Annotated in this window: 51 protein-coding genes and 1 pseudogene (1 of these 52 only partly in view); 20 read left to right on the top strand and 32 right to left on the bottom strand. The window is 67.8% G+C overall.

Translation table 11 applies throughout. The features are described from left to right. Nucleotides 1-408 precede the first annotated feature (408 nt). Both ACFQ9R_RS05470 and ACFQ9R_RS05465 read right to left on the bottom strand, forming a co-directional pair. Complete coding sequence (locus ACFQ9R_RS05470) at nt 409-963, bottom strand: NADAR family protein (protein WP_378989116.1); 555 nt, start codon at nt 961-963, stop codon at nt 409-411. 162 nt (nt 964-1,125) lie between these two features. Next, a complete protein-coding gene (locus ACFQ9R_RS05465) occupies nt 1,126-2,412 on the bottom strand; it encodes a PucR family transcriptional regulator (RefSeq protein ID WP_378989115.1) in 1,287 nt (428 codons plus the stop codon). 159 nt (nt 2,413-2,571) lie between these two features. On the opposite strand from ACFQ9R_RS05465, the gene ACFQ9R_RS05460 reads away from it, so the two are divergent. Further along, nucleotides 2,572-3,195 (top strand): TetR/AcrR family transcriptional regulator, encoded by a 624-nt coding sequence (locus ACFQ9R_RS05460; RefSeq protein ID WP_378989114.1) that lies wholly within the window; start codon nt 2,572-2,574, stop codon nt 3,193-3,195. A gap of 61 nt (nt 3,196-3,256) precedes the next feature. Here the strand turns inward: ACFQ9R_RS05460 and ACFQ9R_RS05455 are convergent, their stop codons facing one another. The 9 genes from ACFQ9R_RS05455 to ACFQ9R_RS05415 all read right to left on the bottom strand — a co-directional run bounded on the left by ACFQ9R_RS05455 (nt 3,257) and on the right by ACFQ9R_RS05415 (nt 10,852). Then, on the bottom strand, nt 3,257-3,685 hold the full coding sequence (locus ACFQ9R_RS05455; RefSeq protein WP_378989113.1) for a DUF4189 domain-containing protein: 429 nt from the start codon (nt 3,683-3,685) through the stop codon (nt 3,257-3,259). A gap of 214 nt (nt 3,686-3,899) precedes the next feature. After that, entirely contained in the window at nt 3,900-4,331 is a 432-nt protein-coding gene (locus ACFQ9R_RS05450; RefSeq protein WP_378989112.1) for a DUF4189 domain-containing protein, read from the bottom strand. Nucleotides 4,332-4,501: 170 nt separating this feature from the next. Beyond that, a complete protein-coding gene (locus ACFQ9R_RS05445) occupies nt 4,502-4,909 on the bottom strand; it encodes a metal-sulfur cluster assembly factor (RefSeq protein WP_378989111.1) in 408 nt (135 codons plus the stop codon). After that, entirely contained in the window at nt 4,906-5,388 is a 483-nt protein-coding gene (gene sufU, locus ACFQ9R_RS05440; protein ID WP_056810385.1) for a Fe-S cluster assembly sulfur transfer protein SufU, read from the bottom strand. The genes ACFQ9R_RS05445 and sufU overlap by 4 nt, the downstream gene beginning before the upstream one ends. Before the next feature lie 3 nt (nt 5,389-5,391). After that, on the bottom strand, nt 5,392-6,645 hold the full coding sequence (locus ACFQ9R_RS05435; RefSeq protein ID WP_378627113.1) for a cysteine desulfurase: 1,254 nt from the start codon (nt 6,643-6,645) through the stop codon (nt 5,392-5,394). 1 nt (nt 6,646) lies between these two features. Next, on the bottom strand, nt 6,647-7,414 hold the full coding sequence (gene sufC, locus ACFQ9R_RS05430) for a Fe-S cluster assembly ATPase SufC (protein ID WP_067452582.1): 768 nt from the start codon (nt 7,412-7,414) through the stop codon (nt 6,647-6,649). Between the two features lie 32 nt (nt 7,415-7,446). After that, entirely contained in the window at nt 7,447-8,625 is a 1,179-nt protein-coding gene (sufD, locus tag ACFQ9R_RS05425) for a Fe-S cluster assembly protein SufD (RefSeq protein WP_378989110.1), read from the bottom strand. After that, entirely contained in the window at nt 8,625-10,061 is a 1,437-nt protein-coding gene (gene sufB, locus ACFQ9R_RS05420; protein ID WP_378989109.1) for a Fe-S cluster assembly protein SufB, read from the bottom strand. Before sufB ends, sufD begins: the two co-directional genes overlap by 1 nt. Continuing rightward, the gene (locus ACFQ9R_RS05415; protein WP_378989108.1) at nt 10,058-10,852 is read right to left on the bottom strand and encodes a helix-turn-helix transcriptional regulator; all 795 of its coding nucleotides are present in this window, start codon (nt 10,850-10,852) and stop codon (nt 10,058-10,060) included. The genes sufB and ACFQ9R_RS05415 overlap by 4 nt, the downstream gene beginning before the upstream one ends. 346 nt (nt 10,853-11,198) lie before the next feature. Between ACFQ9R_RS05415 and ACFQ9R_RS05410 the strand changes: the two genes are divergently transcribed. The 5 genes from ACFQ9R_RS05410 (at nt 11,199) to ACFQ9R_RS05390 (ending at nt 16,751) form a co-directional block, all read left to right on the top strand. Continuing rightward, a complete protein-coding gene (locus ACFQ9R_RS05410) occupies nt 11,199-12,128 on the top strand; it encodes a rhomboid family intramembrane serine protease (RefSeq protein ID WP_378989107.1) in 930 nt (309 codons plus the stop codon). A 79-nt stretch (nt 12,129-12,207) separates the two neighbouring features. Then, complete coding sequence (gene mptB / locus ACFQ9R_RS05405) at nt 12,208-13,926, top strand: polyprenol phosphomannose-dependent alpha 1,6 mannosyltransferase MptB (RefSeq protein WP_378989106.1); 1,719 nt, start codon at nt 12,208-12,210, stop codon at nt 13,924-13,926. A 73-nt stretch (nt 13,927-13,999) separates the two neighbouring features. After that, the gene (locus tag ACFQ9R_RS05400) at nt 14,000-14,932 is read left to right on the top strand and encodes an ABC transporter ATP-binding protein (protein ID WP_378989105.1); all 933 of its coding nucleotides are present in this window, start codon (nt 14,000-14,002) and stop codon (nt 14,930-14,932) included. Further along, nucleotides 14,929-15,711 (top strand): ABC transporter permease, encoded by a 783-nt coding sequence (locus tag ACFQ9R_RS05395; RefSeq protein ID WP_378989104.1) that lies wholly within the window; start codon nt 14,929-14,931, stop codon nt 15,709-15,711. The genes ACFQ9R_RS05400 and ACFQ9R_RS05395 overlap by 4 nt, the downstream gene beginning before the upstream one ends. A gap of 68 nt (nt 15,712-15,779) precedes the next feature. After that, a complete protein-coding gene (locus tag ACFQ9R_RS05390) occupies nt 15,780-16,751 on the top strand; it encodes a heme A synthase (RefSeq protein ID WP_378989103.1) in 972 nt (323 codons plus the stop codon). Nucleotides 16,752-16,845: 94 nt separating this feature from the next. On the opposite strand, the gene ACFQ9R_RS05385 is transcribed toward ACFQ9R_RS05390, so the two are convergent. Next, nucleotides 16,846-17,211, bottom strand: coding sequence for a hypothetical protein (locus ACFQ9R_RS05385; RefSeq protein WP_378989102.1), 366 nt, complete (start codon nt 17,209-17,211; stop codon nt 16,846-16,848). 76 nt (nt 17,212-17,287) lie between these two features. Here ACFQ9R_RS05385 and ACFQ9R_RS05380 point away from each other — a divergent pair, with 76 nt between their 5' ends. After that, the gene (locus ACFQ9R_RS05380; RefSeq protein ID WP_378989101.1) at nt 17,288-18,253 is read left to right on the top strand and encodes a quinone oxidoreductase family protein; all 966 of its coding nucleotides are present in this window, start codon (nt 17,288-17,290) and stop codon (nt 18,251-18,253) included. Between the two features lie 14 nt (nt 18,254-18,267). On the opposite strand, the pseudogene ACFQ9R_RS05375 reads toward ACFQ9R_RS05380, so the two are convergent. Then, nucleotides 18,268-18,654, bottom strand: a pseudogene (locus tag ACFQ9R_RS05375) (short-chain dehydrogenase); the annotation flags it as partial. A 101-nt stretch (nt 18,655-18,755) separates the two neighbouring features. Between ACFQ9R_RS05375 and ACFQ9R_RS05370 the strand changes: the two are divergent. Together ACFQ9R_RS05370 and ACFQ9R_RS05365 are read left to right on the top strand one after the other, a co-directional pair. Further along, complete coding sequence (locus ACFQ9R_RS05370) at nt 18,756-19,160, top strand: TetR/AcrR family transcriptional regulator (RefSeq protein WP_378989100.1); 405 nt, start codon at nt 18,756-18,758, stop codon at nt 19,158-19,160. Between the two features lie 9 nt (nt 19,161-19,169). Further along, nucleotides 19,170-19,919, top strand: coding sequence for a hypothetical protein (locus tag ACFQ9R_RS05365; protein ID WP_378989099.1), 750 nt, complete (start codon nt 19,170-19,172; stop codon nt 19,917-19,919). Between the two features lie 114 nt (nt 19,920-20,033). On the opposite strand, the gene ACFQ9R_RS05360 is transcribed toward ACFQ9R_RS05365, so the two are convergent. After that, complete coding sequence (locus ACFQ9R_RS05360; RefSeq protein ID WP_378656032.1) at nt 20,034-20,636, bottom strand: TetR/AcrR family transcriptional regulator; 603 nt, start codon at nt 20,634-20,636, stop codon at nt 20,034-20,036. Nucleotides 20,637-20,731: 95 nt separating this feature from the next. Here ACFQ9R_RS05360 and ACFQ9R_RS05355 point away from each other — a divergent pair, with 95 nt between their 5' ends. Beyond that, a complete protein-coding gene (locus tag ACFQ9R_RS05355) occupies nt 20,732-22,246 on the top strand; it encodes an FAD-dependent monooxygenase (protein WP_378989098.1) in 1,515 nt (504 codons plus the stop codon). Between the two features lie 104 nt (nt 22,247-22,350). Here ACFQ9R_RS05355 and ACFQ9R_RS05350 read toward each other — a convergent pair whose 3' ends face one another. Next, nucleotides 22,351-23,286 (bottom strand): heme o synthase, encoded by a 936-nt coding sequence (locus ACFQ9R_RS05350; RefSeq protein ID WP_378989137.1) that lies wholly within the window; start codon nt 23,284-23,286, stop codon nt 22,351-22,353. A 502-nt stretch (nt 23,287-23,788) separates the two neighbouring features. Here ACFQ9R_RS05350 and tkt point away from each other — a divergent pair. Genes tkt through pgl form a run of 5 tightly spaced genes read left to right on the top strand, consistent with a single transcriptional unit; the run spans nt 23,789 to nt 30,327 of the window. Beyond that, the gene (gene tkt, locus ACFQ9R_RS05345; RefSeq protein WP_378989097.1) at nt 23,789-25,930 is read left to right on the top strand and encodes a transketolase; all 2,142 of its coding nucleotides are present in this window, start codon (nt 23,789-23,791) and stop codon (nt 25,928-25,930) included. A gap of 4 nt (nt 25,931-25,934) precedes the next feature. Then, nucleotides 25,935-27,068, top strand: coding sequence for a transaldolase (gene tal, locus ACFQ9R_RS05340; RefSeq protein ID WP_378627090.1), 1,134 nt, complete (start codon nt 25,935-25,937; stop codon nt 27,066-27,068). A gap of 4 nt (nt 27,069-27,072) precedes the next feature. Further along, nucleotides 27,073-28,644, top strand: coding sequence for a glucose-6-phosphate dehydrogenase (gene zwf / locus ACFQ9R_RS05335; RefSeq protein WP_378989096.1), 1,572 nt, complete (start codon nt 27,073-27,075; stop codon nt 28,642-28,644). Further along, nucleotides 28,641-29,549 carry a glucose-6-phosphate dehydrogenase assembly protein OpcA gene (gene opcA / locus ACFQ9R_RS05330; RefSeq protein WP_378989136.1) on the top strand — a complete coding sequence of 303 codons (909 nt, stop codon included), beginning with the start codon at nt 28,641-28,643 and terminating at the stop codon, nt 29,547-29,549. The genes zwf and opcA overlap by 4 nt, the downstream gene beginning before the upstream one ends. Beyond that, entirely contained in the window at nt 29,542-30,327 is a 786-nt protein-coding gene (pgl, locus tag ACFQ9R_RS05325; RefSeq protein ID WP_378989095.1) for a 6-phosphogluconolactonase, read from the top strand. Before opcA ends, pgl begins: the two co-directional genes overlap by 8 nt. Before the next feature lie 67 nt (nt 30,328-30,394). Here pgl and ACFQ9R_RS05320 read toward each other — a convergent pair whose 3' ends face one another. The 4 genes from ACFQ9R_RS05320 to ACFQ9R_RS05305 all read right to left on the bottom strand — a co-directional run bounded on the left by ACFQ9R_RS05320 (nt 30,395) and on the right by ACFQ9R_RS05305 (nt 35,723). Next, nucleotides 30,395-32,104 carry an ABC transporter ATP-binding protein gene (locus ACFQ9R_RS05320; protein WP_378989094.1) on the bottom strand — a complete coding sequence of 570 codons (1,710 nt, stop codon included), beginning with the start codon at nt 32,102-32,104 and terminating at the stop codon, nt 30,395-30,397. After that, entirely contained in the window at nt 32,101-33,873 is a 1,773-nt protein-coding gene (locus ACFQ9R_RS05315) for an ABC transporter ATP-binding protein (RefSeq protein ID WP_378989093.1), read from the bottom strand. Before ACFQ9R_RS05315 ends, ACFQ9R_RS05320 begins: the two co-directional genes overlap by 4 nt. Then, nucleotides 33,870-34,835 (bottom strand): alpha/beta hydrolase fold domain-containing protein, encoded by a 966-nt coding sequence (locus ACFQ9R_RS05310; RefSeq protein WP_378989092.1) that lies wholly within the window; start codon nt 34,833-34,835, stop codon nt 33,870-33,872. The genes ACFQ9R_RS05315 and ACFQ9R_RS05310 overlap by 4 nt, the downstream gene beginning before the upstream one ends. A 171-nt stretch (nt 34,836-35,006) precedes the next feature. After that, nucleotides 35,007-35,723 carry a hypothetical protein gene (locus tag ACFQ9R_RS05305; RefSeq protein ID WP_378989091.1) on the bottom strand — a complete coding sequence of 239 codons (717 nt, stop codon included), beginning with the start codon at nt 35,721-35,723 and terminating at the stop codon, nt 35,007-35,009. A gap of 248 nt (nt 35,724-35,971) precedes the next feature. On the opposite strand from ACFQ9R_RS05305, the gene ACFQ9R_RS05300 reads away from it, so the two are divergent. Next, nucleotides 35,972-38,086, top strand: coding sequence for a thiamine pyrophosphate-dependent enzyme (locus ACFQ9R_RS05300; RefSeq protein ID WP_378989135.1), 2,115 nt, complete (start codon nt 35,972-35,974; stop codon nt 38,084-38,086). 4 nt (nt 38,087-38,090) lie between these two features. On the opposite strand, the gene secG is transcribed toward ACFQ9R_RS05300, so the two are convergent. Further along, nucleotides 38,091-38,324 carry a preprotein translocase subunit SecG gene (gene secG / locus ACFQ9R_RS05295; protein WP_101468684.1) on the bottom strand — a complete coding sequence of 78 codons (234 nt, stop codon included), beginning with the start codon at nt 38,322-38,324 and terminating at the stop codon, nt 38,091-38,093. 34 nt (nt 38,325-38,358) lie between these two features. Further along, nucleotides 38,359-39,954 (bottom strand): MFS transporter, encoded by a 1,596-nt coding sequence (locus tag ACFQ9R_RS05290; RefSeq protein ID WP_378989090.1) that lies wholly within the window; start codon nt 39,952-39,954, stop codon nt 38,359-38,361. A 237-nt stretch (nt 39,955-40,191) separates the two neighbouring features. Between ACFQ9R_RS05290 and ACFQ9R_RS05285 the strand changes: the two genes are divergently transcribed. Both ACFQ9R_RS05285 and ACFQ9R_RS05280 read left to right on the top strand, forming a co-directional pair. Next, nucleotides 40,192-40,722: an MmpS family transport accessory protein gene (locus ACFQ9R_RS05285; RefSeq protein ID WP_378627072.1), complete on the top strand. Its 531-nt coding sequence runs from the start codon at nt 40,192-40,194 to the stop codon at nt 40,720-40,722. A 71-nt stretch (nt 40,723-40,793) separates the two neighbouring features. Then, nucleotides 40,794-41,579 (top strand): META domain-containing protein, encoded by a 786-nt coding sequence (locus tag ACFQ9R_RS05280; protein WP_378989089.1) that lies wholly within the window; start codon nt 40,794-40,796, stop codon nt 41,577-41,579. Between the two features lie 71 nt (nt 41,580-41,650). On the opposite strand, the gene tpiA is transcribed toward ACFQ9R_RS05280, so the two are convergent. The 7 genes from tpiA to uvrC form a co-directional block, all read right to left on the bottom strand. Then, entirely contained in the window at nt 41,651-42,439 is a 789-nt protein-coding gene (gene tpiA / locus ACFQ9R_RS05275; RefSeq protein WP_378989088.1) for a triose-phosphate isomerase, read from the bottom strand. A gap of 3 nt (nt 42,440-42,442) precedes the next feature. After that, entirely contained in the window at nt 42,443-43,657 is a 1,215-nt protein-coding gene (locus ACFQ9R_RS05270; protein ID WP_378989087.1) for a phosphoglycerate kinase, read from the bottom strand. Between the two features lie 5 nt (nt 43,658-43,662). Next, on the bottom strand, nt 43,663-44,679 hold the full coding sequence (gene gap, locus ACFQ9R_RS05265; protein ID WP_056810475.1) for a type I glyceraldehyde-3-phosphate dehydrogenase: 1,017 nt from the start codon (nt 44,677-44,679) through the stop codon (nt 43,663-43,665). A gap of 216 nt (nt 44,680-44,895) precedes the next feature. Next, a complete protein-coding gene (whiA, locus tag ACFQ9R_RS05260) occupies nt 44,896-45,879 on the bottom strand; it encodes a DNA-binding protein WhiA (RefSeq protein ID WP_101467118.1) in 984 nt (327 codons plus the stop codon). Continuing rightward, nucleotides 45,870-46,934, bottom strand: a complete 1,065-nt coding sequence (gene yvcK / locus ACFQ9R_RS05255) for a uridine diphosphate-N-acetylglucosamine-binding protein YvcK (RefSeq protein WP_378989086.1) — start codon at nt 46,932-46,934, stop codon at nt 45,870-45,872. The genes whiA and yvcK overlap by 10 nt, the downstream gene beginning before the upstream one ends. Then, entirely contained in the window at nt 46,931-47,887 is a 957-nt protein-coding gene (gene rapZ / locus ACFQ9R_RS05250; protein ID WP_358062678.1) for an RNase adapter RapZ, read from the bottom strand. Before rapZ ends, yvcK begins: the two co-directional genes overlap by 4 nt. Nucleotides 47,888-48,008: 121 nt before the next feature. Further along, nucleotides 48,009-49,994: an excinuclease ABC subunit UvrC gene (gene uvrC, locus ACFQ9R_RS05245; protein WP_378627060.1), complete on the bottom strand. Its 1,986-nt coding sequence runs from the start codon at nt 49,992-49,994 to the stop codon at nt 48,009-48,011. A 153-nt stretch (nt 49,995-50,147) separates the two neighbouring features. On the opposite strand from uvrC, the gene ACFQ9R_RS05240 reads away from it, so the two are divergent. Then, on the top strand, nt 50,148-50,561 hold the full coding sequence (locus ACFQ9R_RS05240; protein ID WP_378989085.1) for a hypothetical protein: 414 nt from the start codon (nt 50,148-50,150) through the stop codon (nt 50,559-50,561). An 84-nt stretch (nt 50,562-50,645) separates the two neighbouring features. Here ACFQ9R_RS05240 and ACFQ9R_RS05235 read toward each other — a convergent pair whose 3' ends face one another. Further along, complete coding sequence (locus ACFQ9R_RS05235; RefSeq protein ID WP_378989084.1) at nt 50,646-51,338, bottom strand: HAD family hydrolase; 693 nt, start codon at nt 51,336-51,338, stop codon at nt 50,646-50,648. Nucleotides 51,339-51,504: 166 nt separating this feature from the next. On the opposite strand from ACFQ9R_RS05235, the gene ggt reads away from it, so the two are divergent. After that, a complete protein-coding gene (gene ggt / locus ACFQ9R_RS05230; protein WP_378989083.1) occupies nt 51,505-53,457 on the top strand; it encodes a gamma-glutamyltransferase in 1,953 nt (650 codons plus the stop codon). 90 nt (nt 53,458-53,547) lie between these two features. Here ggt and ACFQ9R_RS05225 read toward each other — a convergent pair whose 3' ends face one another. The 3 genes in view from ACFQ9R_RS05225 to ACFQ9R_RS05215 are tightly spaced (at most 25 nt apart) and all read right to left on the bottom strand, a layout consistent with a single transcriptional unit that may run on beyond the window. Beyond that, a complete protein-coding gene (locus ACFQ9R_RS05225) occupies nt 53,548-54,039 on the bottom strand; it encodes a PH domain-containing protein (protein WP_378989082.1) in 492 nt (163 codons plus the stop codon). Further along, complete coding sequence (gene ribH / locus ACFQ9R_RS05220; RefSeq protein ID WP_378627052.1) at nt 54,036-54,512, bottom strand: 6,7-dimethyl-8-ribityllumazine synthase; 477 nt, start codon at nt 54,510-54,512, stop codon at nt 54,036-54,038. Before ribH ends, ACFQ9R_RS05225 begins: the two co-directional genes overlap by 4 nt. A gap of 25 nt (nt 54,513-54,537) precedes the next feature. After that, nucleotides 54,538-55,554, bottom strand: the 3' portion of a protein-coding gene (locus ACFQ9R_RS05215; RefSeq protein WP_378627050.1) for a bifunctional 3,4-dihydroxy-2-butanone-4-phosphate synthase/GTP cyclohydrolase II. The gene runs 228 nt beyond the window's last position; the window shows 1,017 of its 1,245 coding nt (coding positions 229-1,245); the start codon falls outside the window, past its right edge; the stop codon is at nt 54,538-54,540.

The following is a 55,554-nucleotide window of genomic DNA, read 5'->3' as shown; positions in this document are numbered from 1 at the left end:
CCCCAACCTTTATATAAAATTTTTTCCGGGGGGCCTGCGTATTTTTTTAATAAGACCCCCCCACACAACTCCCCCCCGGGGCCGGGGCCCCGGCGTACCCCCGGGTTACCCCCGCCACCGCGGACAGCGCGGCCACACCAAGGGCATATTTGCCCACAACAGACATCAGAGATTCTCCCCGTCGAAATACCGACTCCGTGCCTCGAAGCCGAACCAATCATGAACGGCGGCCGACTTCCCCGGAAATAGCTTTCCGGTATCGCCGCGACACCGTTCAGCGAACCTGCCATAGCGCCGAGACATTTCCGGCCACAACAGTTCTCGCTTGCCGAAACGCCCGATTCCTCCCGAACCGTTCGTCTGCCACAGACTAACAACGCCCACCGACAAGTAGCGATGGACCGCTATCTACCGGCGAACCAACTCGTCCCGCGCCCGCATCAACGCGAACCCGAGCAGATTGAGTCCCTTCCACCGCACGGGATCCAGCGCACCCGAATCATCGGCGGCCATCCCGATCCCCCAGATCCGGTCCATCGGGCTGGCTTCGACGAGCACCCGCGCACCGGTACCGACCAGATATTCCCGCAGCGCGTCATCCTGCCCGAACTTGGCCACGCTCCCCGCGACCACGATGTCGAATCGCGTTCGCTCCCAGATGTCTTCGTCGAAGTCACGGATCTGCCTGCCGAGTTTCTTCGCCTGGCTCGGATGGCCGACCTCGAGGATCTTCGCCGCGGTAGCCGCGTCCTCGAACAGCATCGCCTTGCGCCACATCATGTAGTGCTCGGCACTGGCGAATTCCACACCGTCGACAACGAATGTCGCCGGCCACCACTGGCTCAGGCTGCTCGAGCCGATCGTCCCGTCGCGACGTGGGCTGTGCCCCCAGAACGCCAGGTACTTCGGCGACGCGCCCTGCTCGATCGCTCGACACAACTGCTCTACCGACTCGGCGGTCATCACCCCTCCTAGTTTTGGTCTATATAACCATAGAACGAAACCAGGTTCACTGCACTTCTCGATGCGCCGTCCGGTGTTCGCTTGGCTGAGTGCGGGATCGGCGTTCGAAAGCCCCGGCATCGCGACAACTCAGGGTCGCGGCGCCGGGGACGGAGGTGGGGTTCAGGCCGAGCGGATGCCGTCCAGGTCGGAGTAGGGATGGGGAGCGGGGCGCCGGGGAATTCTGGCTTCGGTGACGGTGGAGTGGGGGGCGGGGCCGGTGTGGAAGCTGCGGGCGATCATCGAGGAACGCAGTTGCCACAGGCCCGAGGACTGGGCCGGGTCGAGGCCGGTGAGTTGAGCTACCCGGCGCAGGCGGTAGTCGACGGTGTTGGTGTGGATGTGCAGCAGCCGGGCGGTGCGCTGGCGGTTCATGTTGTTGGCGATGTGCACGCGCAGGGTTTCGTAGAGCTCAGGGTGGTTGTCGAGGGGGGCGAGGAGTTCACCGAGCCGGGCGCGACCGGGGCCGGGGCGGGTGAGCTGGTACTCCAAGGCCAGGTCGCCGAAGCGGTAGAGGCCGGGGGCGCTGTCGAGACGCTCCACCATGTCCAGGAGTTCGTGGGCGCGCTGGGCCGCATCGGGGATCTCCTCCGTCGCCGCGGGCACCAGAGCCGCGGTGATGTCGACATGCGCAGCCCGCGACAGCGCTTCGACCAGTGCGTCGAGCTGCTCGCCGACCAGCAGATCGGCGGGGATCAGCAGCGTGCCGCCGTCGACCGACAGCAGCGACAGCACCTGCTCACCGCACCGATGCGCCAACGCCGTTTGCACCCTGCGCAGCTTGCGCCGGGCCACCACCGCACCGTTCACGCGCGGGTCGCGCTCGTCGGGGTGCGCCCCGATCGAGAGAGCGAGCACCGAATACGCGTCGGAGACGGTGATGCCGACCTCGCGGGCCATGGTGACGGTCGACTGACCGGCCAGCAGTGCCGAGGTGAGGGTGTGCACCGCCGTGTGATGTTCGCCGACGGCCTCGCGGTGCTCACGGATGTAGGAGCGAGTCACCGTGGTACACAACAGGTCCGAGATCTCGACCACCCGGCGGAAGCCGTGGATCAGACTCGCGCGATCGACATCGGCCACCCCGTCGTAGACCGCGTCGAAGGAGAGCCGGAAGCCCTCGTGGAAAGCGTGCAGGATCGTGTCGATCGGCACGCCTTCGCGCGCCCAGCCCGCCGCCGCCACCGCGAGCCGGTTCAGCTTCACCTCCTCGTCGCGGCCGTCCAGCATGCCGCCGACGATTTCCAGGCACATCCGGGTGACCGAGGTGACGTCGCCGGCGATCACATCGCCGGGTAGCGTCCGGCAAGTCGCGACATTGTCGACGAAGTGACCGACCAACCGGCTGGTCATCGTCCGGACATCGCGCAGGGGCTGCCACAGGGCCGTCTCGTCCAGTGGGATCGTCATCGTCGACTCCTCCTTCTTCTACACCCCGGCGCCGCCGGTAGTGGTTGTGCTTCCGTCATGTCGGCCGATGTGCTGGCCTACACTGCGGTTTCTCTGTGATCATGACTGTAGGGTGAGCAACCGCTCACCTTCTACTCTTCTTTCTGCCGAGGTCGATAAATGCCCCCGCAAGCCGATAAGCAGCGCAAACGCCCCAAGCAGGACCGGGCGAAGGAGACGAGAGCGCGCATTCTCACGGTGGCCGCTCATCTTTTCGGCACCCGCGGTATCGGCAATACCTCGACCAACCGGATCGCGACCGAAGCGGGCATGAGCATCGGCACGCTGTACCGCTATTTCAACGACCGCGACGAGATCGTCAAAGAGCTCAACGACAGCCTGTTTCTGCAGGTGGAAGAGCGCTACAGCCAGCTGCTCACCGCCAGTTCCGGCCAGTCCCCCCGCGATGCCGTGATAGGTCTGATCCGCTCCGCCGTCGACATTCTCGTCGCGAACGGGCCGCTCGTCCGTGCCCTGGTCGCCGATCTGCAGTTCTACGGCAGCGGTATCCCCGAATTCGAACCCCGGCTGCGGATGCTCATCAAGCTCTACATCATCCAGTTCATGGGCCCGATCAAGCACGTCGACATCGACGTGATGGCCTTCGTCGTACTCAACGCGGGCTTCGCCACCGCGTTGCGTTCGGTCGAACTCGACGACGCCGAGCTCGACGCCATCATCGCCGGGACCGCCGACATGATCAGCGCCTGGATCGACTCGGTAGCCGTGGTCGAAAATGCTTAGTACACAACAGCAGAGGGCCCGGATCCTGGGTGAGGATCCGGGCCCGTTCGCTCCGTGATGGTCAGCGCGCGTTCGCCGTGCAGATGACGTCGACGATTTCGGAGCCGCTCAGGCCCGCCGAGCCCGTGTTGGCCAGCAGCGCGGTCGGGGTCAGCTCGGAGAGGTTCTCGTACGCCTTGCGCTCGGCCTCTGCCCGCGTCGCACCGGTCGACCACGCGATGCCGTTGTCGCTCTCGACCAGCACGGCGCAGCCGTTGGCCCACGTCGTCACCACGTTGCAGTCCGCCAGGTGGCAGTCGGCGATCGCGGCGGCCTGGGCGGCCTCGGGGCTTTCCTCGTTGACGCTGGTGCCGTAGATCGCCTGGCCGTCGCTCAACGCGATCGACGCCCACTGGTCGCCTGCCGCACTCGCCGTACCGGCGCCCAGCACCGACCCGGCCGCAAGAACCGACGCCGCAACGGCGAAGACGGCCTTACCCATGAAACTCATTCGAAAGATCTCCTCTGGAACCTGTTCCGGAAGTCCGGAACCTTCAAGATCATCATTGATGACCCGGTGACAGCCAACCACACGGTGAAACATCACATCACCGCCGTCAGCACATGAATCCAGACCAGCATGCTCCGCTGTGATCAGCGTCTGGGCCGAAGACGACTCGAGCCCGGACCGCTACGCGGTCCGGGCTCGACAATCACCGTGACGATCAGCTCGCGTTGGCGGTACAGACCGTTTCGATCACATGACCGCCGGCCAGCTGCGACGAACCAACGTTGACGAGCAGGCTCTGCGGAGTGCCCTCGGTCAGCGCGAGGTAGGCCTCCCGCTCCGCGTCGGCGCGGGTCGGGCCCTTGCCCCAGGCGATGAAGTCATCGTTCTCCACCAGGGCCGCGCAGCCGTTGACCCACACGGCCTCCACCAGGCAACCATCCGCGGCGCACTGTTCCAGCGCGGCAGCCTCGGCCTCAGCGCGCGTGGGATAGCCGACCGAACGACCGTAGTTCGCCCAGTCGCCGTCCGCGGCCATCGCGCCCCACTGGTCGGGGCCGACGGCATTCGCCGAACCGGCGCCCAGCACCGCGCCGGCCGCAAGGCCGAGCGCCGCCACGGCGAGGCCGGCCTTACTCATGAAACTCATTCGAAAGATCTCCTCTTGACACTGTTCCGGCAAGTCCAGAACCGTCAAGATCATCACTGATCGCCCGGTGACAACCAACCAGAACGGGAATCATCACACCGAGACCGGTCGACACATAACCGCAAAAAGGGCCCGGATCCAGCCAGGATCCGGGCCCGAAAAGCGCGGTGCTACACCGTGAAGCCGAGGGCGCGCAGCTGTTCGCGGCCGTCGTCGGTGATCTTGTCCGGGCCCCACGGGGGCATCCAGACCCAGTTGATCTTCAGATCCTCGACCATACCGCTGCGCACCAGGGCGTTGCGGGACTGGTCCTCGATGACGTCGGTCAGCGGACAGGCCGCCGAGGTGAGCGTCATGTCGAGGGTGCAGACGTTCTCCCCGTCGACCGACAGGCCGTAGACCAGGCCGAGGTCGACGACATTGATGCCGAGTTCGGGGTCGACGACGTCACGCATCGCCTCCTCGAGGTCCTCGAGGTGCTGAATCTGTTCGGCCGTCAACTCGACTTCGGCGGGTTTGTCGACCTCGACTGCCTGCGCGACGTCCGGGGTCTGTGCGGTATCGGTGCTCTCACTCATGTGGCAGACTCCCCATTTCCCATCGGTGCCTTGGTTTCCTCGGCCGAACTGATCTGCACGACAGCGTCTTTGAACGCCATCCACCCGAGCAGCGCGCACTTGACCCGCGCCGGGTACTTGCTCACACCGGCGAGGGCGATGCCGTCGCCGATCATGTCCTCGTCGCCTTCGACGGTGCCGCGGCTGGAGATCATCTCGCTGAACGAGTCGACCACCTTCAGCGCCTGCTGCACCGGCAGCCCGATCACCTGATCGGTGAGGATCGAGGTGGCGGCCTGGCTGATCGAGCAGCCCTGGCCGTCGTAGGAGACGTCGGCGACCTCACCGGCGTCGTCGATCTGCACGCGCATCGTCACTTCGTCACCGCACGTCGGGTTCACGTGGTGCACCTGCGCACCGAACGGTTCCCGCAGCCCGCGGTGGTGCGGGTGCTTGTAGTGGTCCAGGATCACTTCCTGGTACATCTGTTCCATACGCATGATCTAGGCAACTCCGAAGAAGGTCTTGGCCTTCCGCACGGCCGCAACCAGCGCGTCGACCTCATCGAGGGTGTTGTAGACCGCGAACGAGGCACGCGCGGTGGCGGCGACACCGAACTTGCGGTGCAGCGGCCAGGCGCAGTGGTGCCCGACCCGGATGGCCACACCCTGGTCGTCGAGGATCTGGCCCACATCGTGGGCGTGGATCCCGTCGACCACGAACGACACCGCGCCACCACGGTCCACGTTCTCGATCGGCCCGACGATGCGCACGCCCTCGATCCCGGACAGACCGTCGAGCGCGGCACCGGTGAGGGCGTGCTCGTGCGCGGCGACCGCGTCCATGCCGAGGTCCTCGAGATAGCGCACCGCGGCGGCCAATCCGACGACCTGCGAGGTCATCGGCGTGCCCGCCTCGAAGCGCTGCGGCGGCGGCGCGTAGGTGGTCTTCTCCATGGTGACGGTCTCGATCATCGACCCACCGGTGATGAACGGCGGCGTCTCCTCCAGCAGCGCCCGGCGGCCGTACAGTCCGCCGACACCCATGGGGCCGAGCATCTTGTGGCCGGAGAACGCGGCGAAATCGACCCCGAGCTCGTGGAAGTCCACCGCCATGTGCGGCACCGACTGGCAGGCGTCGAGCACGACGAGCGCGCCGACGGCCTTTGCCCGGCGGACCAATTCGTCCACCGGAGCCACCGCGCCGGTCACGTTCGACTGATGGCTGAACGCGAGAACCTTTGTCGCGGAAGACAGTTCGAGCGAATCCAGGTCGATGCGGCCGTCATCGGTGATGCCGTACCACTTCACGGTGGCACCGGTCCGACGCGCGAGCTCCTGCCACGGAACGAGATTCGCGTGGTGTTCGAGCTCGGTGATGACGATCTCGTCGCCGGGGCCCACCTTGTAGGGGAACCGGTCGTCACCGAACGCGTTGGCCACCAGGTTCAGCGACTCGGTCGCGTTCTTGGTGAACACGATCTCGCCGGTGTCGGCGCCGACGAAGCGGGCGATGTCGGCGCGCGCCTCCTCGTAGGAGTCGGTCGCCTCCTCCGCCAGCTGGTGGGCACCGCGGTGCACCGCCGAATTCCGGGTGAGCAGGAACTCGCGCTCGGCGTCCAGCACCTGCAGCGGACGCTGCGAAGTGGCACCGGAGTCCAGGTACACCAACGGTTTCCCGTCCCGCACCGTGCGGTGCAGGATGGGGAAGTCGGCCCGGATCCGGGCCACGTCGAGGGCTGGCACCGTCGCGGTCATGTCAGGCTCCAGCGGTCGCGGACGTGAAGCGCTCGTAGCCGTTCGCGTCGAGTTCCTCGGCCAGCTCGGAGCCACCTTCGGCGACGATCTTGCCGTTGACGAACACGTGCACGAAGTCGGGCTTGATGTAGCGCAGGATGCGGGTGTAGTGCGTGATCAGCAGCACGCCGCCCTCTTCGCGCTCCTTGTAGCGGTTGACGCCCTCGGAGACGATGCGCAGCGCGTCGACATCCAGACCGGAGTCGGTCTCGTCGAGGATCGCGATCTTCGGCTTGAGCAGACCCAGCTGCAGGACCTCGTGACGCTTCTTCTCGCCACCGGAGAAGCCTTCGTTCACCGAGCGATCGGCGAAGGCCGAGTCGATGTCGAGTTCCTTCATCGACTCCTTCACCTCCTTGACCCAGGTGCGCAGCTTGGGGGCCTCGCCGCGCACGGCGGTGGCGGCGGTGCGCAGGAAGTTCGACATCGAGACGCCGGGGACCTCGACGGGGTACTGCATGGCCAGGAACAGGCCCGCGCGGGCGCGCTCGTCGACCGACATGTCGAGAACGTTCTCGCCGTCGAGGGTGATGGTGCCCTGGGTGACGGTGTACTTCGGGTGGCCCGCGATCACGTAGGACAGCGTGGACTTGCCCGAGCCGTTGGGGCCCATGATGGCGTGCGTCTCGCCGGACTTCACGGTGAGGTTCACGCCGTTGAGGATCTGCTTGGACTCACCCTCGGGGGTGGTGATCTCCGCGTGCAGGTCCTTGATTTCCAAGGTGGTCATCGAATTAGAGTCCTTCGTGGGAAGTAGGTGAGTCAGATACCGACAGTGGCGAGTTCGGCCTCGATGGCCGCCTCGAGCCGCTCCCGGACCTCGGGGACCGCGATCTTCTGGATGATCTCGAAGAAGAAGCCACGCACCACCAGGCGGCGGGCGACGTCTTCGGGAATGCCGCGAGCGCGCAGGTAGAACAGCTGCTCGTCGTCGAAACGGCCGGTGGCACTCGCGTGTCCGGCACCGGCGATCTCGCCGGTCTCGATCTCCAGGTTCGGCACCGAGTCGGCGCGCGCGCCGTCGGTGAGCACCAGGTTGCGGTTCGCCTCGTAGGTGTCGGTGCCCTCGGCGGCCGCGCGGATCAGCACGTCGCCGATCCAGACCGTGCGAGCGTCACCCTTGGGCGAGGCCGGATCACCCTGCAGCGCACCCTTGTACAGCACATTGGACTTGCAGTTGGGCTCGGCGTGATCGACCAGCAGTCGCTGCTCGAAGTGCTGACCGGCATCGGCGAAGTACAGGCCGAACAGCTCGGCCTCGCCACCGGGACCGGCGTAGCGCACGGTGCCCGACAGGCGAACCAGGTCGCCACCGAGGGTCGCCGACACGTGGCGCAGGTTCGCGTCACGGCCCAGCTTCAGGTGATGCGCGGTGACGTGCACGGCGTCTTCGTCCCATTCCTGGACCGCGACGACGGTGAGCTTGGCGCTGTCACCGAGCACGAATTCGACGTTCTCGGCGTAGGTTCCGCCGCCGCGCTGGTCGATGACCACGGTGGCGACGGCGAAGTTGTCCAGGCGCACCTGCAGGTGACCGTAGGCGGTCTTGCCCTCGCCGGGACCGGTGATGGTGACGGTGACCGGGTCCGACACTTCGGTTTCCGGGCCGACGGTGATCACGGTCGCCTCGGAGAAACCCGAATAGGCCTGGGCGGCAACACGATCAGCGGGAGTACCGGCCTGGCCGAGACGAGAGTCGGTGCGGCCCACCGTTTCCACCGTGACACCGGCGACTTCACTCACCTCGACGGTAGCCTGACCGTCGGCGACAGCGGTGCCGTCGTGCAGGCCGCGCAGACGGCGCAGCGGGGTGAACCGCCACGCCTCGTCGCGACCCGACGGGACCTCGAATGCGTTCACGTCGAACGAGGTGAAGACCTCGCCCTTGTTGACCGCGGCGCCCGCGCCAGGATTCTGGATCGGCGTCTCGAGCGTCGACATCAGCCCACGGCCCCTTCCATCTGCAGCTCGATGAGCCGGTTCAGTTCCAATGCGTACTCCATCGGCAATTCCTTGGCGATCGGCTCCACGAAGCCACGCACCACCATCGCCATCGCCTCGTCCTCGGTGAGGCCGCGGCTCATCAGGTAGAACAGCTGATCCTCGGAGACCTTGGAGACGGTCGCCTCGTGACCCATCGTCACGTCGTCCTCGCGGATGTCGACGTAGGGGTAGGTGTCGGAGCGGCTGATCGTGTCGACCAGCAGCGCGTCACACTTCACGGTCGACTTGGAACCGTTGGCGCCTTTGTTGATCTGGACCAGACCGCGGTACGACGCGCGACCGCCACCACGCGCCACCGACTTCGACACGATGGTCGAGGAGGTGTGCGGGGCCAGGTGCAGCATCTTGGCGCCGGTGTCCTGGTGCTGGCCGGGGCCCGCGAACGCGACCGAGAGGACCTCGCCGTGCGCGTGCTCGCCGGTCATCCAGACCGCCGGGTACTTCATGGTCACCTTGGAGCCGATGTTGCCGTCGACCCACTCCATGGTGGCGCCGGCTTCGGCCTTGGCCCGCTTGGTGACCAGGTTGAACACGTTGTTCGACCAGTTCTGGATGGTCGTGTAGCGGCAGCGGCCGCCCTTCTTCACGATGATCTCGACGACCGCGGAGTGCAGCGAGTCGGACTTGTAGATCGGCGCTGTACAACCCTCGACGTAGTGGACGTAGGCGTCCTCGTCGACGATGATCAGCGTCCGCTCGAACTGGCCCATGTTCTCGGTGTTGATCCGGAAGTAGGCCTGCAGCGGGATGTCGACGTGCACGCCCGGCGGCACGTAGATGAACGAGCCACCCGACCAGACGGCGGTGTTGAGCGCGGAGAACTTGTTGTCACCGGCGGGGATGACCGAACCGAAGTACTTGTGGAAGATCTCCGGGTGCTCCTTCAACGCCGTATCGGTGTCGAGGAAGATAACGCCCTGCTTCTCCAGGTCCTCGCGGATGGAGTGGTAGACGACCTCGGACTCGTACTGCGCCGCGACACCGGAGACCAGACGCTGCTTCTCCGCCTCCGGGATGCCCAGCTTGTCGTAGGTGTTCTTGATGTCCTCGGGCAGGTCTTCCCAGCTCTCGGCCTGCTTCTCGGACGAGCGCACGAAGTACTTGATGTTGTCGAAGTCGATGCCCTCGAGGTTGGAACCCCAGTTCGGCATGGGCTTGCGGTCGAAGATGCGCAGCGCCTTGAGGCGCAGGTCGAGCATCCACTCCTCTTCGCTCTTCTTGGCCGAGATGTCGCGAACGACAGCCTCCGACAGGCCACGTTGGGCGCTGGCGCCTGCCACATCGGAGTCGGACCAGCCGTAACCGTAGGTGCCCAGCGAGGCGATGGTTTCGTCCTGGGTAAGCGGTTGTACCTGGTCGGTCGAGGTCGTCATTCGGCACTCCTTCCGGAGTCGTTCGTTCGTCCCGCCGCGGGCTGTGCGGCGGTTGGGGTCTTCGGCACCGCGACCAGCGGTACGTGGGTGGTGCAGGCGCAATCGCCGTTGGCGATCGTCGCAAGGCGCTGCACGTGGGTACCGAGCAGGTCGCGGAAAGCGTCCAATTCGGCCGCGCACAACTGCGGGAACTCCTCGGCGACATGGGCCACCGGGCAGTGGTGCTGACAGATCTGCACACCGGCGCCGACCTGACGGGTGGTGGCGGCGAAACCGGCGTCGGCGAACGCTTCCGCGATCTCCTCGACCTTGGCCTCGATCACCGGTGCGGTGTGGTCGGTGACGGGTTCGATGCCGTCGACGATCACGCGAACCCGCTTGCGCGCGAATTCGGCGATCGCGGCGTCGCCACCGATCTCGCCGAGCTGGCGAATCGCCGCCCCGGCCAGATCGTCGTAGGCGTGCCCGAGGTTGCCCCGGCCCGCCGCGGTGAGCTGGTATTGCTTGGCCGGTCGACCGCGCCCTTTCTGCTGCCACGGCGCGGAGCGGCTCGCCCGAGCCTGGCCCGCGTCGATCAACGCGTCGAGGTGCCTGCGCACCCCGGCGGGCGCGAGACCGAGTTCGGTGCCGATCGCCGTCGCGGTGATCGGCCCCTGCTCGAGCAGCAACTGGACGATGGCCGCCCTGGTCTGCCCTTCGTGCGCGGTCGCCGCGGGGACAGCCGACGACCGAGCGCCGGTCGTCTTACGACCGTCACTTTCCACGTCTGTCCGCAAACCCACGGTTTTCACAACACCAGTGTGGCGGAATTGCTTCCCTAAATCTAATAAGGGTCACCTGACAAAGGGTGCCCTGACCTGCGATGAAGATCATCGGGGCGCTCCCCCGCCCGATAAAACCCCAGGTGCGGCCCCTGCGGACCGATCCCGGCCGCTCGGCCGGGTGACCCATCGCACAGGTCGGCAACCGCGACCACCCGGCGCTTGGCAACACCGCACCCGGTGCCGAACGGTCCGCCCGGCACGCTCGCACGGCGTTGCTCGCAGGAGATATTCGCACCACAACGCGGCGAGCGACGGTCCGGGTGCGCGGTGGCGAACCCGGCGGGCGCAGGGGGCGGTCTGGCACGATGGCAGGGTGTCGAACCCGCTCACACCCACGTGTGTCCGTCATCCTGATCGGCCTACCGGACTCGCGTGTACGCGATGCGGGCGGCCAGCCTGTCCGGACTGCCTGCGTCCGGCGGCGGTCGGGCAGCACTGCGTGGACTGTGTCCGGCAGGGGCAGCAGGACGTGCGACCGGTGCGGACCGTCGGCGGCGCGCGCGAGGGCGGCGCGGTTCCATACGTGACCTACGGGTTGATCGCGGTCAATGTGCTGGTCTATGTGCTCACCGCGGCGCAGGCCGGTAGCCCGATGTACAACTACCGCGGGTCGTCGGTGTTCCGGGAGTTCGTCCTGGTGCCGCTGCTGGTGGCCGACGGCGAGTGGTGGCGGCTGCTCGGGTCGGGGTTCCTGCATTACGGCGCGATCCATCTGCTGGTCAACATGTTCGCCCTGTATGTCGTGGGGCGCGACCTCGAGCAGGTGCTGGGCAGGATCAGGTACGGCTGCGTCTATCTGGTCTCGCTGCTGGGTGGGTCGGCGGCGGTGATGGCGCTGTCGGATTCGGTGACGGCGACGGCCGGCGCCTCCGGTGCGGTGTACGGCCTGTTCGGCGCTGTCACGGTGACGCTGATCCGGCTGCGGCAGAGCCCGACCCCGATGCTGGTGGTCATCGGCGTGAACGTGCTGATCAGCTTCTCGATCCCGGGAATCTCGCTGTGGGGTCACCTCGGCGGTCTGGCCGCGGGCACGTTGAGCGCGCTCGGCATCCTGTTCGTACCCGGCTGGCTGTCGGCCCGCGATCAGCGATCCGCGCAGCGCATCGGCTGGGCCGCGCTCGGTGCGGTAGCGCTGATCTGCGTGGGCGTGATCGTCGCCGCCGCGCTCTCGTTGCGCGCGGACCCGGCGTTCGTCGGACCGCCGGCCGTGACCGCGCCGACCCCCGTCGAAGCACCCAGGTAGTCCGCCGCGACCGGCGCACCCCCGGTGCGTGAACGACTGACGAACCCTGTCGGGTCCCCGCACACTAGGCTCTGACTTCGTGGCGGTACTGGAGGGCGCGGCGCGCAAGACACTGGCGGTCGGGCGGCGAGCTCTCGGGCTCGACGTGTCGGCGCCCGATCACACCGTCGCGGTGCTGCATCGCGACGAGACCGAGGTCCCCGGGCTCGACAAGAGCGAACGCGCGCAACTGGACCGGATCCGGCTGATGGGCGCGACCGGCGCGGTACTGATGGCGATCGCGGCGCTGGGCATCGGCGCCCAACCCGTACACCAGAATCCGGTCTCGGGTGTGCGGGTGCTCGGCATCTTCGCGCGAGCGCACACCGGATCGCTGGCGATGTGCATGTTCGGCACCGCGCTGGTGATCGGTGCGTGGTTGCTGCTCGGACGCTTCGCGATCGGCGGACTCGCGGGTTCGCCACTGCACCGGCTGAGCCGCTCGCAACTGGACCGCACGCTGCTGCTGTGGATCATTCCGCTGTCCGTGGCGCCGCCGATGTTCAGCAACGACGTCTATTCCTATCTGGCACAGAGCGAGATCGCCGCCCGCGGCATCGACCCCTATTCCGAAGGCCCCGTCGCCGGGCTCGGAATCGACAATGTGCTCACCAACAATGTGCCGACGATCTGGCGCGATACGCCCGCGCCGTACGGTCCGCTGTTCCTCTGGATCGGTCGTGGTATCGCGGAGCTCACCGGGGACAACATCATCGCCGGAGTATGGGTGCACCGGTTGCTGGCGCTGGCCGGAGTGGCGCTGATCGTGTGGGCGCTGCCGCGGTTGTCGGTGCGCTGCGGGGTGGCGCCGGTGAGTGCGTTGTGGCTCGGCGCGGCCAATCCGCTGGTGCTGTTCCACCTGGTCGGCGGCGTGCACAACGACGCGCTGATGCTCGGGCTGATGCTCGCCGGGGTGGAGCTCATGCTGCGCGCGATCTACGGCGAAGGAGGCAGACCCGACCGGCTGACGGCCATGAATCTGCCACCCTTCGACGCCCGGGCCTACGGGCTGCTGATCGGTGGCGCGGTGGTGATCACGCTCTCGTCGTCGATCAAGCTCACCTCCATCATCGCGCTCGGCTTCGTCGGCATGGCACTGGCCAGACGCTGGGGCGGCACGCTCATCGCCGTCGTCAAGGCCGCGGCTCTGCTGGGCGTCATCGCCGTGGCGACAACGCTTCTCATCGGTTTCGCCAGCGGGCTCGGCTTCGGCTGGGTCAATACCCTCAGCGTCGCCAATGCCGTCCGGAGCTGGATGTCGCTGCCGACCATCATCGGGATCGTCACCGGTTTCGGCGGTGTGCTGCTCGGGCTGGGCGACCACACCACCGCGCTGCTGTCGATCACCCGGCCCATCGCCGCGGTCGTCGCGGGCTACGTGACAGTCCGCATGCTCGTCGCCACCGGTATGGGCCGGCTCCATCCCGTCGGCGCGCTCGGCGTCTCACTCGCGGCCATTGTGCTGCTGTTCCCCGTGGTCCAGCCCTGGTACCTGCTCTGGGCGATCGTGCCGCTCGCGGCCTGGGCCACCCAGCCGGTGTTCCGCGTGCCCGCCGTCGCCTTCTCGGCGGTGGTCTCCATGCTGGTGATGCCGCGTGGTGCGGAATTCCAGGTCTTCCAGATCATCGGCGCCGCGCTCGCCGCCGTGGTGTGCTTCGCGTTGTTCTTCGCGCTCACCCGGCACACGCTGCCGTGGCGGGCGCAGCCGGGGGTGTCGGCTCCGTCACAGGAGGGCACGGCTTACCGTGTGACAACGTGAGGGAGCGCAGCGAGCGAACCAAGGGCACAGCACCTTTTGGCGCGACGGAGCCGAGCGTCAGCGAGGCGCAGTTGTGACAACACGCCTTGGACCCGCCGTTAGCGTCGACGGTGTGGTCAAGCGCTATGGCGAGACCACAGCGGTAGACGGTCTCCGGTTCGATGTAGAGCCCGCCCAGGTGTTCGCGCTGCTGGGGCCCAACGGCGCGGGCAAGACCACCACCGTCGAGATGTGCGAGGGCTTCGTGCGCCCGGACGCGGGCACGGTCCGCGTCCTCGGCCTGGACCCGATCGCCGACTCCGAGCAGTTGCGTCCGCGCATCGGCGTGATGCTGCAGGGCGGCGGCGCCTACCCCGGCGCCCGCGCGGGCGAGATGCTCGACCTGGTCGCGTCCTACTCCGCCGATCCGATCGATCCCGACTGGCTGCTGTCGACGCTGGGCCTGCGCGACAATCGCCGCACTCCCTATCGCCGCCTGTCGGGTGGTCAGCAGCAGCGTCTGGCGCTCGCGTGCGCGCTGGTCGGCAAGCCCGAGATCGTGTTCCTCGACGAACCCACCGCCGGTCTGGACGCGCAGGCCCGGCTGATCGTCTGGGAACTCATCGACGCCCTGCGCCGCGACGGCGTGAGCGTCGTGCTCACCACGCACATGATGGACGAGGCCGAGCAGCTCGCCGACCAGCTCGTCATCATCGATCACGGGCAGATCGTCGCCCAGGGCACGCCCGCCGAGGTCACCGCCCACGGCGCGGCGGGCCAGCTGAGATTCTGCGCCCCACCGAAACTCGATCTGAACCTGCTCACCTCGGCTCTCCCGGAAGGCTTTTCGCCACGCGAGACCACACCGGGCACCTACCTCGTCGAGGGCGAGATCAACCCACAGGTGCTGGCCACCGTCACCGCCTGGTGCGCCAGGATGGACGTGCTGGCCACCGACATCCGCATCGACCAGCGTCGCCTCGAAGACGTCTTCCTCGAACTGACCGGACGGGACCTGCGCGGATGAGCGAGACCACCAGCCGTTTCCTGCCCGGCACCTTCACCCCCGATCCGCGGCCCGCCTCGCGCGCGACGATGCTCACCGCGCAGACCGGGCTCGAGCTGAAACTGTTGTTGCGCAACGGCGAACAGCTGCTGCTCACCATGTTCATCCCGATCACCCTGCTCGTCGGGCTCACCCTGCTGCCGTTCGGCGACCTGGGCGAGCACCGGGTCGACCGGATCGTGCCGATGGTGATGATGACCGCGGTGATGTCGACCGCGTTCACCGGCCAGGCCATCGCGGTCGGCTTCGACCGCCGCTACGGCGCCCTCAAACGACTCGGCGCGACACCGCTGCCCCGCTGGGGCGTGATCGCGGGCAAGTGCGCCGCCGTGCTCATCGTGGTGGTGCTGCAGGCGATGCTGCTCGGCGCGATCGGTGTGGCGCTGGGCTGGCGGCCCGGGATCGGCGGACTCGCCCTCGGCGCGTTGGTGATCGCCCTCGGCACGGCCACCTTCGCGGCGATGGGCTTGCTGCTGGGCGGGACGCTCAAGGCCGAGGTCGTGCTGGCGCTGGCCAATATCCTGTGGTTCATCATGCTCGGCATCGCCAGCCTGGTCCTCGTCGGCGACACCCTGCCCATCGCCCTGACCGTGATCGCGCGACTCATCCCGTCCGGGGCGCTGGCTTTCGCGCTGGACACGGCGCTGACGGGGTCGATCGACTGGTTCGCAGTGGCGGTGCTCGCGGCGTGGGGCGTGGTGTGCGGATGGCTGGCGACCCGGCTGTTCCGGTTCCACTGACGTGACCAACGACGCACTGTAGTAGCCCTGGTATCAGCGTCGAATTCCTGGCCGGTACCATTCCTGACGTGCTGTATCGCGCCTTCGTTGGCCTCGTCGACCGGCTGCCGCTCCCCTCGCTGCGGGTGCAGCGGCTCATCGCCATCGCGGTGATCCTGAGCCAGGCGGGAATCTCGGTGACCGGCGCGATCGTGCGCGTCACCGCCTCCGGCCTCGGCTGCCCGACCTGGCCGCAGTGCTTCCCCGGCAGCTTCACCCCCATCGGGGTATCGGAGGTGCCCGTCCTACACCAGACCGTGGAGTTCGGCAACCGGTTGCTCACCTTCGCGGTGACGCTGTGCGCCGGGCTGATCGTGCTGGCCGTCATCCGGGCACGGCGGCGCAGGGAAGTCCTGACCTATGCCTGGCTGATGCCCGGCGGCACGGTCGTGCAGGCGATCATCGGCGGTATCACCGTGCGCACCGGCTTGCTGTGGTGGACCGTCGCCGTGCACCTTCTGGTCTCGATGGTGATGGTCTGGCTGGCGGTGGTGCTGTACGCGAAGATCTGCGAACCCGACGACGGCATCGAGACCGTCCAGGTACCCGCTCCCCTGCGCTGGCTCACCGCGCTGTCCGGCGTGGCCCTCGCGGGTGTGCTGATCGCGGGCACGCTGGTCACCGCGGCCGGGCCCCATGCCGGCGACAAGAGCATCGAGCGGCAGGTCGAGCGACTGGAAGTCGAGATCGTCACCCTGGTGCACCTGCATTCGCAGTTGATGATCGGATATCTCGCGCTGCTCATCGGACTCACATTCGGGCTCTTCGCCGTCGGGATCACCCCCGCGATCCGCAAGCGGCTGTTCGTCCTGCTCGCGATCGTGCTCGCCCAGGGGCTGGTCGGCGTCGTGCAGTACTTCACCGATGTGCCCGCCGCGCTCGTCGCCATCCACGTCGGCGGGGCAGCGGCGTGCACCGCAGCGACCGCCGCACTGTGGGCGTCGCTGCGAACGCGGGAAAAGGTCGACGCTCCCGCGGTGGCGCAGGCTTCCGTGCACTGACCGAGCACGCCGAAACACCCGCGACACAACGAGAACGGCCCGCGATCGAGTATTCGATCGCGGGCCGTTCGATGCTCGTGGTACGGCGCGGAGATCAGGCGCCCGCGAACAACTTCCAGTTGCGCGCCTTCGGGAACTTGGTCTGATGGGCGACCCAGCCGGCCATCTTGGCCCAGTGCGATGGAGCGGGGGTGACGATCGAGCCCAGCTCACGGCTCCACTCGTCGGTCTCGGCGAGGCCGTCGACGCGCTCCACGAGCGCCTTCGCGGTCGCCATGTCGCCGACCACCCGGTCGCCGAGGATGCCGTCGGCGCCGACCAGGGTGATCCGCACGCCCTGCTTGCCGATGTACTGCAGCACGGCCGTTCCCGAACCACCGTGCTGGGCGAGGAACTTCACGATGGACTTCTCGACCTCGGCCGGCACCTTCACGGCCTCGGGGGCGGCGGTTGTACTCATGCACCGCAGTTTACCGGCAGGTAGTTTCCAGTCCAGCCTCGAGTGGCCTGGAACACGGGGTGTAGAAAGAGGACTCATGCGCGCGATTCAGGTTTCCGAGCACGGTGGTCCCGAGGTCCTGCAGTACGTCGAACTGACAGACCCGCAGGCCGGGCCCGGTCAGCTGCTGGTCGAGACCCAGGGTGTGGGCGTCAACTACATCGACATCTACTTCCGCACGGGCCAGTATCCGCAGGCGACGCCCTATATCCCCGGTTCCGAGGGCACGGGCAGCGTGGTGGCGATCGGTTCGGATGTCACCGAGTTCGCCGTCGGTGACCGCGTCGCCTGGGCGTCGGCGCCCGGCAGCTACGCGGACCTGGTCGCCGTCGACGAGGCCGTGGCGGTGAAGGTGCCCGACGACGTCGAACCGGCCGTGGCGGCCGCCGCCCTCCTGCAGGGCATGACCGCCCACTACCTCACCGAATCGGTCTTCTCGCCCGAACCCGGCGACCCGGTTCTCATCCACGCGGGCGCGGGCGGCGTCGGTCTGCTGCTCACTCAGATGGCCGTCGCGAAGGGCGCCCGGGTCATCACCACGGTCTCCACCGACGCCAAGGAAAAGCTGTCCCGCGAAGCGGGTGCCACCGACGTCCTGCACTACGGTGACGACCTGGCCGCCCGCGTCCGCGACCTCACCGACGGCATCGGCGTAGCCGCGGTCTACGACGGTGTCGGGGCCAGCACCTTCGAAGCGAGCCTGGCCGCCCTCCGCATCCGCGGCACCCTCGCCCTGTTCGGCGCGGCCAGCGGCGCGGTCCCGCCCTTCGACCCGCAACGCCTCAACCCCGCCGGTTCGCTCTGGCTGACCCGCCCGTCCCTCGGCGCCTATACCCGCGATCGCACCGAATTCCTGTGGCGCGCCACCGATGTCTTCGACTGGATCGCGGCGGGAACCCTGAATCTCCGCATCGGCGCCACCTACCCGCTGGCCGACGCGGCCCAGGCTCACCGCGATCTCGCGGCGCGCAAGACCACCGGCTCGATCGTGCTGCTGCCGTAGCCCCGACTGTCCACTCACCCCAGGAAGCGGACACCGGTCAGTTCCTGGGAAGCTTCCCAGAGTCGCCGCGCGCTCTCGTGGTCCATCGAGCGAGCGCTGGAGCGCACCCGCCCCGGACAGCCGCCGATCTCGAAAAGTCCTGAGGATCCGTAGTATTCACTCCCCTGCGCGGCCGGATCGGTCGCGGCACGCAGAGTCGGGAGCGCCCCCATGGCGGGGGTGCGCCCGAACAGGCGGGCGACGGCGAGATTCGGCAGACGGAAGACCGCCGGGGAGTACCGGAACACCTCGGTGCTCGCGCCGCCGGGATGAGCGGCCAGTGCGCAGGCCGACGTTCCCGCGAGCCGGCGATCGAGCTCATAGGTGAACAGCAGATTCGCCAATTTCGATACGGCATAAGCATTTCCAGCGGATCTCGCAGGATCGTCGAGAGCGACCGTGTCGACCTTCGCTCCGGGCGCCCGTCTCGCTATGCGCTCAGCGCGAAGGACCGGGCATCGGCATGGACGAGATCGCCACGACAGCGAGTGTCGCCACCGGCACGCTGTATCGGCACTTCCCGACCAAGCAGGATCGGATCGAGAGCATCGTGGCCGATCTGGCCGAGGGCATCGACCGGTCGCTGAACTCGGCGCTCGCCAGAGCCGAGGACGGGACCAGCTCGGCCATCGTCGAGGTGATCGCACTACTGCACCACGTGATGATCGACATGCGGCAGGAACGCCTGCTCCGATTCGCCGTCGCCGGGGTGGCCGATGACTCACTCCGCGAGATCCAGGCGCGCGGGCGTGCCGCCGTCGAGCAGCTGGTCGCCGCCGCGCACCGCAACGATTCGCTCTACCCGGACGTCACCGCGGACGACGTGGTCTTCTTGCTGTCCACCGCGTCGGTCGCGATTGCTGATTAGGGTGACGGCGTGGCTTTAGATTACGTCGTTGACCTACCGTGTCGGCCGAAGCAGACGCTCGGCACCGAAAAGATCCTCGAATTGCTCATCCTGCGAGGTGCGGCGATGTTCACGCTTGACGATCACCAGCGCAACGGCGGACGGCCTTGGCGCAGACTGACTTTCAGCAATGTGGTGACGCGCCCGACGGGCGCGGTGAAAGTCAGGTCAAGCGTCACCAAAGCACTCGAGCGAGCGGCCCAGCTCGACGCCTTCGTCGACGATTGCCTAGCCTGCCCAGCCAATAACGACGGACAGAGCGGCTTTGGCTGCTACGGCCGGGTCAACTATCCCCTCGACCTCGCTGCCGAGGAAATGCTGCTGTCAATGTTGCCCGATGACCTCACCGCGGCGGGCGCGGGTACCGAATTCAAAGCTGGGTGGGACCATTTCGGCTGGGACGGTAGTCAGGCGGCCGAGGTACGGGCGGCGAGCCGGACCTTCTTCGAGTCCCCAGTGGCCCCTGTCCGGCAATGGCCGACTGGTGAAATACTCACCGGGGACCAGGTTTTCGAGATGCTGTTCATCGGCCAGGGCTTCGATTGGTCCTATGCGAAGCTGCTCGCCATCTCCTTCCGCCTCATCATCCTCGACGAGGAAGCAGGCCCCCTCTTGGACCTCGCGATCCCCGAGAGTGAGCAGGCGAGCAAGGTCATCGCCTATCTCAATTCCATCAGCTTCGCGGCCTTGAACGGACTGCCCGTCCTGCTCGACGGTTAGGGCATCGGGGCTGTTCGCGGCGGCGGGCCGATGACGATTCGGCTAGGTCATGCCTCCCCATCGGATTTCCAGTTCACGATCGGTAGGCCGTCGGGTCGGGCTGGGGGACATGACCTAGTAGTCGCGGCCGGTCAGACCTCGGTAGACGAAACGGGTGATCGACTCGATCGCCTCCTCGTCGGTGAGGGTCACCGAGCCGTCTTCGACCATGCGCAACATCCCGTCGACCGCGGCGAACATCATCGCCAGGCTGGCGTCGACCGTTCCCGGCAGGCGTAGCCCCCGTTCCGGGAAGTCCGCTACGTGGTCGGCGATGTCGGTGCGTTGTTCGGCGCCGAAGCCCGCGATGATCCGGGCGAAATCCGGGCTGACCTGCGCCGCCTGGCCCATCGCGCGCAGGACCGAGGCGTGTTCGCGGGCGAAGGTCCAGTAGCCGCGCACGTGGTAGCGGACCGCCGCCGGGTCGGTGAAGTCGCCGTTGTGCTCCGGGTCGGCCGCTCGTTCGTCGCTTGCCACCGCCATATCGCGCAGAAGTGCTTGCAGCAGTTCCTCTTTGCTCGCGAAGTGGTTGTAGAACGAGCCGGCCGCGCGGCCCGCGGCGGTGGTGATGTCGGTGATCTTCGCGTTCAGGTAGCCGTGTTCGGCGAAGACCTGCCGGGCGGCGTCCTTGAGCGCCTGCTCGGTCTCCGCGGATTTCTCGCGCCTGCTGCCCACCACCGGACATCACCTCCTTGACAAGCACGGTACCAACACTGAAACTGAATTCATATTCACTGAATATCAGTTCAGTTCTTGTCGCAGGAGGCATTTCCATGTCAGAAGAGGTACTCATCGCGGGCGCGGGCCCGACCGGTCTCACCCTCGCCCTCGACCTCGCACGGCGCGGCGTGGACGTCCGGCTCGTCGACCGGGCCGATTCGCCGTTCCAGGGGTCGCGCGGCGACGGCATCCAACCGCGCACCCTGGAGGTGTTCGACGACCTCGGCGTCATCGACGCGGTACTGGCCGCCGGGCGCGAGGTCCCGGTGATGCGCGCCTACTTCGCGGGGACCTTCGTCGGCGAGCGCCGCATGGCCGAGCCGGTCGAGCCGACCCCGGATGTGCCGTATCCGAACACCTGGGTGCTCGGTCAGTCCGACACCGAGGCGATCCTGCGGGCGCGGCTCGCCGAGCTCGGGGTGACGGTCGAATTCGCCACGGCGCTGGTCGAATTCACCCAGGACGACGCCGGCGTCACCGCGACGCTGCAACGCGGCGGCACATCGGAGACGGTGCGCGCGAGCTATCTGGTCGGTGCCGACGGTGGCGCGAGCACGGTGCGCAAGCGCCTCGGGATCGCGTTCGAGGGCAGCACCGACGAGTCGATCAAGATGCTGCTCGGCGATGTCCGCGCCGACTCCCTCGACCACGAGTACGGCTATTGGTTCGCCGCCGCGGCCGACCAGCCGATGACCGGGTTCGCCCTGTCCCCGCTACCGAGCGCGCGACGCTTCCAGTTCGCCGCCCCGCTGACCGACGACCGCTTCCCCGATCTGGCCACCCTGCAGGATCTCGCCGACCGCCACGGCCCCGAGACAGGCCTGGTGCTGCACGATCTGTCCTGGATCACGGTGTGGCGCCCCAATATTCGACTCGCCGAACGCTTCCGCGACGGCCGGGTGTTCCTCGCGGGCGATGCCGCCCACGTCCATCCGCCCACCGGCGGCCAAGGCCTGAACACCGGCGTTCAGGATGCCTACAACCTGGGCTGGAAACTGGCCGCTGCCCTCGGTGGCGTCCCGGCCCCGCTCGATACCTACGAACCCGAACGTCGCACGGTCGCGGCCCGGATTCTCGGCCTGAGCACCGAGCTCCTCGACAAACTCGTCGACGGCGACGAGGACGCGATGCACCGCGGCCCCGAAACCCGCCAGCTCGCCATCACCTATCGCTGCCCCGACGACGACGGCCGCCTCGTGGCGGGCGACCGCGCGCCGGACGCCACACTGCACGACGAAACCGGCCGCCCGATCCGCCTGTTCGACGTCTTCCGAGGCCCCCACGCGACCCTGCTCCGCTTCGCCCCGACCAACGACTCAGTCGACATCGAGCTCCCCGCCTTCGCGGCAGACGCGAACTCCACATCCAGCTCTCCAGCGACACCGATCGACGGATCCGGCGTTCTCACGGTCGAGATACGCCGCGTCGACGCCCCGTCCGAGTCATCCACCAGACCGGCGTCTGTGACACTTGTCGACACCGACGGACACGCCTTCACCGCCTTTTCGGCGACGGCGGGCACCACCATCCTGATCCGACCCGACGGCCACCTCGCCGATCGCTGGTGAGCTTCGAGGTCGTCCACTCCCCTGATCCGGCGAGGCCGCTACCAGACCAGGTCCGGACATGACAGTGGCCGGGCATCGCTGCCCGGCCACTGTTCGAGAATGCCTTACAGCCCGACGAGGCTACCGATCGTGTCCCACCCGAGCACCGAGTCGACGGCCAGACCACAGAACACCACCGCGAGGTAGTTGTTCGACTGCAGGAACAGCTTCAGCGGCTTCACCGACTCGCCACGGCGCACCCCGGCGTAGAGCTGATGCGCCATCAGCAGGAACCAGGCACCGGCCACCAGGGCGACCGCCGCGTAGATGACACCCGTCGCGGGCACCAACGCCATCGTCGCGAGCACCGTCAACCAGGTGTAGATGACGATCTGCTTGGTCACCACCTGCTCGGTCGCGACCACCGGCAGCATCGGCACGCCGGCCGCGCGGTAGTCCTCCTTGTAGCGCATGGCCAGCGCCCAGGTGTGCGGCGGCGTCCAGAAGAAGATCACCGCGAACAGCACCACCGCGGGCCAGCCGATATCGCCGGTCACCGCCGACCAGCCCACCAGCGCGGGCATGCAGCCGGCCGCGCCGCCCCACACCACGTTCTGCGAGGTCCGGCGCTTGAGGCCCTTGGTGTAGACGAAAACGTAGAACAGGATCGTCGCGACGACCAGCAACCCGCTGAGCAGGTTGGCCTGCCACCACAGCCAGGCGAAGGAGATCGCGCCGAGCGCGACACCGAAGACGAACGCGTGCGAGGTGGGCACCGCCTCGCGGGCCAGCGGGCGGCGCGCGGTCCGCTTCATCACCTTGTCGATATCGGCGTCGGCCACACAGTTGAGAGTGTTGGCGCTGGCGGCGCCCATCCAGCCACCGAACAGGGTGACCAGGATCAGCCGGATGTCCACTGTGCCGCGGTCGGCCAGCAACATCGTCGGAATGGTGGCAACGAGCAGCAGCTCGATGACGCGTGGTTTGGTGAGCGCGATGTAGGCAAGGGGCTTACGCACAATCCGCGCGGCGAGACTGTCGCCCGCGAGGCGGTCGGCCAGCGCCGTCGACGAAGTTCCGTGCGCACCGCTACTACCCGGCTCGTGACCGATCCGCACTGTTTCTCCTCGCACGCTGTGCTTCGCTTCGCATCCGGTAATGGAACGAGCAGCGCGCGGCTGCGGCGCGGCCACTACTACAGAGGATGGTAGACCCACTCACCTGCCGCTCCGCGCCAGACCCCCGCCACCGTGGGCGCGGTCACTCCGCCCCACGAGCCCGCATCCCGGGCCCACGCGGCGGTGAACCCGCATCGACGCGCAGGTGAACGGCATCGCGACGGGCTCGGCCCACGCGGCGGCGATGGTCTACACCGCACACCGCCGACTCAGTGCGATCCGAACTAGACTCAACGCCAGGGTTCGCGCCAACCGCTGTAGCAGCACCACTAGGGTATTCCTGTACATCGGTACGCATCCCGGCCGCGTGCGACCCGCTGTCGAACATCATCGCCGCTGCCAAGCTATCGCCGTCGACGAAACCTAGGTCAGGAGAACCACGGTCGTGCCAGTCACAGACGACATTCGCGCCCTCACTCAGCGGAACTACCCCAGCGACTGGACGGACCTCGACACCTTGGCCGTCGACACCGCCCGGGTACTCGCTGCCGACGCCGTGCAGAAGGCGGGCAACGGGCACCCCGGTACCGCGATGAGCCTCGCGCCGGTGGCCTACACCCTGTTCCAGCGCACGATGCGCCACAACCCCGCGGAGCCGCGCTGGGTCGGTCGCGACCGGTTCGTGCTGTCCTGTGGGCATTCCAGCCTCACCCTCTACATCGAGCTCTACCTGGCCGGTTTCGGACTGGAGCTGACCGACCTCGAGCAGCTGCGCCAGTGGGGCTCGCTCACCCCGGGCCACCCCGAGTTCCGCCACACCGACGGCGTCGAGATCACCACCGGCCCGCTGGGTCAGGGTCTGGCTTCCGCGGTCGGCATGGCGATGGCAGCGCGACGCGAGCGCGGCCTGTTCGACCCGAACGCCGCCGAGGGCACCAGCCCGTTCGACCACTTCATCTACACCATCGCCTCCGACGGCGACCTGCAGGAGGGCGTCACCGCCGAGGCCTCCTCGATCGCGGGCACCCAGCAGCTGGGCAACCTCGTGGTGATCTACGACGACAACGAGATCTCCATCGAGGACGACACCGACATCGCCTTCACCGAAGACGTGGCCAAGCGGTACGAGGCCTACGGCTGGCAGGTGCAGATCGTCGAGGGCGGCGAAGATGTGGTCGCCATCGAGAAGGCCCTGGACGCGGCCAGGGCCGAGACGTCCAAGCCCTCGATCATCATCCTGCGCACCATCATCGGCTTCCCGGCCCCGAACAAGATGAACACCGGTGGCGCGCACGGCGCCGCGCTGGGCCCCGACGAGGTCGCCGCGGTGAAGAAGGCGCTGGGCTTCGACCCGGAGAAGTCCTTCGACGTCGACCCGGCCGTCATCGAGCACACCCGCAAGGCACTGGCCCGCGGCGCCGAGGCACAGGCCGAGTGGCAGCAGGGCTTCGACCAGTGGGCCGAGGCCAACCCGGCGAACAAGGAACTCTTCGATCGCCTGCAGACCCGCTCGCTGCCCAAGGGCTGGACCGAGGCGCTGCCGAGCTTCGAGGTCGACCCCAAGGGCATGGCCACCCGTAAGGCGTCGGGCAAGTTCCTCGCCGCGGTCGCCGACGAGCTGCCCGAGCTGTGGGGCGGTTCGGCCGACCTGGCCGAGTCCAACAACACCACGATGCCCGGCCAGCCGAGCTTCGGCCCCGAGTCGATCTCCACCGGCGCGTGGAAGGCCAACCCGTACGGGCGCACCCTGCACTTCGGTATCCGTGAGCACGCGATGGGCTCGATCCTCAACGGCATCGCGCTGCACGGCCCGACCCGCCCCTACGGCGGCACCTTCCTCGTGTTCAGCGACTACATGCGCCCGGCTGTCCGCCTGGCCGCACTGATGCGGGTGCCCGCCATCTACGTGTGGACCCACGACTCCATCGGCCTCGGCGAGGACGGCCCGACCCACCAGCCGGTCGAGCACCTGGCCGCGCTGCGCGCCATCCCCGGCCTCAACGTCGTTCGCCCCGCGGACGCCAACGAGACCGTCCACGCCTGGCGCACCGTGCTCGAGCGTGACTCCGACGAGCACACCTCGCACTTCCCGGTGCACGAGTCGCCGCAGCAGGACGGCCCGTCCGCGCTGGCACTCACCCGTCAGGACGTGCCGACCCTGGAGGGCACCAGCTACGAGGGTGTCAAGAAGGGCGGCTATGTGCTGGTCGAGGCGTCCACCGGCACACCGGAAGTGATCCTCATCGGCACCGGCTCCGAGGTCCACCTCGCGGTCGCCGCGCGCACTACGCTGGAAGAGCAGGGCATCCCGACCCGCGTGGTCTCGATGCCGTGTGTGGAGTGGTTCGACGTGCAGGATCAGGGATACCGCGACGAGGTGCTGCCCCCGTCGGTGCGGGCCAGGGTCGCGGTCGAGGCCGGTATCGCGATGCCGTGGCACCGATTCGTCGGTGACGCGGGTGAGGTCGTCGGCATCGACCACTTCGGCGCGTCGGCCGATTACAAGACTCTGTACCGCGAATTCGGTATCACCCCCGATGCCGTCGTCCGCGCGGCACTGCGTTCCACCGACAAGGTGAAGGGGTAAGACCATGGCACAGAACGAGAATCTCGCCGCGCTCTCGGCCGCGGGCGTCTCGGTGTGGCTCGACGATCTCTCGCGCGAACGCATCCAGTCCGGCAATCTCGCCGACCTGGTCGCGACCCGCAGCGTCGTCGGTGTCACCACCAACCCGAGCATCTTCCAGGCCGCGATGAGCGTGGGCCACGCCTACGACGCGCAGCTGAAAGACCTTGCGGCCCAAGGTGCCGACGCCGACGCGGCGATCCGCACGATGACCACCGACGATGTGCGCGCCGCCTGCGACGTGCTCGCGCCGGTGTTCGAGGCGACCGGCGGCGTGGACGGGCGGGTGTCGATCGAGGTCGATCCCCGGTTCGCCTTCGACGCCGACAAGACCGTCGCCCAGGCGATCGAGCTGTGGAAGATCGTCGACCGCAAGAACCTGTTCATCAAGATCCCGGCCACCGAGGCCGGTCTGCCCGCCATCACCTCGGTGATCACCGAGGGCATCAGCGTGAACGTGACGCTGATCTTCTCGGTGCCGCGCTACCGCGCGGTGATGGGCGCCTACCTCGACGGTCTGCGCAACGCCAAGATCGGTGGCCACGACCTGGCCAAGATCCACTCGGTGGCGTCGTTCTTCGTCTCCCGCGTGGACACCGAGATCGACAAGCGCCTCGAGGCGATCGGCACCCCGGAGGCCCTCGCCCTGCGTGGCAAGGCCGGTGTGGCCAACGCGCGTCTGGCGTACGCCGAGTACCAGGACGTGTTCGACGGTGGCGCGCACACCTCCACCTACAACCACCTGGCCGCACAGGGCGGCAACCGGCAGCGGCCGCTGTGGGCGTCGACCGGGGTGAAGAACCCGGATTACCCCGACACCCTCTACGTCACCGAGCTCGTCGGCCCGAACACGGTCAACACCCTGCCGGAGAAGACGCTGCAGGCGTTCGCCGATCACGGTGAGGTGCTGGGCGACACGCTCAGCGGCCGTGGCGCCGAGGGCGCTCAGGTCTTCGCCGATCTGGCAGCGGTGGGTATCGATCTCGACGATGTGTTCGCGCTGCTCGAGCGCGAAGGCGTCGAGAAGTTCGAGAGCGCGTGGGGTGAGCTGATCGAGGCCACCACCGGCCAGCTCGACATCGCGGCGGAGGGCAATTAGCACGATGGCCGGCACAGCATCGACGGATCAGGCGGCGGGGCTGTGGCACAACCCGCTGCGCGACGAACGCGACAAACGGGTCCCCTTCATCGCGGGCCCGTGCAGCATGGTGATTTTCGGTGTCACCGGAGATCTGTCCCGCAAGAAGCTGATGCCGGCCATCTATGACCTGGCGAACCAGGGGCTGTTGCCCCCTGGTTTCGCCCTGGTCGGCTTCGCCCGGCGCAACTACGCCGACGAAGACTTCGCCTCGGTGGTACTCGAGGCCGTGAAGAAGCACGCGCGCACCCCTTTCCGCCAGGAGGTCTGGGACCACCTGGCGGAGGGACTGCGCTTCGTGCAGGGCAGCTTCGACGACGACGCGGCCTTCGCGACGCTCGCCGACACGTTGCGCGATCTCGACGAAACCCGCGGCACCGGCGGCAATTACGCGTTCTACCTGTCGATTCCGCCGAACATGTTCCCCGTGGTCCTCGATCAGCTCTCCGAGCACCACCTGGCTCAGGCCAAGCCGGACCCCGACGGGTACACCCCGTGGCGGCGCGTGGTGATCGAGAAGCCGTTCGGCCACGACCTGACCAGCGCCAAGGAACTCAACGCCCTGGTCAACCGGGTTTTCCCGGAAGAGCAGGTCTTCCGCATCGACCACTACCTCGGCAAGGAAACGGTCCAGAACATCCTGGCGCTGCGTTTCGCCAACGAGTTGTTCGAGCCGATCTGGAACGCCAACTATGTCGACAGCGTGCAGATCACCATGGCCGAGGACATCGGATTGGGTGGTCGCGCAGGCTATTACGACGGGATCGGCGCCGCGCGTGACGTCATCCAGAACCACCTGTTGCAGTTGCTCGCGCTGACCGCGATGGAGGAGCCGACCTCCTTCGAGCCGATGCAGCTCACCACCGAGAAGATCAAGGCCCTCTCGGCCACCAAACTCGTTGCGCCGCTGGACGAGACGACCGCGCGCGGGCAGTACACCGAAGGCTGGCAGGGCAGCGAACACGTCGTCGGCCTGCATCAGGAGGAGGGCTTCGATCCGCAGTCACGGACCGAGACCTACGCCGCGCTCACCCTGCACGTGGAGAACCGGCGCTGGGCGGGTGTGCCGTTCTATCTGCGCACCGGAAAACGCCTGGGCCGCCGGGTGACCGAGATCGCGGTGGTGTTCAAGCGCGCGCCGCACTTGCCCTTCGACCAGACCATGACCGAGGAGCTCGGTCAGAACGCACTGGTCATCCGGGTGCAGCCGGACGAGGGCATCACCTTGCGCTTCGGCTCCAAAGTCCCCGGCTCGGGCATGGAAGTACGCGATGTGAACATGGACTTCAGCTACGGCGAGGCGTTCACCGAGTCCTCCCCCGAAGCCTACGAACGGCTCATCCTCGACGTGCTGCTCGGCGTGCCGTCGCTGTTCCCGGTCAACGCGGAGGTCGAATTGTCCTGGCGCATCCTCGATCCCGTGCTCGCGCACTGGGCCGCGGGCGGCAAACCCGAACCCTACGAGGCCGGGACCTGGGGTCCCAGCTCGGCCGATGAGATGCTCGCGCGCAGCGGGCGGGAATGGCGGCGTCCGTGATCGTCGACATGCCCGATACCAACACCGTCGATGTCGGCAAACGGATGGTCCAGTTGCGCGAGACCAACGGCGTGATCACCCAGGGCCGGGTGCTCACCCTGGTGGTGTGCACCCTGGACTCCTCGGAGGCCGAGGACGCTATCGACGCCGCCAACGACGCCAGCCGCGAACATCCGTGCCGGGTCATCGTATTGGCGCGTGGCGACCGCGACGCTGACACCCGACTCGACGCCCAGATCCGCGTCGGTGGCGACGCCGGTGCGGCCGAGGTGATCGTGCTGCGCCTGCAGGGTGCGCTGGTGAACCACGAGAGCAGCGTCGTCACCCCGTTCCTGCTGCCCGACACCCCCGTGGTGGCGTGGTGGCCGCGTGGCGCGCCGGAGTACCCGTCGATGGACTCGGTGGGCAAGCTGGCCAAGCGCCGCATCACCGACGCCACCTATGCCCGCGATCCACAGGCCGCGATCAAGAAGCGCCGCTTCTCCTACGCCACCGGTGATACCGATCTGGCGTGGAGCCGCATCACCTACTGGCGGGCGCTGCTGGCCGCGGCGTTGGACGAGCCGCCGTTCGAACCGGTCACCTCGGTGACCGTGTCGGGCCTGGCCTCCGAACCCGCGCTCGACACCCTGGCCGGTTGGCTGGCCTCGCGTCTGCACTGCCCGGTGATCCGCAAGACCGGGGAGCTGAAGGTGGAAATCCAGCGCGCCACCGATTCGATCGCCATCGAACGCCCGCAACTAGGAAGGACGGCCACGCTGACCCGCACCGGCGAACCCGACCAGCGGATCGCGCTGGCACGCCGGGAAACTCGCGATTGCCTCGCCGAAGAACTGCGCCGGCTCGACGCCGACGAGATCTACGCCGAGGCGCTCGCCGGAATCGAGAAGGTGACCTATGAGTGACCACATAGACGTGCACGACGACCTCGGTGCCGAATTCCCCGCCAACACGATCGAGATCCACGACGACGCCGAGTTGCTCGCCGACGCGGCCGCCGAACGCTTCGTCGACGTGATCGTCTCCGCCCAGGCCGAACGCGGCCACGCCTCGGTCTCGCTCACCGGCGGCAGCGACGGCATCCGCCTGCTCCAACGCGTGCGCGAGTCCCCCGGCGACATCGACTGGTCCGCCCTCTACGTCTACTGGGGCGACGAGCGTTTCGTCCCCGCGGGCGACAAGGACCGCAATGAACTCCAGGCCCGCGAGGCGCTGCTGGACTTCGTCGCGCTGAACCCGGCGCATGTGTTCCCGATCGGCCCCTCCGACGGTCCCTACAGCACCCCGGAGGAAGCCGCGGCCGCCTACGCCCAGGTCGTGCACACCGAACTCGACGAACGCGGCGAGTTCGACCTCACGGTCCTCGGCATGGGGCCCGAAGGCCACATCGACTCCCTGTTCCCGCACTCACCCGCAGTGCAGGAAACCACGGATTATGTTGTCGCCGTGCACAACTGCCCGAAACCCCCGCCGACCAGAGTCACCATGACCCTGCCCGCGATCCACCGCTCCCGCCACGTGATGCTCGTGGTCAGCGGCGAAGGCAAGGCCGCCGCAGTGGCCGCCGCCGTCAACGGCGCCTCCCCCGACGACATCCCGTCGGCCGGCGCGGTCGGCATCGAATCGACCACCTGGGTGATCGATGAGGCCGCCGCAACAGGCTTGCTGCTCGACGACGAATAAGACACTGACGAAGCCCAGGCCCGATGATCGGGCCCGGGCTTCGTCGTGTCGGGTGCGGCTCGCCGAGTCAGGTGACCGGGGTGAGGGAGCTTGTCCAGAAGTCGGCGTAGCGGCCTGCTCGGTGCAGGAGTTCGTCGTGGGTGCCGTCTTCCGCGATGTGGGCCTGGTCGAGGAAGACGATGCGGTCGGCCCGGCGGACGGTGCGCAGGCGATGGGCCACCATGACCACGGTTCGCCCTGCCATCAGGCGTTCGATGCCCTCGTGGACCGCGGCCTCGTTCAGGGGGTCGAGGGCGGAGGTCACTTCGTCGAGCAAGACGATCGGGGCGTCTTTCAGGAGGGCTCGGGCGATCGAAACACGTTGACGCTCACCGCCGGACAGGAGGGCGCCCCCTTCGCCGACGTTCGTTGTCCAGCCGCCGGGGAGTCGGTCGATCACCTCGTCGAGGCGGGCCGCGGTGGCGGCGGTTCGCACCTCGTCGTCGGTGGCGCCGGGGCGGCCGAGGCGGATGTTGTCCTCGATCGTTCCGTCGAACAGGTAGACGTCCTGGAAGACGATGGCGAACTGGGCCATCAGTGTTTCGGTGCTGATGGAGCGCACGTCGACGCCGCCGATGCGGACGGTGCCGGCGTCGACATCGTAGAAGCGGGCGATCAGTTGCAGGAGAGTGGTTTTGCCCGCGCCGGACGGTCCGACCACGGCCAGCCGTTGTCCGCGGGGAATCGTCAGCGAGACCTCGTCGAGCACCGTGCGGGTGCCGTGCCGGAAGGTGACGGCGTCGAAGGTCAGGTCATGAGCCTGCGGTTCCAGGGGCGTACCGGGTTCCGGCAAGGTTTCGGTCCGCAGCAGTGCCTCGAGGCGAACCAGTTCGGATCGGGCACCACGTAGCTGGCCGCCGAGATCAGCGAGGGACAGCAGCGGGTCGGCGCACCGAGCGGCCAGGATCAGCACCGCCAGGAGCTCCGCCGCACCGATGTCTCCACCGAGGGCGAGATACGTGCCGAGGGCGAGCAAACCGGTGAACACCGCTTGTACCGCGAGCGAGAGACCGAGGATTCCGGGCAGCGCCGTGAAGGCTCGGCGGCGCGAGGCGCGCGCGACTTCCTGGAGGGAATCGTCGAGCAGGTCGAACCGTTCCGCGGTCCGCCCTCCGGCTCGCAGAACAGGCTGGGCCTGCAGATACTCGATCACCCGTTGCGCGGCGTCGTGGTCGCGTTCGTGTCGCTGCGCGTCACCGACCTGCATCGCCCGCGCCGACCAGACCTGGATCGCCGCCACGATCGGCACCGCGGCGGCCGCGGCCAACCCCAGCTGCCAAGTGAACGCGAACATCACGACGATGATCGTCAGCGGCGTCACGGCCGCCGAGATGAGCGGTGCCAGCAGGTGTGCGAGCACGCTCAACGCCTGCAGCACCCCGCGACTGGCGAGCACCGACACCTCACCCACCCGACCGGCCGTGTACCAACCGATGGGCAGTCGGGCCAGGTGGTCGCCGAGTCGGTGGTACACCCCGCGCAGCAGCGTGGTGCCGACGCGGAATCCGGACAGGTCACTGCGGTAGCGCAGGACGGCATAGAGGGCGACGGCACCACCCAGTGCGATCAGCCACGGTCGGGCAGCGGCGGGGTCGTCACCGAACAGCGCCCGCAGTACCGGAACCAGCAGCGCATAGGACAGGCCCTCGGCGACCGCGGTGACCGTCATCAGCGCGATCGTGCGCCGAACCGGACCTGCGTAGTCGGCTCCGAGCACGCGCAACAGCAGGCGAATCATCGTGGGTCTCCCTGTAGTTCCGCGGTCACCGTGCGGTGCGCGTGCCAGAAGTCGGCGAATTTTCCCGGTCGGGCGAGCAGATCCGCGGGTCTGCCCTGTTCGACGATCGTGCCGTTGTCGAGCATCACGACGGTGTCGGCGTCGGCGATCGTTTCCAGCCGGTGGGCGATGACCAGGATGGTCCGGTCACGTCCCAGCGATGCCAGCGCCTGCCGGACGGCCTGTTCGGTCTGCGGGTCGGCGAAGGCGGTCGCTTCATCGAGGACCAGGACCGGAGCATCGGCGAGCAGGGCACGAGCCAGCGAAATCCGCTGTGCCTCACCGCCGGACAAGACCGCATCGTCGCCGATCACCGTGTCGTAGCCGTGCGGCAGTTCGAGGACGCGGTCGTGGATGTTCGCCAGGCGGGCCGCGCGCACCACGGCGTTACGGTCGGCACGGGGAACGGCGAGGGCGATATTGTCCGCGACCGAGGCCCGCAGCAGCCGCACGTCCTGGAAGACGAACGAGACCGTCCGGTAGAGCTCGCGGCTACCGAGTTCGCGCAGGTCGACGCCGCCGAGGGAGACCGTGCCGTGGGTCGGGTCGAAGAACCGCGGCAGTAGCTGGACCAGGGTGGATTTGCCGCTGCCCGACAGTCCGACGAGTGCGGTGACAGTGCCGGGCTCCAGTACCAGGTCGATCCCGCGCAGCACTTCGTGTTCGGCGTCGTAGCCGAAACGGACGTCCGCCCACCGCACGCGATGCCCCTGCGGCGTCCTCGGTCGGGTCGGCTCGGGCAGCGGCGCCTCGTCGAGTACGTCGCGTATCCGGCCTACCGCGCGCCGCGCGCCCTGGAGGTCGTCGAAACCGTGTCCGAGCGCCGCCACGGGGGCGGTGAGCCCGATGCCGAGCAGCAGGAACGGCAACAGATCAGCCGGGGCCATTCCGCCGTTCGTGATCAGCACCGTGCCGCCGAGCAGCACCACCAGCAGCACGAACGGCGGCGACAGCGCCACCTGCATGCCCGCCGCGATGCCCGCCAGGCCACGCACCATCCGCAGGAAGATGTCGGCGAAATCCTCCGTGGCGGTGCGGAATCGGCGATGGGCGCGTTCGGACCCGCCGAAGGCCTTCACCACCGCGATGCCCTGCACGAACTCGACGACCGAGCCGGCGATACCACCCATGGCCGTGTCGAAATCCTGCTGTTCGCGCAGCCGGGTGGGGGTCATCATCAAGGGGACCAACGCGATCGCCAGCACCACCGGAATCAGGGTGATGAGCGTGAGCCGCCAGTCGACGGTGAACAGGTAGATCAGCGAGACCGACGGCACCACGAACGCCGACACCAGTTCGCCGGGCGCGTGCGCGATGAACGGGTGCACCGCGCTCACGTCGTCGCCGACGATCTTCGCCAGCTCACCGGTGCGTCGCCGCGCGAACCAGCCGATCGGCACCCGCCCCAGCTGATCGGCCAGTTGCCGCCGCAAGGACAGCTGGACGCGATCGTCGAGGAGGTGCCCGACCGCCGAAGAGGCTGCGGTACACAGCAATCGGACGAGCAGACCCGCCGCACCGGCCAGCACGACGAGCCACGCATGAGTGTGGTCGACCTCGCCGGGTGACAACAGGATTCGGCCCAGTTCGACTACGGCCAGCAACGGAGCCAGCCCCGCCACGGCCCCGACGACCTGCAGGATCGCCACCGCGCCGAAACTGCCGAGATACGGGCGAAGCAAGCTGATGAGACTCGTTGCCCGGGTGGATTGTTCACTGACGGTGGTCATCGACGCGCTCCAGAACGCACAGCCAGGTGGCTTCGCAGATGGTCGAGGATCTCCGCGCGGGCGGGTTCGGCGGCGGGGATCAGCCCCCGCATGCTCAGGAAACCGTGTGTCGCTTCGGGATAGCGGGTCAGCGTTACCTCGACACCCGCCTGCCGCAGACGATCGGCGTAGGCGGGCGATTGGTCTTCCAGCGGATCGAGACCGGCGGACTGGATGAGGGTGGGGGCGCACCCGGCGAGGTCGTCGTGGAACATCGGCGATATCTGCCGTGTGTCGAATCCCTCGGGGAGCGCGATGCGTTGCACCGCAAGGCAGTTCGCGGGGGTCGCGGTAGGGCTGTCCGCATTCTCGGTGAACGAGGGATAGTCGAAGACCCCGTCGGTCCAATCGAGTTGGGGATTGATCAGTACCTGCGTCCGCAGGTCAGGAGTATCGAAGGCGGTCAGCGCCGCGAGAGTGGCACCCGCGCTACTACCGAGCAGCGCGAGCCGAGCACCGTCCGCACCCCACTCCCCCGCCCGCGCGACAAGAAGCGGTACCGCGTCGCGGGCGTCCTCGACAGCGGCGGGAATCGGATGCTCGGGCGCCAGCCGGTAGTCCACCGAGGCGACCACCGCCGGACACTCGGCAGCCAGGTGACTCAGCAGCCAATCGTCCTGCTCAGGAACCCCCGTGATGAACCCACCGCCGTGAAACGCGACGATCAACGGCAACCCCGAACCCCCGTGCACCGGCCGATGCACGCGAACACGCAGCGTGCGACCGGCCAGTTCGAGCGTGTGATCGGTGCCGAGCGCGCCCCGATCCGACCGCCCGGTGACGAACGTCCCGACAGCCGACCGACGCAACTTCTCCTGCGCCCCACGCCCCTCGACGACCTCCGCCGGGGTGATCGAATCCCAATCCGGCTCACCCTTCAGTGCGGCCAACACCCGCATCCGAACAGGAACTCTGCCTCGCATGATCTGCCTCCTGGCGCTCACTCACCGCCGCCTCCCGGCGGCGTAGAGCTACCCTGGCAGCCGCGACCACCACTGCGCTTTCGGAAACATGCGGTCACCCTCTCGAACAGGTGCCGCCGCAGCCTTTGCGCATTCGCGCGATCACCGATGTGCGGGGCCCACCGCCGGCTGTCAGCCCAAGACCGCGCGTGGATCCGGAAGGTACATACCGGCTTTGCCGCGCACGGTACTCCACATCGCGAATCCCATCACCGGAGTGTTCTGGGCGATCATCATCTGCCGGTTGGTCAGATCGATAACCGCGGGTACCACGACGGTGCCGAAGCTCATCGCCTTGTTGGTGACGGCGCCGAAGCTGGCCGGGTGTACACGATCGGATATCAGCGCGGCGACCGCGCATGCGCCACCCTTCACCGCGAAGGCGCTCGGGCGCCGAATCGAACGGGCGAATTCATCGACCTGCCTGGTGAATCCGGCGACGGTGGCGGGTGAGATCTCGCCCGCGTGGCCGACGCACACGGCCAGTTCGATCGGATTCAGCGAGCTCTTGATGACCGCACCGACGCCGATCATCGACAGCACCGGGCCGACCCAATTCCGGCTCACCTGGAGCCCGCCCATCGTCATATGGTGAGCGACCGCCGCCAGATAGGCCTGCACCGCCGCGCTCTCCTGCGGTCCACCCTGCGGCGGAGCTTGCTGTGGCGCAGCATAATTCGCCTGCGGCGCACCGTATTGGGCAGGCGGTTGCTGATATTGCGGTTGCTGCGGCGGAAAACTCGGCTGCCCGTACGGCTGCTGCGGATACGGCTGCTGCGGCGGCGCCCCGAAAGGCCCCGGCTGCTGCGGATACCCCCACGGACCGCCCGGCCCACCTGACGTCGTCATAGCCCCTCCTTCACCGTCCCACCTGAACACCGGACACTACCGGCTGCCCGAACCACCCCAGCACTCCAGCTACGACTATCCCGGTTGCGGGATTCTTCCCCTGTCGGGTTCTCCCTGGATCCGGCCGGGCAGGCGCTAGCATCGGGTTCTTGGCATGCCGACGGTTCGGACGTCGACTCGACTGCGGGCGAGGAGTTGTTGCGGTGGCGCTGGGTTCGCTTGACCTGGATGGGGCGTTTCGGGCCGCGATGGATGGTCTCGTCGTGTCCGATCGGATCGACGCGGTCGGGAGCATCGATGCCGCGTTCGGGGCGGAGTTGTTCGAATCCCAGGCCGCCAGTAGGCATCTCGATCTGGCAGCTCGGCGGTTGGGGGCCGCTCGGCAGGGTTTCTACAGCATCGGGTCTTCGGGACATGAGGGAAACGCGGCGGTGGCGGCCGCGCTGCGCGTCGATGATCCGGCGTTGTTGCACTATCGGTCGGCCGCGTTCTTCGTGCAGCGATGCCGCCAGATTCCGGGGCTGGATCCGATTCGGGATGTGCTGCTGGGGGTTGTCGCGGCGGCTGCCGATCCGATTTCCGGTGGTCGGCACAAGGTGATCGGCAGCGCGGCGGCATCGATCATTCCGCAGACCTCGACCATCGCCTCACATCTGCCGCGAGCCGTGGGGCTGGCATTCGCGGTGGATCGTGCTGCGAAGCAAGGGATTTCGTGCCGATGGCCTGCCGATGCGGTGGTGGTGTGCAGTTTCGGGGACGCGTCGGCCAATCATTCGACGGCGGTCGGGGCGGTCAACGCCGCCCTGCATGCCGCCCATCAGGGTGTGCCGATGCCGCTCGTGTTCGTCTGCGAGGACAACGGGCTCGGCATCAGTGTGCCCACCGCGCCGGACTGGATCGAGCGCGCCTACGGTCCACGGCCGGGTCTCACCTACTTCGCCGCCGACGGCTGCGATCTACCCGATGTTCTCGGTGCCGCCGAAGACGCGGTGAATCTGGCACGAACCTGGCGGGTGCCGGTCTTCCTGCACCTGCGCACCGTCCGGCTCGGTGGACATGCCGGGTCCGATGTCGAAGCCGCCTACCGTGGTCCGGCCGATATCGCCGCTGACCTGGCCCGAGATCCCCTCCTCGGCACCGCCCGCTATCTGATCGCGGCGGGTGCCGCTGACGCCGGCGACCTGCTCGAGCGCTACGAGCGGATCGGTGCCCGCGTGCGGGAGACCGCCGACGAGGTGGTTCACGAGGCTCGGCTCGATTCCGCGGCGGCCGTGATCGCGCCCCTCGCGCCGATTCACCCCACCGCTATCCGCGAGGACGTCACCCGCCCTGGTCCGTCGACTCCTGCGCCCGACTCCCGGATGACGTTGGCGCAAGCGATCAACCACACACTCGGCGAACTCCTCACCAGAGACTCCGATGTGCTGGTGTTCGGCGAGGACGTCGGCCGCAAAGGCGGCGTCTACGGGGTCACGAAGGGCCTCAGAAAGCGCTTCGGAGCACGCCGGGTCTTCGACACCCTCCTCGACGAACAGTCCGTCCTCGGCACCGCGCTCGGTACCGGGTTGGCCGGCTTCATCCCGATCCCCGAGGTCCAGTATCTGGCCTACGTCCACAATGCGGCCGATCAGATCCGCGGCGAAGCGGCCACCCTCCAATTCTTCTCGAACGGGCAGTACCGAAATCCGATGGTGGTACGCATCGCCGGCCTCGCCTACCAAAAGGGCTTCGGCGGCCACTTCCACAACGACAATTCCCTGGCGGCACTGCGCGATATCCCCGGCGTTGTCGTCGCGGTGCCCGCGCGCGCCGACGACGCGGCAAACATGCTGCGCACCTGCGTCTCAGCGGCCCGAGTCGACGGCCGGGTCTGTGTGTTCGTCGAACCGATTGCGCTGTACCACACGAAAGATCTCCATCCAGGCGACGAGGCCTGGCTGGCCTCCCCTGCCACCGACCACATCCCGATCGGCACAGCACGCACCTACGGCGACGGCACCGACCTCACCATCGTCACCTTCGGCAACGGCGTCCCGATGAGCCTGCGCACCGCGAATCGCCTTGCCGCCCAGGGAATCCACACGCGAGTACTCGACCTCCGCTGGCTCGATCCCCTACCGGCCGCCGACCTGCTCCACCACGCCGAAGCCACCGGCCGTGTGCTGGTCGCCGACGAGACCCGGCGCAGCGGAGGCGTCTCCGAGTCAGTTTTCGCGACGCTTGTCGACGCCGGTTACCAGGGCGCGCTCGCGCGGGTCACCAGTGCGGACAGCTTCATCCCGCTGGGACCTGCCGCAGACACAGTCCTGCTCGGTGAATCAGCAATCGAAGCAGCGGCCCGACGAATCGTGTCGTCGAGCTGACGCGTCAGGCGAACTTGATCTCGAGGCCGATGCCGAGGATCGCGATGAACCAGACGATGCCGACGAAGATGGTGATGCGGTCGAGGTTCTTCTCGACGACGGTGGAGCCGGACAGGCTCGACTGGACGCCGCCACCGAAGAGGCTGGACAAGCCGCCACCCTTGGCGCGGTGCAGCAGCACCAGCAGCACCAACAGCAAGCTGGTGATCACAAGGAGGATATCGAGGAACAGCGACATGGGGTTCATCCTAGGTGGTGTGGGATCGACTGGTCTAACCAGGCTCGACTGCGACCAGGTGTGAGACCGTGTGGGGGCCTGCGGAGTACTGGGCTACGGTCTCTTCGATTTCCCGGTCACGGGCGGTCAGGCGCACCTGATGCTGGTGCATGTGCTCGGCCCAGGACCGCACGACGAAGGCTTCGACGAACCGGTCGACGGTGCCGACGTCGCGGTAGAGCCGCCATTCCATCGCGCCCGTGCGCTGCCTCGATCGCCCGACCAGCGCCATCGAGTCGGTGAAGGCGGCGACGTCGGCGGGTGGCACGTCGTAGCCGCGCATCACCAGGACGGGGCCGTCCTCGGGTTCGGGCTCGACGACGAGTTGCGGTTCGGGCCAGAACGCCGCCGGGGAGAGGTCGATCTCCTCGACGTTGTGCCGGATCGGCCACCACAGGGTGCTCACGGCACAGCACGCCAGCAGCGCGGCCGCGATCAACAGTGCCGTCACGGCACCGTAGGCACCGGCGACCAGGCCCCAGAGCAGGGAACCGATGGCCTGCCCACCCATGAACACCAGCATGTACACCGACAGCCCACGGGCGCGCACCCAGGCGGGCAGCAGCAACTGCATGGTCGAGTTCAGCGTCGCCATCGCCAGCAACCACGCGAGACCGGATCCCACCAGCAACACGAGCACCACCACCACGTGGTGCACCAGTGCGGTCGCGATCGCACCCATACCGAACAGGACCGCCGCGAGCGCGAGCCGCTGGGTGGGGGTGAACAGGACCCGCAGGCGTGACAATCCGAGTGCGCCACACACCGCGCCGAGCCCGAGCGCGCCGAGCAGCAGACCGTAGCCGGAGGACGACAGGCCGAGTCGGTCGTGGGCGATCACCGGCAGCAGCGACCACACCGCGCTGGCGGGAGCGATGAACAGGATCGCGCGGAACAGCACCCGGCGGATCGCGGGCGCGGCTCGGATGAACCGCGTGCCCGCCTGCAAGGCCGCGAGGGGCCGTTCGCTGGGCAGCGGACTCGTTCGCGTCGGCCACTTCGACACCAGCAGCACCGCGACGATGCCGACGAACGACACCGTGTTGAACCCGAACACCACGGTCGGCCCGGCGATCGAGACGATCACGCCCGCCACCGCGGGCCCGACGGCTCGGCCGATATTGACGCTCATGCTGCCCAGCGCCGCCGCCGAGGTGATCTGGTCGCGGGGCACCAGCTCGGGCTGTACCGCCTGCCAGGCGGGCGCGGTGAGCGCCTGCCCACAGCCGAGCAGGAACAGCAGGCTGAGCAGGACCGCGGGGGTGGTGTGGCCGGTGGCGGTGAAGACGGTGAGGGTGAGCGAGGCGACCGCCATCCCGGTCTGCGCGCCGATCAGCAGCCTGCGCCGGTCGACCAGGTCGGCCAGTACGCCGGACGGGATCGACAGCAACATCACCGGCAGGGCGAGCGCGGTCTGCACGAACGACACCAGTGCCGCGGCGTTCGGTTGATCCACGAGGATCCACTGCGCGCCGACCGTCTGCATCCACGTGCCCAGATTCGACACGAGCTGGGCGATCCACAGCGCCCGGAACACCGGTGAACGCAACGGAGCCCAGGTCGAGATCCGCTCCGCCGCCACTGTGCCCACCGGTCGAGCATATCCCTGGCGACCGCCGATCCCCGGCCAGCACTCCGTGCCGGCACAGCGGGACGACGGCGGCGACGGCTTCCGCGACAGATCCCCGTGATCGGTCAGAAATACTGTGGTGCAAGACAATAGAAGAGCGAATCTTCGCTGCGGTGTTATCTTCTGGTCGCTTTCGAGCGATCAGTACAGAGCTCCCGTTTCGTTCGGCGGGCCTGCACGACACGGAGGAAAATTCGCATGACTGTCCCACCCGGCCATCCGCAGCAGCCTTATGGCCAGCAACCGCCGCCTTACGGTCAGCAGCCCTCGGGTGGCTACCCGCAGCAAGGTGGCTACCCGCCCCAGGGTGGTTACCCGCAGCCGCCGCGCAAGAAGAAGGTGTGGCCATGGGTGCTCGGCGGGGTGCTGGTGGTCCTGCTGCTGGTCGTCGGCGGATGTGTCGCGCTCGTCGGCACGGTCGCCAACGAGATCGAGAACGAGGTGAGCCGGGAGGTCACCGTCTCCTATCAGGCCGGCGGAACAGGTACCTCCACGGTCATCTACACCGATGGCAGCCTGGACGTGGTCACCGAATCCGATACCGCGCTGCCGTGGTCCAAGGACGTGACGATCACCGGGCTGGTGAAGTTCGTGTCGCTGAGCGTCATGTCGGGCATCGACGGCGGAACGGTGTCCTGCAAGATCACGGTCGGCGGCAAGGTGATCGCCGAGGATCAGGCCACCGGTCAGCTCGCCAGCGCCAGCTGCACGGGCGACGCGGGCAAGTAGTTCCGCGCCGGATCGCGACCCGCCCCGAGCATCGACGAGCGATGCCCGGGGCGGTCCGTACCATCGGCTCCATGCGGATATCACCTCGTCCTCTGGCCGCCTTGCTCGCCCTGGTCGGCCTGGTGGCGGCCGGGTGCGGTTCGACCGGAACGGAACCGGTGGACGACACTGCCACGCCGATGGGCCACACCTATGTCTCCACCGAGGTCGTCGGCGACGAGATCCCGGGCGGCGGTCCGATGACGCTCGGCTTCACCGACGGCCGGATCTCGGCGAACTCGGGCTGCAACTCCGCGGGCGGCACCGTCGACCTGAGCAACCACATCCTGCACACCTCGCCACTGGCGAGCACCCTGATGGCCTGTCCCGGCGACCGCGAACGCGCCGACGCCTGGCAGAGCGACTTCCTCGAATCCGACCCCACCTGGCGCCTCGACGGTGATCGGCTGACGCTGACGGGCAAGTCCGTCACCATCCATCTCACCGACAAGAAGGTCGTCACTCCCGACAAGCCCCTGACCGGCACCGCGTGGGTGGTCACCACCATGCTCACCCCGGACGCGCAGATCCGCTCGACCACGCTCGACGAGCTGAGCCCGAATCTCACCATCGGTGACGGCGGCACCGTCAACGGCTCGGCGGGCTGCAACCGGATCACCGGCACCGCGGGCGTCGGCCCCGGCGACGCGGTGAATTTCGCCGTCGCCACCACCAAGATGATGTGTGCGCCGGAGGTGATGGAGGTCGAGCAGAACGTGCTGCGCGCGCTGGACGGCCGAACCAGCGCCACCATCGACGCCGACACCCTCACCCTGCGCAACGACAACGGCTACGGCCTCATCCTGCACGCGCGGTAGCCGCCCGCGTTCACGAGAAGCGAAGGGCCGGAAACCACTCGGTTTCCGGCCCTTCGGTGTTCAGTGCCCGATCAGGGCAGCGGACCGCCCGCGGCGATCGCCGACAGGGTGGCGAACTCGTCACCCTTGAGCGAAGCACCGCCGACCAGCGCGCCGTCGATATCGGTCTGCCGGATCAGCTCGCCGATGTTCTTGGCGTTCACCGAGCCGCCGTAGAGCACGCGCACGCCGGCGGCGACCTCCGGGGAAGCCAGCTTCTCCAGCTCGCCGCGGATCGCGCCGCAGACTTCCTGCGCGTCGGCCGCCGAGGCGACCTTGCCGGTGCCGATGGCCCAGACCGGCTCGTAGGCGATGACGACCTGCGAAATCTGTTCCGCCGTCAGACCTTTGAGCGAACCTCGCAACTGCTCGAGGTTGTACTCGACGTGCGTGCCCGCCTCGCGGACGCCGAGACCCTCACCGATGCAGACGATCGGGGTGATCTCGTTCTTCAGCGCCTGCTTGGCCTTGGCCAGCACGGTCGCGTCGTCCTCGAGGTGGTACTGACGACGCTCCGAGTGCCCGACGACCACGAAGGTGCAGCCGAGCTTGGCCAGCATGGACCCGCTGATCTCGCCGGTGTAGGCACCGGAGTCGTGCGCCGAGACATCCTGGGCGCCGTAGGTGATCAGGAGCTTGTCGCCGTCGACGATCGACTGCACACTGCGCAGATCGGTGAACGGCGGGATCACCGTCACGTCGACCTTCGCGAAGTACTTCTCGGGCAGCGCGAACGCCACCTTCTGCACCAGCGAGATGGCCTCGAGGTGGTTGAGGTTCATCTTCCAGTTGCCCGCGATGAGCGGTTTACGTGCTGCCATCGCTCAGCCCTCCAACACCGAAATACCGGGCAGCTCTTTGCCTTCCAGGTATTCCAGGGAAGCGCCGCCACCGGTGGAGATGTGGGAGAAGCCGTCATCGGGCAGACCGAGCGCACGCACGGCGGCCGCCGAGTCGCCGCCGCCGACGACCGTGAACGCACCCTTGGAGGTAGCGGTGACGATGGCTTCGGCGACACCACGGGTACCCGCGGCGAACTTCTCGAACTCGAACACGCCCATCGGGCCGTTCCAGAACACCGTCTCGGCCTCGGTCAGCAGCGCTGCGAATCGCGACACCGACTCGGGGCCGATGTCCAGGCCGAGCCAGCCGTCGGGGATCTCGGTCGACGCGACGGTCTCGGTGTCGGCGTCGGCCGCGAACTTGTCGGCCACCACGATGTCGACCGGCAGGTGCAGCACGTCGCCGAAGCGCTCGAGCAGATCCTTGCAGGTGTCGATCATCTCGGCCTGCAGCAGCGAGCCGCCGACCGGAAGACCTTGCGCGGCAAGGAAGGTGAAGCACATGCCGCCGCCGATCACCAGGGTGTCGACCTTGGGGGCCAGCGCCTCGATCACCGCGAGCTTGTCGGAGACCTTGGAGCCACCGAGCACCACCGCGTACGGGCGGGCCGGGTCCTGGGTGAGCTTCTGCAGCACCTCGACCTCGGCCGCGACCAGCGTGCCCGCGTAGTGCGGGAGCTGCTGGGCCACGTCGTAGACCGACGCCTGCTTGCGGTGCACCACGCCGAAACCGTCGGAGACGAACGCACCGTCGTCGCCGACCAGCTCGACGAACGCCGCGGCGAGCTTGGCCCGCTCCGACTCGTCCTTGCTGGTCTCGCGCGGATCGAAGCGCACGTTCTCCAGCAGCAGCACGTCGCCGTCGGTGAGGCCCTCCGAGCGCGAGAGCGCGTCGTAGCCCACCACGTCACCGGCCAGCTGGACATTGCGACCCAGCAGCTCGGCCAGTTTCGCCGCCACCGGGGCGAGCGAGAACTTGGCATCGGGCTCACCCTTGGGGCGGCCCAGGTGTGCCATCACGACCACCTTGGCGCCGGCCTCGACCAGCGCCTGAATCGTGGGCACCGAGGCGATGATGCGGCCCGGGTCGGTGATCTGACCGTTGTCGTCGAGGGGAACGTTCAGGTCGGAGCGCACGAGCACGCCCCGACCCTCGACACCCTCGGCCAGGAGATCCTGCAGTGTCTGAACTGTCATCGCGGTCAGAGCGACTTGCCGACGAGATCGACCAGGTTGGCCAGCCGGTTCGAGTAGCCCCACTCGTTGTCGTACCAGGAGACGACCTTGACCTGGTTGTCGATGACCTTGGTCAGCGGCGCGTCGTAGATCGACGAGTGCGGGTCGGTGACGATGTCACTGGACACGATCGGGTCCTCGTTGTACTTGAGGATGCCCTTCATCGGGCCCTCGGCGGCGGCCTTCATCGCGGCGTTGATCTCTTCGATGGTGGCCGGCTTCGCCAGGGTGGCGGTGAGGTCGGTGACCGAGCCCGTCGGAACCGGAACGCGCAGCGCGTAGCCGTCGAGCTTGCCCTGCAGCTCGGGCAGCACCAGGCCGATGGCCTTGGCGGCACCGGTGCCGGTGGGCACGATGTTCAGGGCAGCGGCGCGGGCGCGACGCAGGTCCTTGTGCGGCGCGTCCTGCAGGTTCTGATCCTGGGTGTAGGCGTGAATGGTGGTCATCAGACCGTTCACGATGCCGAACGAGTCGTTGAGCACCTTGGCGATCGGGCCGAGGCAGTTCGTGGTGCACGACGCGTTGGAGATGATGTTCTGGCTGCCGTCGTACTTGTCGTCGTTGACGCCCATCACGATGGTGATGTCGTCGCCGGTGGCAGGCGCGGAGATGATGACCTTCTTGGCGCCGGCGGACAGGTGGCCCTTGGCCTTCTCCGCGGCGGTGAAGATGCCGGTCGACTCGACGACCACGTCGACGTTCAGGTCGGCCCACGGCAGTGCCGAGGGGCCTTCCTTGATCGCGAGCGCCTTGATGCGCTGCTCGCCGACCACGATGGTGTCGCCCTCGACGGAGACGTCCTGCGGCAGACGACCCAGGATCGAGTCGTACTTCAGCAGGGTGGCGAGGGTGTTGATGTCGGTGAGGTCGTTGACCGCGACGATCTCGATATCGGTCTCGCCGACGGCCTTCAGCGCCTCCACCGCACGGAAGAAATTACGTCCGATACGACCGAAGCCGTTGATACCTACCCGGACAGTCACGTTATCGCTCCTCAGCTTTCAAGCGGATTCATTCCGACGGTAACCACAGTAGTAGCCGCGCCAGCCTTCACGACAGCCACCTGTGAGTTGTGAGCTCCCCGGCCTCAGGCCTGCGGAGACCCCAGAATAGAGGGCAGAGCGGTCATGTATGACCGCTCTGCACTAATCGTCGGATTCGCCACACCTTTCGGCGTGCGGAGTCTGTTGCTGTTCCTACTACGCGTCGTCGAGCAGCTCCGCTGTCACCGCGGACTCGGTATCGGGGATGCCGAGATCCTTGGCGCGCCGGTCGGCCATCGACAGCAATCGCCGGATCCGGCCCGCGACAGCATCTTTGGTCATCGGCGGATCGGCCAGCTGACCGAGTTCCTCCAGGGAGGCCTGCCGATGCTGCACCCGCAGCCTGCCCGCCGCGGCGAGATGCTCGGGAACATCGTCGGCGAGGATCTCGAGCGCCCGTTCGACCCGAGCCGCCGCCGCGACGGCCGCGCGCGCCGAACGACGCAGGTTCGCGTCGTCGAAGTTGGCGAGCCGGTTGGCGGTGGCCCGCACCTCGCGACGCATCCGACGTTCTTCCCAGGTGAGCCTGGTGTCCTGCGCGCCCATCCGGGTGAGCAGGGCGCCGATCGCCTCGCCGTCACGCACCACGACCCGGTCCGTGCCGCGCACTTCCCGCGCCTTGGCGGTGATGCCGAGCCTGCGCGCCGCGCCGACCAGTGCCAATGCCGCCTCCGGACCGGGGCAACTCACCTCGAGCGCCGAGGAACGACCCGGCTCGGTGAGCGAGCCGTGCGCGAGAAACGCGCCACGCCATGCCGCTTCGGCGTCACCGATGCTGCCGCCGACCACCTGCGCGGGCAGCCCGCGCACGGGGCGGCCGCGCACATCGAGCAATCCGGTCTGGCGCGCCAGCGCCTCGCCTTCCTTCGACACGCGCACCACGTAGCGGGAAGTCTTGCGTAGCCCACCCGCGCCGAGCACATGCACATCGGAGCCGTATCCGTACAGCTCGAAAATCTCTCTGCGCAGTCGCCGGGCGATGGACCCCATGTCCACCTCGGCTTCCACGATCACCCTGCCCCCCACGATGTGCAGACCGCCCGCAAACCGCAGCAACGCCGACAGCTCCGCTTTACGTGAGCTGACCTGCGACACCACGAGCCTGCTCAGCTCGTCCTTCACCTCGGCTGTCATCGCCACGAGACGCGCTCCTTTCCCACCGACCCCGAACGCTCATCTGGAACACTGTGCACATCTGAGGCACCGTGCCGTCTCTCGAATCGAAGCCCAGTCAGTTGCGGCCGCGGCGACCGGACCAGCTGATCCAGTGCGGCGGCAAGTTTTCCGGGATGATGCCGATCCGTTCCCGGCTCGGCGACATCGCAGAACGTTACCCGTGCCCGCAACTGTTCGGCGGCTCTTGCCACATGTTCCCGTTGCCGCCCCTCCGGCACCGACGCCGAGTCGACGAGCACATCGTCGACCGCGAAATCCGGTGCGTGCTGGGACAATACATGCAGATGGCGCTCCGCGGAAAAGCCGGCTGTCTCGCCGGGCTCCGCCGCCAGATTCAGCACGAGCACCTTGCGTGCCCGCGTGCGCACCAGCGCCGCGTGCAGTTGCGGCACCAGGACATGCGGAATGACGCTGGTGAACCACGAACCCGGTCCCAGCACAACAACATCCGCGTCGTCGATCGCCGAGGTCGCCTCGGGGCTGGCGGGCGGATCGGACGGAATCAGCCGCACCCGCCGGACCTTACCCGGCGTGGTCGCCACCGCAACCTGACCGCGCACGCACCGGCCGATCCGCGGGTCCGACTCCAGGCCCGATACTTCGGCCTCGATGTCGAGCGGAATCGGCGACATCGGCAGCACCCGGCCGGTGATCCGCAGCAGCCTGCCCACCTCGTCGAGCGCGGCCACCGGATCACCGAGGATATCGGTGAGTCCGGCCAGGATCAGATTGCCCACCGAGTGCCCGGCGAGCGCACCGGTGCCGCCGAAGCGGTGCTGCACCGTCGTGGTCCACACCCCGTCGGCGTCATCGGACAGCGCTGCCAGGGCCATCCGCAGATCACCCGGCGGCAGCATGCCCAGCTCGGCGCGCAGCCGACCGGAGGACCCACCGTCGTCGGCGACGGTGACGACGGCGGTGATCCGCCTCGTCAGCCTGCGCACGGCCGTCAATGTCGCGTACAGCCCATGTCCGCCGCCCAGCGCGACGACGGCTGGGTCGGCTTCGATTCCACTCATTCGCGCCCCAGATCCCGGTGGACGACGCGCACGACGTCCACCGCCACGTGCCCGGTATCGGCGCCGATGCGCTCACCCAGTGCCTCAGCGATAGCGACGCTGCGATGTTTGCCGCCGGTGCACCCGACTGCCACGGTCATGTATCGCTTCCCCTCTTGGCGGTATCCGGTCGTCGTCAGGTCGACCAGGTGTTTGCCGGTCTGCAGGTAGTCCCGCGCACCCGGCCTGGACAGCACGTAGTCGCTGACCACCGACTCCTGTCCTGTGTGTTCCCGCAATTCCGGAATCCAATGCGGGTTGGGCAGGAATCGCACGTCCAACACCATGTCGGCGTCGAGGGGAACACCGTACTTGAAGCCGAAGGACTGCACAGTCAGTTGCAGTGCGGCTGGCGCGCCCGCGCCGTATGCCTCCTCCAGCTTGCGGTGCAGCTGGTGGATCGAGAGCTCGGTGGTGTCGATGACGAGGTCGGCGGCCCCCTTGACCGGGGCCAGCCTGGCTCGTTCGGCGGTCAGACCGGCCGAGAGCGTCCCATCGGGGCTGTCGCTCTGCAGCGGATGACGGCGCCGGGCGAAGCCGAACCGCCGGATCAGCACGTCGTCGGAGGCCTCGAGGAACAGCACTCTGGTGCGGATGCCGGCGCCGCGCAACTGCTCGGTGACACCGGAGAGCTCGCCGGTGAAGAACCGGCTGCGCACGTCCATGACCAGCGCGAGCCGCCGGATCGGCGGGTCGGCCGCGGCGCCCAGCTCGATCATTCGCCCGATCAGCTCGGGCGGTAGGTTGTCGGTCACGTACCAGCCGAGGTCCTCCAGCACGCGCGCGGCAGTGCCGCGGCCTGCGCCGGACAAGCCGGTCACGATGACCACTTCTACTGGTTGCTGTGTGTCGGTGACCGTCCCGGATTGCCCGGGTGCCGCCCCCGCATTGTTATTCGATTCGACGCGTGTCATGTCCTACCGGATCCGTTTCTGGGTGCCTTTCGATCATCCCGCACCGGTTCGGGTATCGGGCGCAGACACACAACGTACGGCACACGCAATGTTGCGTCCTGCGATACCGGCCGTCGGCGGGTTACGGACTGTTGAGTGCCGCGAGCACCGCTTTCGCCGTCGAGACCCCGATACCGGGCACCGAGGTGATCTCCTCGACAGTCGCGTCCTTGATTCTGGCGACCGAGCCGAAGTGGGTGACCAAGGCGGTTCGCCTCGTCTCACCGAGGCCCGGCACCGAATCCAGCGCCGACGCCGTCATCCGGCGTGAGCGTTTGCTGCGGTGGAAGGTGATGGCGAAGCGGTGGGCTTCATCGCGCACGCGTTGCAGCAGGAACAGCGCCTCGCTGTTGCGCGGCATGATCACCGGGTCGGCTTCGCCGGGCACCCAGACTTCTTCGAGGCGTTTGGCCAGACCGATCACCGCGACATCGGTGATGCCGAGTTCGTCGAGGACCTCGGCGGCGGCGGCGACCTGGGGTGCGCCGCCGTCGACGACGTAGAGGTTGGGCGGGTAGGCGAAGCGGCGCGGTCGGCCGGTGGTGGGGTCGATGCCGGGGCGTGAGGCGGGTTCGTCGACCTCGTCGGGTTCGATCTCGACGGGTTGTTCGCGGTCGCGGGCGAGCCGGGCGAAGCGGCGGCGGGTCACCTCGGCGATGCTGCCGACATCGTCGGAGCGGCCGTCGCCCGCGGCTTCCTTGATCGCGTAGTGGCGGTAGTCGGACTTGCGGGCCAGGCCGTCTTCGAAGACCACCAGCGAGGCGACGACGTCGGTGCCCTGCACGTGGCTGATGTCGACGCATTCGATCCGCAGCGGGGCGCTGTCGAGTTCGAGTGCGTCCTGAATGTCTTGCAGCGCTTGTGATCTCGACGTAAGGTCACCGGCCCGGCGGAGCTTGTGCTGAGCCAGCGCCTCGGCGGCGTTGCGCTGCACCGTCTCGGCGAGAGCCTTCTTGTCGCCGCGCTGCGGGATGCGCAGCGAGACCGCGGAGCCGCGCATCTTGCTGAGCCACTCCCCGATCTCCTCGGCGTCGGCGGGCAGTTCGGGGACCAGCACTTCCCGCGGGACGACGATGGCGGCGTCACCGTTCTGGTCCGCCATGGCGGCCTGCTCGCCGTAGAACTGGGTGAGGAACTGTTCCACCAGGGCAGCCATCTCGGTTCCCGATTCCGCGACATCGAGCGCGTCACCGGATTTGTCGACGACCCAGCCGCGCTGGCCGCGGACGCGTCCGTCGCGGACGTGGAAGATCTGGACCGCGGCTTCCAGTTCGTCGGTGGCGAAGGCGATCACATCGGCGTCGGTGCCGGTGCCGAGCACCACGGCCTGCTTTTCGAGGGCGCGGCGCAGTGCCTGCACATCGTCGCGCAAGCGGGCGGCGTTCTCGAAGTCGAGGTCTTCGGCGGCCTCGTGCATGCGGCGTTCGAGTGCGCGCACCATCTTGTCGGTCTTGCCGGACAGGAAGTCGCAGAAGTCCTCGACGATCTGGCGGTGCTCGTCGGCGCTGACCCGGCCCACGCACGGCGCGGAACACTTGTCGATATAGCCGAGCAGGCACGGACGCCCGATCTGGCTGTGCCGCTTGAAGACTCCGTTGGAGCAGGTTCGCGCGGGGAACACCCGCAGCAGCAGGTCGAGGGTCTCGCGAATCGCCCAGGCGTGCGCGTAAGGACCGAAGTAGCGCACGCCCTTCTTGCGCGCGCCCCGGTAGACGAACAGTCGCGGATACTCCTCGTTGAGGGTCACCGCGAGCACCGGATAGGTCTTGTCGTCGCGGTATCGGACGTTGAATCGCGGATCGAATTCCTTGATCCAGTTGTACTCGAGCTGCAGCGCCTCCACCTCGGTGGACACCACCGTCCACTCGACAGCGGCCGCCGTGGTGACCATCTGCTTGGTGCGCGGATGCAACGAGTACACATCGGCGAAGTAGGAGTTCAGCCGACTGCGCAGACTCTTCGCCTTACCCACATAGATGACCCGCCCGTGCACGTCCCGGAACTTGTACACACCGGGTTCGACGGGAATCGTGCCCGGCGCCGGCCGGTACGTCGCGGGATCTGCCACCCATCCAGCCTAGCGAGGGGCCCCGACAGGTCCGCACTGCCGAGGTATCAACCGGCGCAGCAGCCCTACACGGACGAGCGAGGTCGCCGGGGTGAGCTGTGCGACTGCCTGTGTAGCGTGAGGGCTCGGATTATGTGCCCGAAAGGACGTCCGATGAGCAATGCCGCCGCCCTGCCGCAAACCGGTGACGACCTGTACGACGACGAGGTGTCCCCGCACGGAGTCATGCCGGGGACGGTGCGCGGAGCGCGGCTGATCGCCGCGGTCGCCACCGCCGTCGGTGTCGTGCTGATCGCGATCACGGTGGCGCTGGGCGGCTCGCTCGGCGCGCTGCTCGCCGGGTATCTGCCGTCCTTCGCGCTGGTTCCGCTGGTGCTGCTGTTCCGGCAGGGCGGTGATCTGGTGCGCAAGGCGGCGATCGGGGTCGCGGTGCTGGCGTGCCTGGTGTCGTCGACGGGCATTCTCACCGGGCTGCCGCCGGGGGTGGTCGGCGTCGTCGCCAACGGCGCGGTCGCGGCGATGCTCCTTCGGCCTTCTGCCCGGACCTGGTTCACCCGCCAACGCTGACCTGCGCCTCGGCCGGTTCACCCGACCGCGCGCATCCGCCGGCCGTCGGGCGGGACTGTCTGCCGGCGATCCGGCCACAGGCGCTCAGTCGGCGGTTCGGATGCCGTGTTCGGCGAGGGCGTCGATGAGCGCGCGCGGGCGGTCGGGGGTGGGTAGCGGGTCGACGAGGGCGAAGCGGGCGCCGAGGGCGGTGGCGCCGCCGTCTGCCTCGGCGCTGTCGCCGATCATGAGGACGCGGTCGGGGGTGACGCCGAGGCGGTCGGTGGCGTCGCGGAAGATCTGCGGGTTCGGTTTGATGGCACCTATCTCGAAGGACAGCGTCATCGAGCCGATGAGGTCGGTCCAGCCGTGTTTCGCGAAGGCGGGCCGGATGTCGTAGGCGATATTGCTGACGATGCCGATCGGGATTCCCTGAGCAGCAAGCGATTCCAGGACGGTGCCCGTGTCGGGATAGGGGGTCCAGGCGAGCGGGTCGGTGAGGCGTTCGTAGAGCCGGATCGCCTGGGCCTCGGGAACGTCGGAGCCACGCAGCACCTCCAGGTAGGCATACCGGTGCAGGGCGGGGTCGAGATCGCGGTTGTCCCAGGCATGTTGGCCCGCGGCGTCGAAGGTCATGAATTGTTCGACCGGCGCGGTCATCCGGCGCATCACTTCGGCTTTCGCCGCCACGTCGAACGGCGTCCCGTCGTCCCCGACCAGTTCGTGAGCCCAGGTCCGGTCGTCCTCCAGGCGGAAGACCGTGCCGGAGAAGTCGAACAGCACCGCGTCGATGTCCATGGCAGCCAGGGTAGCGAGACGAAGACAGTGCGCCCGGCGGAAATCGGCCGGGTAACCCAGGATTCGTGTGCCGGCCATCCGGCCGTCGCGGCTGGACAGGGGCACACGGCGAGCCCCCGGCGGAAAAAGATCGAATCGCGTCGTACCGCCGGGTTACCCTGGCTGGATGACGCCAAGGCGACGGACGTGGATCGGGGCCACGACGGCCGCAGTGCTCGCGGTGGGGGTACTGGCCGGATGTTCGACAGACGAGAAAACGGCCGCGGAATGCACGAGCACGCCCAACGGCACTCCTGTGTCCGCGGCGCCCGCCACCGGCACCGGGGCGCCGACCTCGCAGAATCTCAGCACCAACCCTGAGATCGCGTCGGGCTATCGCTCGGATATGACCGCGGTGCGCACCAGCACCTACGCGGTGTCGACCGCCAACCCGATCGCCACCGAGGCCGCGTGCCGGGTACTGCGGGCGGGTGGCACCGCAGCCGACGCCCTGGTCACCGCACAGGCAGTACTCGGTCTGGTCGAGCCACAAGCTTCCGGCATCGGCGGCGGCGCCTTCCTGGTGCACTACGACGCGAAGTCGCGCACGGTCGACACCTACGACGGCCGCGAGACCGCTCCTGCCGCGGCGACCGAGAACTATCTGCGCTGGGTCAGCGACACCGACCGCACCGAACCCGCACCGAATACCCGGGCCAGCGGTCGCTCCATCGGCGTGCCCGGAGTGCTGCGGATGCTCGAACTCGCCCATTCCGAACACGGGATGAGCGCCTGGAAGGAGCTGTTCGATCCCGCGATCAGCCTGTCCGACAACGGTTTCGAGATCAGTCCGCGACTGGCAGGCCAGATCGCCGAATCCGCGAAAGACCTGGCCGCCGACGAGGCCGCACGTGGCTACTTCCTCGAAGCCGATGGCTCGCCCAAGAAGTCGGGCACCCTCCTCACCAATCCGGCGCTGGCGAAAACGCTCTCGGCGATCGCGACCGACGGCGCGAAGGCCTTCTACAGCGGCGCCATCGCCCAGGACATCGTCGAGGCGGCGGGCAGCACGGCGGGCGGCCGTACCCCCAGTGCGCTGACCACCACCGACCTGGCGAATTACGAGGCGAAGAAGCGCACGGCGCTGTGCACCGGGTACCGCAAGTACGAACTGTGCGGCATGCCCGCGCCGTCCTCGGGCGGCAGCACCGTCGCGGCGACGCTGGGCATTCTCGCCAATTTCGATCTCCCCGCGCTGCGCCCACAGGAGCTCGACGCCAACGGCGGGCGGCCCGACGCGCAGGCCGTGCACCTGATCTCCGAAGCGGAGCGACTGGCCTACGCCGATCGCAACAAGTACGTCGCCGACCCGGATTTCGTTCCGCTGCCGGGTAATTCGGCGCTCTCGCTCGTGCACCCGCAATACCTCAAGGAACGGTCGACGCTGATCGACCCGCAGCGCAGCATGGGTACCGCCAAGCCCGGCAACCTCGGGCCGGTCCCCCTCGGCAACGGTCCACAGCCGCCCGAACACGGCACCAGTCACATCTCCGTCATCGACAAGTACGGCAACGCCGCCGCCATGACCACGACGGTCGAATCGGCGTTCGGGTCTTTCCATCTCGTCGACGGATTCGTGCTCAACAATCAGCTCACCGACTTCGCCGCCGACCCGGTCGACCCCGACGGGACACCCGTGGCCAACCGCCTCCAGCCCAACAAGCGCCCACGCAGTTCGATGGCCCCGACCCTGGTGTTCGATCGTGACGATCGGGGCGACCGTGGCGAACTGAAGCTCGTCACGGGGTCACCCGGTGGTTCGGTGATCATCCAGTTCGTCGTGAAAACGCTGGTCAATGTGCTGGATTGGGGTCTCGACCCGCAACAGGCGGTCTCCGGGGTGTCGTTCGGCGCGGGCAATACGCCGGTCACCGGCGTCGGCGGTGAGCACCCGGACATCAATGCGACCGACAACGGCGACCACGATCCCCTGGTCGAGAAGCTGCGGGCAATGGGCCATCAGGTGTCGGTAGCACCGCAGTCCAGCGGGCTCAGCGCCCTGCAGCACGACGGCAAGGACGGCTGGATCGGCGGTGCGGATCCGCGCCGCGAGGGAGCGGTCCTCGGCGATACCCGCTGATGCGCTGGTCTGTGCGTCACTACTCGGTGGCGCACAGACAGCAGCGTTGCCGGCAATCAGTCGGCTCCAGGTGCCGACCGCTCAGCGAAGTCAGTCCCGCGGGGCGTAGCGGGCGCCGAGTTCGCGGACGCGCTCGATGGCGTCGGCGGCGTGGGTCTTGTCGTTGGAACGGATCGCCAGCATCGGGACGTAATCGTCGTCGGCCAGTTCGAGGCGGGCCCATGCCTTGCGGTCCGGGAAGGACACGCCACGGATGTAGGCCCACGGGTACACCTGCTCGCCCAGGATATTGCGCACCCCGACACCCTGGCTGCCCGCGCGCACTCGCGGACGGGTGAGCATCAGTACCGCGCCCGCCCCGACCACCCCGATCAGGATCATCGCGACCTGATCGGCGACCCGGAAGTTCACCCCGGTCGACCCGGTGCGCAGCAGCAGCCCACCCGCGGTGAACGCGACGAGGATGACGATCGCGACCACGATGGCGGTACGGGTCGCCCGGCGCGGACGCACCTGGAACTCCCAGCCCGCGTCGGGCTGAGGAGCGCTACGACGCCAGGTCCGCACCACCGGCACGGTCACACCGATCGCAGTGCGCGCAAGGTGAGCGCGGCGTCGAGAGCGGCGGCGCAGGCCTGTTCGCCCTTGTCCTCCGCCGAACCGGGCAGCCCGGCCCGATCGCGCGCCTGCTCCTCGTCGTTCGTCGTGAGCACACCGTTGGTGACGGGGGTGGCCGCATCGAGCGACACCCGGGTCAGCCCGGCCGTCACCGCATCGCACACGTACTCGAAATGCGGTGTGCCACCACGGATCACGACGCCCAGAGCCACCACGGCGTCGTGCGTGCGCGCCAGCTCCTGCGCGACGACCGGCAACTCCATCGCACCGGCGCAGCGCACCACGGTCACATGTTCGACGCCGGCTTCCTTGGCCACCCGTTCGGCATTCGCCACGAGGGTGTCGCAGATCTCGGTGTGCCACCGCGAGGCGACGATGCCGAGTTTGACGTCTTTGGCCTGCGCCAGCGCGAAGCTCGGGACACCTGTACCGCTCATCGTTGCCGCCTTTCGTACGAAATGATCACTGCGCGGTTTCGCCGAGGTCGAGATCGTCGAGACCGACCAGGTCGTGGCCCATCCGATCCCGCTTGGTGCGCAGATAGTGCAGGTTCTCGGCATTGGCGCGCAACGGCATCGGGACGCGCTCGGTGATCGCGAGACCGTAGCCGTCGAGGCCGACCCGCTTGGCCGGATTGTTGGTGAGCAGGCGCATCGAGCGGATGCCGAGATCGACCAGGATCTGCGCGCCGGTGCCGTAGTCACGGGCGTCGGCGGGCAGACCGAGATCGAGGTTGGCGTCGACGGTGTCGCGACCGGTGTCCTGCAACTGGTAGGCCTGCAGCTTGTGCATCAGGCCGATGCCACGGCCCTCGTGCCCGCGCATGTAGAGGACGACGCCGCGCCCCTCCTGATCGACCATCTCCAGTGCCGCGTCGAGCTGCGGGCCGCAATCGCAGCGCAGCGAGCCGAAGACGTCACCGGTCAGGCATTCCGAGTGCACCCGCACCAGTACGTCCTCGCCGTCACCGATGTCGCCGCGCACCAGCGCGACGTGCTCGGCATCGTCGAAGATGCTCTGGTAGCCCACGGCCTTGAAATCGCCGTGAGCGGTCGGAATACGGGCCTCGGCCACCCGCACGACATGCTTCTCGTGCTTGCGCCGCCAGGCGATCATGTCGGCGATCGAGATCATCGCCAGGTTGTGTTCGTCGGCGAATACGCGCAGCTCGTCGGTACGGGCCATGTGCCCGTCGTCCTTCTGGCTGACGATCTCGCAGATCACGCCCGCGGGACGCAACCCGGCCATCCGCGCCAGATCGACCGCGGCCTCGGTGTGGCCGGGCCTGCGCAGCACGCCGCCGTCCTTGGCGCGCAGCGGCACCACATGGCCGGGGCGGGTGAACTCGTCGGCCTTGGCCTGCGCGCTGGCCAGCAGGCGCATGGTGACGGCCCGGTCGGCGCCGGAGATGCCGGTGGTGATGCCCTCGCGCGCATCCACCGAGACGGTGTAGGCGGTGCCGTGCTTGTCCTGGTTCAT

The organism is Nocardia sp. NPDC056541 (assembly GCF_042794235.1).
Taxonomy (GTDB): domain Bacteria; phylum Actinomycetota; class Actinomycetes; order Mycobacteriales; family Mycobacteriaceae; genus Nocardia.
The sequence above is the reverse complement of the archived record's forward strand: the minus strand, read 5'-3'. Positions and strand labels throughout refer to the sequence as shown.

Excerpts from the sequence above, each read along its gene's own strand:
- rapZ (WP_358062678.1), bottom strand. The coding sequence starts at position 47,887 with ATGACACGCGTCGAATCGAATAACAATGCGGGGGCGGCACCCGGGCAA.
- ACFQ9R_RS05465 (WP_378989115.1), bottom strand. The coding sequence starts at position 2,412 with ATGACGATCCCACTGGACGAGACGGCCCTGTGGCAGCCCCTGCGCGAT.
- ACFQ9R_RS05445 (WP_378989111.1), bottom strand. The coding sequence starts at position 4,909 with ATGAGTGAGAGCACCGATACCGCACAGACCCCGGACGTCGCGCAGGCA.
- sufU (WP_056810385.1), bottom strand. The coding sequence starts at position 5,388 with ATGCGTATGGAACAGATGTACCAGGAAGTGATCCTGGACCACTACAAG.
- ACFQ9R_RS05355 (WP_378989098.1), top strand. The coding sequence starts at position 20,732 with ATGTCAGAAGAGGTACTCATCGCGGGCGCGGGCCCGACCGGTCTCACC.
- zwf (WP_378989096.1), top strand. The coding sequence starts at position 27,073 with ATGGCCGGCACAGCATCGACGGATCAGGCGGCGGGGCTGTGGCACAAC.
- ACFQ9R_RS05300 (WP_378989135.1), top strand. The coding sequence starts at position 35,972 with ATGGATGGTCTCGTCGTGTCCGATCGGATCGACGCGGTCGGGAGCATC.
- ACFQ9R_RS05385 (WP_378989102.1), bottom strand. The coding sequence starts at position 17,211 with ATGAGTACAACCGCCGCCCCCGAGGCCGTGAAGGTGCCGGCCGAGGTC.
- secG (WP_101468684.1), bottom strand. The coding sequence starts at position 38,324 with ATGTCGCTGTTCCTCGATATCCTCCTTGTGATCACCAGCTTGCTGTTG.
- ACFQ9R_RS05450 (WP_378989112.1), bottom strand. The coding sequence starts at position 4,331 with ATGAGTTTCATGAGTAAGGCCGGCCTCGCCGTGGCGGCGCTCGGCCTT.
- tal (WP_378627090.1), top strand. The coding sequence starts at position 25,935 with ATGGCACAGAACGAGAATCTCGCCGCGCTCTCGGCCGCGGGCGTCTCG.
- ACFQ9R_RS05235 (WP_378989084.1), bottom strand. The coding sequence starts at position 51,338 with ATGGACATCGACGCGGTGCTGTTCGACTTCTCCGGCACGGTCTTCCGC.
- ACFQ9R_RS05285 (WP_378627072.1), top strand. The coding sequence starts at position 40,192 with ATGACTGTCCCACCCGGCCATCCGCAGCAGCCTTATGGCCAGCAACCG.
- ggt (WP_378989083.1), top strand. The coding sequence starts at position 51,505 with ATGACGCCAAGGCGACGGACGTGGATCGGGGCCACGACGGCCGCAGTG.
- ACFQ9R_RS05280 (WP_378989089.1), top strand. The coding sequence starts at position 40,794 with ATGCGGATATCACCTCGTCCTCTGGCCGCCTTGCTCGCCCTGGTCGGC.
- ACFQ9R_RS05310 (WP_378989092.1), bottom strand. The coding sequence starts at position 34,835 with ATGCGAGGCAGAGTTCCTGTTCGGATGCGGGTGTTGGCCGCACTGAAG.
- sufB (WP_378989109.1), bottom strand. The coding sequence starts at position 10,061 with ATGACGACCTCGACCGACCAGGTACAACCGCTTACCCAGGACGAAACC.
- yvcK (WP_378989086.1), bottom strand. The coding sequence starts at position 46,934 with ATGAGTGGAATCGAAGCCGACCCAGCCGTCGTCGCGCTGGGCGGCGGA.
- ACFQ9R_RS05460 (WP_378989114.1), top strand. The coding sequence starts at position 2,572 with ATGCCCCCGCAAGCCGATAAGCAGCGCAAACGCCCCAAGCAGGACCGG.
- ACFQ9R_RS05270 (WP_378989087.1), bottom strand. The coding sequence starts at position 43,657 with ATGACAGTTCAGACACTGCAGGATCTCCTGGCCGAGGGTGTCGAGGGT.
- ACFQ9R_RS05315 (WP_378989093.1), bottom strand. The coding sequence starts at position 33,873 with ATGACCACCGTCAGTGAACAATCCACCCGGGCAACGAGTCTCATCAGC.
- ACFQ9R_RS05455 (WP_378989113.1), bottom strand. The coding sequence starts at position 3,685 with ATGAGTTTCATGGGTAAGGCCGTCTTCGCCGTTGCGGCGTCGGTTCTT.
- ACFQ9R_RS05240 (WP_378989085.1), top strand. The coding sequence starts at position 50,148 with ATGAGCAATGCCGCCGCCCTGCCGCAAACCGGTGACGACCTGTACGAC.
- ACFQ9R_RS05395 (WP_378989104.1), top strand. The coding sequence starts at position 14,929 with ATGAGCGAGACCACCAGCCGTTTCCTGCCCGGCACCTTCACCCCCGAT.
- ACFQ9R_RS05435 (WP_378627113.1), bottom strand. The coding sequence starts at position 6,645 with ATGACCGCGACGGTGCCAGCCCTCGACGTGGCCCGGATCCGGGCCGAC.
- ribH (WP_378627052.1), bottom strand. The coding sequence starts at position 54,512 with ATGAGCGGTACAGGTGTCCCGAGCTTCGCGCTGGCGCAGGCCAAAGAC.
- ACFQ9R_RS05305 (WP_378989091.1), bottom strand. The coding sequence starts at position 35,723 with ATGACGACGTCAGGTGGGCCGGGCGGTCCGTGGGGGTATCCGCAGCAG.
- sufD (WP_378989110.1), bottom strand. The coding sequence starts at position 8,625 with ATGTCGACGCTCGAGACGCCGATCCAGAATCCTGGCGCGGGCGCCGCG.
- ACFQ9R_RS05370 (WP_378989100.1), top strand. The coding sequence starts at position 18,756 with ATGGACGAGATCGCCACGACAGCGAGTGTCGCCACCGGCACGCTGTAT.
- ACFQ9R_RS05380 (WP_378989101.1), top strand. The coding sequence starts at position 17,288 with ATGCGCGCGATTCAGGTTTCCGAGCACGGTGGTCCCGAGGTCCTGCAG.
- tpiA (WP_378989088.1), bottom strand. The coding sequence starts at position 42,439 with ATGGCAGCACGTAAACCGCTCATCGCGGGCAACTGGAAGATGAACCTC.
- pgl (WP_378989095.1), top strand. The coding sequence starts at position 29,542 with ATGAGTGACCACATAGACGTGCACGACGACCTCGGTGCCGAATTCCCC.
- ACFQ9R_RS05320 (WP_378989094.1), bottom strand. The coding sequence starts at position 32,104 with ATGATTCGCCTGCTGTTGCGCGTGCTCGGAGCCGACTACGCAGGTCCG.
- sufC (WP_067452582.1), bottom strand. The coding sequence starts at position 7,414 with ATGACCACCTTGGAAATCAAGGACCTGCACGCGGAGATCACCACCCCC.
- ACFQ9R_RS05470 (WP_378989116.1), bottom strand. The coding sequence starts at position 963 with ATGACCGCCGAGTCGGTAGAGCAGTTGTGTCGAGCGATCGAGCAGGGC.